Origin of the sequence: Streptomyces sp. NPDC007917 (assembly GCF_042959105.1) — a bacterium.
Taxonomy (GTDB): Bacteria; Actinomycetota; Actinomycetes; order Streptomycetales; family Streptomycetaceae; genus Streptomyces.
In genome coordinates, this window is sequence record NZ_JBIBKK010000035.1 from 57,672 (window position 1) to 103,729 (window position 46,058).

Here is a 46,058-nt window from a genome sequence, read left to right on the forward strand (position 1 = left end):
GACGACCTGCGTTCCACCGCGACCCGCCCCGTCGCGGGCCGTCACCTCCACGGCACGGTGGCCGTGCAGTGCATGCCGGAGGTGCCCGAGACGGAGGACCTGCTCGCCCTCGCGGAGCGGGAGCCGCTGATCGAGGCGGTGGTCGGCTGGGCGGACCTCACATCGCCTGCGATCGGCGAGACGCTCGACCGACTGCTCGCCGGACCGGGCGGCACCTATCTGCGTTCCCTGCGCCACCTCGTCCAGGGCGAGACGGACCCGGCCTGGCTGCAACGCCCTGATGTCGAACGAGGGTTGGCGGCGGCGAGGGACCGCGGGCTCTCCTACGACGTCCTGGTCCGAAGCCACCAGTTCGACCAGGCGATCCGGCTGGCCGAGCGCTTCCCCGACCTGCCCCAGGTGCTGAACCACGCGGGCAAGCCGGACATCGCCGGGCGCGAACTCGCCAAGTGGCGAGAGCAGGTGCGGCGGCTGGCCGCGCACCAGCACGTGGTCTGCAAGCTGTCGGGACTCATCACCGAGGCCGACCACGACAGTTGGACCACCTCTGACATCCGCCCGGTCTGGGACGTCCTGCTCACGTCCTTCGGCCCGGACCGGCTGATGTTCGGCTCCGACTGGCCGGTCGCCAACCTCGCGGGCGGCTGGAACCGCTGGGCCGCCACCGTGGACGAACTGCTCACCGACTGCGCGGAGAGCGAGATCCACGCGCTCCTCGCCGGCACCGCGACCGCCTTCTACCGCCTCCCAGGCCGCGGCTGACGTACGGCGCTCGTGCCGAGAGGACTTTGGAGAAAACGATGACACTCGCCGTCCACTACACGGCCGCCCGCACCCTGGACACCGCTCCCGCACCGAGCGTGGAGCCGGGCCCCGGAGAGGTGGAGCTCGCCCCCGCCTACGTCGGTATCTGCGGCACCGACCTGCACATCTTCCACGGCGACATGGACGCCCGGGTCGCCACGCCCGCCGTCCTCGGGCACGAGATGTCCGGCCGGATCCTCCGGGTCGGTCCGGGCGTGGAGGACTGGGCGCCCGGCGACGCGGTGACCGTGATGCCGCTGCGCTGGGACGGCACCTGCCCCGCCTGCCGGGCCGGTCACCAACACGTCTGCCAGCACCTCGACTTCATCGGCATCGACTCTCCCGGCGCCATGCAGCAGCGCTGGACCGTACCCGCCTCCACCCTGATCCGCCTGCCGGAATCACTCGCACTGGACCGGGCGGCGCTCGTGGAGCCCACCGCGGTGGCCGTCCACGACGTCGGCCGGGCGCAGGTCACTGAGGGCGAGAAGGTCGTGGTCGTCGGCGGCGGGCCGGTCGGGGTGCTGATCGCGCTGGTCACGCAGGCTGCCGGGGCCGAGGTGCGGGTGGTGGAGCTGAGCGCCCACCGGCGTTTGCTGGCCGAGGAGTTGGGGCTGGCCACGTGGGATCCGGCCGCCGACGACATCGGCGCCCTGGTCGGCGCGTGGACCGGCGACGCGGGCGCCGACGTCGCGTTCGAGGTGTCCGGTGCGGCCGGTGGTGTGGACACCGCCGTGGAAGTCCTCGGGGTGCGGGGGCGGCTGTGCCTGGTCGCCATCCACCCCCGGCCCCGCGCGGTGAACCTGCACCGCTTCTTCTGGCGCGAACTCACCCTCGTCGGCGCCCGCCTGTACGACCGCTCCGACTTCGAGAAGGCCGTCGCCCTGGTCGCCGACGGCACCATCCCCGCCGACCGGCTGATCAGCAAGGTCGTCCCCCTCACCCAGGCACCCGCCGCGTTCGCGGCGCTGGAGGGCGGCGGCGACGTGATGAAGATCCTCCTCGACTGCACCGACAACACCACCGACCACGACGACAGCGACCACGCCCATGGAGCCACCGCATGACCCCCTTCGACCTCACCGGGAAACTCGCCGTCGTCACCGGAGCCCGCCGCGGTATCGGCCGGGCCATGGCCCGCGCCCTCGCCGCCGCCGGAGCCGACATCATCGGAGTGAGCGCCTCCCTGGAGGAGTCCGGCAGCGACGTGGAGAAGGACGTCACCGCCGTAGGCCGCACCTTCGAAGCCATCCGCGCCGACTTCGCCGACCCCGACGCCGTCCGCGCCCTCGGCGCCGACCTCGCCGCACGCGAACGCCCCGTGGACATCCTCGTCAACAACGCGGGCACCATCCGCCGCGCCCCGGCCGCCCAGCACAGCGACGCCGACTGGGAGTTGGTGCTCCAGGTCAACCTCAACGCCCAGTTCACCCTCACCCGCGCCGTCGGCGCCACCATGGTCGCCCGCGGCCACGGCAAGGTCATCTTCACCGCCTCCCTGCTCAGCTACCAGGGTGGCATCACCGTCCCCGGCTACACCGCCGCCAAACACGGCATCACCGGACTCACCAAAGCCCTCGCCAACGAATGGGCACCCCACGGCGTCAACGTCAACGCCATCGCCCCCGGCTACATCGCCACCGACAACACCCAGGCCCTGCGCGAGGACCCCACCCGCAACAACGCCATCCTCGACCGCATCCCCGCCGGACGCTGGGGCGACCCCGACGACCTCGCGGGCGCCACCGTCTTCCTCGCCTCCGACGCCGCCGCCTACATCCACGGCACCACCCTGCCCGTCGACGGCGGATGGCTCGGCCGATGAGTGGCGGCCCCGACGCCGCGCCGGTCCACGTCCACGAGGGGGACGTCATGCGACGCCGGAGCGTCGCCCGCACGTCCGTCGAACTCACCGCCCTCGGGTTCGGCGCGTCCGTGATCGGCAACCTGTACCGCACCACCTCGGCGGCCGACGCGTCGGCCGCCGTGGACGCGGCCTGGGACGCGGGCATCCGGTACTTCGACACGGCGCCGCACTACGGCCTCGGGCTCTCCGAACAGCGCCTCGGGGCGGCCCTGCGGCAGCGTCCTCGGGACGAGTACGTCGTCTCCTCCAAGGTGGGCCGGCTCCTCGTCCCCAACGAGCGTCCCCAGGGCGTCGACAGTGAGGGCTTCGTCGTCCGGGACGACCTGCGCCGGCAGTGGGACTTCAGCCGGGACGGCGTGCTCCGCTCCATCGAGGACTCCCTGCGCCGTACCGGCCTCGACCGGTTCGACATCGTCTACGTGCACGACCCCGACGACCACTGGCGGCAGGCCGCCGACGAGGCCCTGCCCGCTCTGGCGGAGCTGCGCGACCAAGGGGTCGTGGGGGCCATCGGCGCCGGCATGAACCAGTCGGCCATGCTCGCCCGTTTCCTGCGGGAGACGGCCGCCGACGTCGTCATGCTCGCCGGGCGCTACACCCTCCTCGACCAGTCGGCGCTGGACGACGTGCTGCCCGCAGCGCGGGGAGCGGGCAAGAGCGTCGTCGCGGTCGGTGTCTTCAACTCCGGGCTGCTCTCACGTCCGTGGCCCGCCGAAGGCATGAAGTACGACTACCGGGACGCCCCACCGGAACTGGTCGCCCGCGCACGGGCGATCGCGGAGGTCTGCGAGGAGCACGGCACCAGCCTTCCCGCCGCCGCCATCGCCTTCCCGACCACCCATCCCAGCACCGTCAACGTCACGCTGGGCATGCGCGACCGCGCACAGGTGACACAGAACGTGGCACTCCAGCGGAGCGCCGTACCCCGGGCGCTCTGGGACGACCTCCGCGACCGGGGGCTGATCAGGCAGGACGTCCCCACCACCGTCGGCGGTGTCCCCTGATGCCGCTGAGGGGCACGCGCGCCCCACGTCCAGTCGCCCTCGACCGACCCGACCGATTACCCGGACCCCGCCGCATCCGTCGCGAGGGAAGCACGTACCCCTGCTTCTGCCACTGAAATGTCTCCCTGTCCGCGAAACCGCACCGACAACACAGCCGGAGCCGCCGCATGAACGCTTTCCCGACCGACGGATCCAGCAGGAGGGGCAGACGATGAAGCCCTTCCCTTCCACCGTCCGCAGGCTGTCGGCCGTGCTGGCGATGGCCCTCTGCGCGACGCCGCTGACCTCCCTCACGCTGTCGACCCCGGCCTCGGCCGCGACCCAGGCGACGTACTACGTCGCCCCCGACGGCAACGACGCCAACGCCGGGACGATCTCCGCGCCGTTCAAGACCCTGCGGCACGCGCGGGACGTCGTACGCACCGTCAACGACGACATGACCGGCGACATCTACGTCTATCTGCGCGGCGGCAACTACCCCGTGAGCAGCACCATCGACTTCACGTCGGCCGACTCCGGGACGAACGGCCACCGTGTCGTCTACGCCGCCTACCAGGACGAGAAGCCGGTGCTGAACGGTGGCGTCCCGGTGACCGGCTGGACCCAGCACAGCGGGAACATCTGGAAGGCCTCGCTGAACCGGGACGACAAGCTCCGCGCGCTCTACGTCAACGGCAAGCGTGCCCAGATGGCCTCGAAGACGATCGACTCGGCCGGATGCTACGGGACCTACACCGTCACGGCCGGCCAGGCCCCCTGGGCCTGGGAGTCGGGGTCGCAGTGCGACGGATCCAAGTACAGCCTCTCCGACCTGCCCGCCGTCGCCGCCAACCAGGACGACGTCGAGATCAAGTCGGCCACGACCTGGACCACGGCCATCGTGGGCGTCCGGCAGATCACCACGAGCTCGGACGGTGCCAACCGCGTGGCCCTGTTCCAGCAGCCGGGTGCGGCCATCGCCCAGGCACCGCCGTACGGCCCGTTCAAAGCCGGCGGCAGTCATACGTTCATGAACGCGTACGAGTTCCTGGACCAGCCGGGCGAGTTCTACTTCGACAAGACGAATCACACGCTGTACTACTACAAGTCCAGCTCCGAGGACATGACCACGGCGAAGGTCTTCGCACCGAACAACGTGTCCACCCTCCTCAAGATCGCCGGCACGTCGACCACCGACCACGCGCGGAACATCACGTTCTCCGGGCTCACGGTCGAGCACTCCGACTGGAACCTGGTCAATGTCGCGGGCTCCGTCTTCCGGCAGGGAACGCAGGGCAACGCCAGCTCGAACGTGTACGCGAGGAAGAACTTCCACGCCTACACCTACCGCAACGTCGACCTGCCGCCGGGCATCATCCAGATCGAGAACGCCGACGGCATCACCCTGCGGCGCAACACGGTGCAGCACACGGGCGCCGACGGAATCACCATGGCCAACGACGTGACCGACTCGCAGCTGACCGGCAACGTCACGAATGACATAGCCGGCTCCGCGATCACCGTGGGGCACCCCCAGCACGTGTACATCGGGGACTACACCTCGACCAACAACGAGAAGTACCCGGTGAACGTCGAGGGGGTCTGCAAGAACATCTCGATCACGAACAACTACCTCTACGACAGCGCGGTGTTGTTCCAGGGCTCCAGCCCCGTGTCGGCGTACTTCGTGGACTCCCTGACCGTGGAGCACAACCGGATCGAGAAGTCCCCGTGGGCGGGCATCACCCTCGGCTGGGGGTGGTGGAACTTCGACGGATCGGAGAACTCGATCCGACCCGGCGTGCCGACCACCACGGCGAAGAACAACACCATCCGCCACAACCAGATCGTCGACACGATGCAGACGCTCGGCGACTCCGCCCCCATCTACACCCTGGGAGCGCAGCCGGGCACCGAGATCAGCGACAACTACATCCAGGGCGTTCCGGCCGGCCACAAGTACGGACTCCACCCCGACGAGGGCTCCGCCTTCATCGACTTCCACGACAACGTGCTCGACGTGGACAAGGACCTCACGTCCACCATCCACTCCGGCACGTGGGGCCGCCAGCACGACCTGAAGATCACCGACACCTACGGCACCGTCAACAAGATCTTCAGCAAGAGCGTCCCGGGCAGCACCATCCAGGACGTGCGCGCCTACGCGGACAACGTGTGGCCGTCGCAGGCGTACGCCATCGCCGTGAACGCGGGCCTGGAGGACGCCTACAAGGACCTCGTCCCCAGCAGCAGAGTGGCCCTGCAGGACTACGCGCTGCCCGCGAGCACGTTCACCGGCAAGGGCGTGTCGTCCGTCCCCGTCCGCAGCATCGGTGACGGGACCAGGACTCTGTGGCTCGCTCCCTCCGGTACGACGACGTTCGCCGTCGGCCCCACCATGACGAAGGCCGCCGGCACCGCGACGGCCATCAGTGTCCCGCCGACGGTCGGCGACTACCGCCTCTACGTCGTGGACGCACAGGGGGACGCCTCGCCCGCGTCAAAGTCGCTCGTACGGCAGCGCTGGGCCTACGTCGACGACAAGGACTCTCCCGTCACCTACTCCACCGGCTGGTCGAACTGGAACGACTCGCAGGACTTCAAGGGGTCCGAGAGGTTCGCGAGCAGGGCGGGCGACTCCGTCCAGTACTCGTTCACCGGGTCGGCCATTCGGTATATCGGCATGAAGCAGCCGAACATGGGCAAGGTCGACGTCTACATCGACGGCACCCTGGCACAGGCGGGCATCGACGCGTACGCCCCGACCGTGACGAAGCAGGTGGTGCTGTTCGAGAAGACGGACCTCGCCGCGGGACCCCACACGATCAAGGTCGTGTGCACCGGCACGAAGAACGCGTCGGCCTCCAACACCGTGTGCGCGCTGGACGCGTTCGCCTCCATCGCCTTCCCCGCGAAGAACGCGTTCTACAAGGTCCTCAACAAGAACGGCGGCAGGGCGATCGACGTCTCGGGCGGATCGACCTCCGCCGGGGCGAACGTCATCCAGTGGAACGACACCGGAGCGCAGAACCAGCGCTGGCGGTGGGTCGCGGTGGGTGACGGCAGCTACGAGATCGTCAACCAGAACAGCGGTCTGCTGCTGGACGTCACCAACGGGTCGGAGGCGGACGGCGCGACCATCGTCCAGCGGGCCGACGACAACGGTGCGAGCCAGCACTGGACGCTGGTCGCCGACGGAAACGGCTACTACAAGATCAAGAATGTGAACAGCGGCAAGCTGCTCGCGGTGTCCAACTCGACGGCGGGCACTCAGCTCGTACAGACGACGGACACGAACGCCGACAGCCAGCTGTGGCGGGCGGTGAACGTGGACTGACCCCCAGCCACCGCGACCCGCGGCGTGCGGTGCGCCGGCGGGTCCGGGGCCGTTGGCGGACGCCGCCGTCACGGCACCTCCTCGGGTTCACGGTCTGTCGGCCCCAGTCGATCACGACCGTCCCCGGGTCACGCCAGCGAGCCCGGCGGCCGGGGGACGGTGATGGCCCCGGCCGCCGGGCGGCGGTTCAACCGTCAGAGGCCCTTAGGAGGGGGGTGACGGCGTCGTGCGTGCGGTTGCGGCGCAGGCGGTCGCGGAGCAGGGCGACGCCCACGACGCCCGGCGGGGGAAGGAGCCGGCGCTGCGCGCGGAGCGCGGGTGGCGCAGGACCGGGGGGATGCTGGCGGGGTCGGGTTCAGGCCGAAGAAGACGAAGAAGATCGCGGCGAACAGGTCCCTCAGTGGAGAGAACAGGGTGTGGGCGCCGTCCGCGACCTTACGTCGCAGCGCCGCCCGCAGTTCCGACGCCGGCCGCCCCGCGGCACCCGCCGCATACGCCGGGCGCCATGACCCGCGCGGCCGCCAGGTGCGGGAGGGCACTGGGCGTCATAGGCTGACCTTCAGGGGGCTGTGCCTTCATGGAACGAGGCACGGCCGGAATCTCCTGGCGGCCATGCGGTGAAGTCCGTGGCAGCGGAGTGAGAGGCCCGTGAACTCTCCGTACACTCTTGCGTTCGACAGCTCTGCCGAGGCCGGGACGAGCAGGCTCGGCGGCAAGTGCGCCGCGCTCATCGTGATGACCCGGGCCGGTGCTCCGGTGCCGCCCGGGTTCGTGGTGACCATGGATGCCTTCGAGGCGCTGCTCGACCGCGGCGGGTTGCGCCGGGCCGTCGACGACGCCCTTGCCGGGCTCGTCGCCGATCCGGGTGCTGTGGCGGCGCGCGGCGCCGAGATCCGCTGCATGGCGATGGACCAGCCCGTGCCCTCACCGGTCGCGTCGGCGGTGACGGCGGCGTACGAGGAGCTCTGCCGGGCCGTAGGCTGCCCGGATGTCGCGGTGGCCGTCCGGTCGAGCGCCGAAGTGGAGGACCTGACCGAGGCGAGCTGCGCCGGTCAGCACGACACGTTCCTGTGGATCCGGGGTGCCGACGCCGTGCTCGGGGCCGTCCGGCGTTGCTGGGCGAGCCTGTGGACCGACCGCGCAATCATCTACCGCGTGGCCCGGGGGCTGCCGCAGAGGGGGCTGCGCATGGCGGTCGCAGTGCAGCAGATGGTCGATGCCCGTACCTCCGGCGCCGCCGTGACCGTCAACCCGGCTGACGGCGACCCTTCGAAAATACGGGTGGAGGCGATCTGGGGACTGGGGCAGCTCATGGTGTCCGGCGAGGTGACCCCGGACGCCTACCTGGTGGACAAGGTACTGCTCAGCACGGTGCGGACGACGGTGTCGCCGAAGCACCAGGAACTGGTTCCCGCCCCCGACGGGCACGGGCTCGCACGGCGGGTAGTCGAGGAGGGCCGTCAGCAGGTCCCCTGCCTGGCTCAGGGGGAGGTCGTGGAGATCGCCCGCCTGGCCAAGACCGCCGAGCGGCAATACGGCTGCCCGCAGGACATCGAGTGGGCCGTCGACAAGCACCCGAACGGCTCCACGGATACGGGCGCCACCGTGAGACTGCTCCAGACGCGGCCCGAGACGGTCTGGAGCAGTCGGCCGAGGACACCTGCCCGGGCCGGCCACGGCGCGGGCGTCTCCAGCATCCTCGACACCCTCCTTCGCCCTGAGAGGTAGCCGATATGCCCCCTCGGCTCGGCCGCCGTCGAAAGACCAGTCCACGCCGAGTCGGCATCGCCCGTCTGCGAGCCCTGTAAGGAGCACGTCAAGATGGCGGTCTCGCGCACAGCCTTCCCGAGCCCCTACGAGATGACCTCCCCCGCGGCCGCGGAGGGGTGGGAACGGCTGTACCCGTACTACATGCTCTTCCAGCCCTGGCGGCGCTCGGCCGAGGAGGAACGCTTCTGGTTCCGCGACAGCCAGCACTGGCCCACCGTGGTCAAGCCGTTCGAGACGGTCGTCACCGAGCTCGCGTTCAAGGGCCTGGGCCAGTTCAACACCCGGCACTTCGCCGTACCGCCCGCGTACGGCGTCATGTTCCGCATCCACCAGGGCTACGTCTACCTGAGCCCGGTGGCCGCGCCGGAAAGCCGCATCCCCGACCGCGTGCCGCAGTTCCTGGAACGCGCCGGCTACTACTACGCGAACTGGGACAGGCTGCTGGAGAACTGGAAGGGCAAGGTCCTCGGCACCATTCGTGAACTGGAGTCGATCAGCTTCAGCGAACTGCCGGAGATCCAGCCGTACGAGGACATCGAAGCGGGGACCGGCCTGGGCGCCGCCGATGCCCTGCTCGGCGGGTACGACCGGCTCCTCGCCCTGTGCCACCGCGCCTGCCAATACCACTTCGAGTTCCTGAACCTCGGCTACGCGGCCTATCTGGACTTCTTCCAGTTCTGCAAGCAACAGTTCCCGGACATCCCGGATCAGGGCGTCGCGGCGATGGTCACGGGCGTGGAGATGGAGCTGTTCCGCCCGGACGACGAGCTCAGGAAACTGGCAAGGCTCGCTGTCGAACTGGGCGTCGACAGCGCACTGACCCTGCCCGACCCCGGCGAGCACACCCTGACCGCCCTCAGCCGCGAGCCGCGGGGCCGCGACTGGCTCGACGCCTGGAACGCCGCCCGCGATCCCTGGTTCAACTTCACCTCGGGCAACGGCCTCTACAGCGACGACCGGTACTGGAGGGACACTCCCTCGCTTCCCCTGGGGTATGTCCGCGACTACATCCTGCGCCTACGGCGGGGTGAGGCCATCGACCGGCGCCTCGCCGAACTCGCCGCCGAGCGTGAGCGGATCACCGGCGAGTACGCGGCGCTGCTCGACTCCCCGGCACGGGCCGACTTCGAGGCGAAACTGGGCCTCGCCCGCCAGGTCTACCCGTATGTGGAGAACCACAACTTCTACATCGAGCACTGGACGCTGGGCGTCTTCTGGCGCAAGGCCAGGGAGCTGTCCGCCCTGCTGCACCGGGCGGGGTTCTGGCCCGAGGCCAACGACATGTTCTACCTCACGCGTGACGAAGTCCGGACCGCGCTGTTCGACCACGCGTCCAGCTGGGCGATCGGCGTTGAGCCGGCCGGCCCCGGTCACTGGCCGGCGGAGGTGGAACGGCGACGCCGGATCGTGGCCGCGCTCGCACGGCAGCACCCGGAACCGGCGCTGAACGAGCCGCCGCGAGCCATCACCGAGCCGTTCAGCGTCATGATGTGGGGCATCACCAGCGAGCGGGTCCGGTCGTGGCTGGCAGCCCCGGGCGACGTGGGTGACCTGGGCGGCCTGAGCGGCATGGCCGCCTCGCCGGGCGTCGCCGACGGCACGGCCCGGGTGATCCGCAGCCCCGACGAGCTGGACCTCCTCCAGGAGGGCGACATCCTGGTCGCTCCGGTCACCGCGCCGAGCTGGGTTCCGGCCTTCGGGAAGGTCCGCGCGGCCGTCACCGACATCGGGGGAGTCATGTCCCACGCCGCCATCGTCTGCCGTGAGTATTCCCTGCCCGCCGTCACCGGGACGGGCTCGGCGTCCACCCGCATCAAGTCCGGCCGTCGCATCCGTGTGGACGGCACGGCCGGCACGGTCACCCTTCTCGACTGACCGGCCCCGTACGACAGGAGACGTCATGACGTTCGACCGGGCGGCCCGCGATCCGCTGCCGACCCTCCCCCTGGCAGCCTCGGAGATTCCCCTGAGCGACCCCCTTCCTCCCACCGTGCCATTGACCGGCGTCCGGCGGGAGATATGGGAGCGCGCCCTCCCTTACCTGGACGTGCGCGACAACGACGCCCATTCGCTGTACGCCTTCGCGCTGGCGGCCGCACTGCTGCACACCCTGCCAGGAGCACGGGAGGACGTCGTGCTGCCCGCCGTCCTCCTGCACGACACCGGCTGGAAGACCGTCGACCCTGCGGACATCCTGCCCGCCATCGCCGGGCGGGCCGGACCTGCCGGGCAGGAGACGATACGCAGGCACGAGTCCGAGGGCGCCGCCATCGCCGCCCGCATCCTCGCCGATGTCGGCTACCCAGCGCGGGACACCGAGCGGATCGTCGCCGTCATCGACGGGCACGACACCCGCAGGGATGCCCTCGACCTGGACGACGCCGTGGTGAAGGACGCCGACAAGCTGTGGCGGCTGACCCCGCACGGCCTGCGGACCGTCGGTGCGTGGTTCGCCCTGGACCCGGACCGGACACTGCGGTTCGTGGCGGCACGTACCTACGACCGGCTGCTCACCGAACCCGCCCGTGCCGTCGGTGCCGCACTCACCGTGCTGGCCCGTACCGATGTCAGCGTGCAGCGAAGCGGCCTGAGCACACCATCACGCAATGAATGACTTATTTCAGTTGATTATGGAAATTTCCGGCGTAAGTCTTGACTGCATGGACGCCTATCCGCCACTCGGAGTGGTCGTGACCGACCGGCAGGGCCTGGTCGTCGGGTGGACGCCCGGAGTGGAACGCCTGCTCGGTTACACCAGCGCCGAGGCCTGCGGCCGGTCCGTGGCGGAGCTGCTGGATGCCCCCGTACTCCCGGGCGGGGAGCCTGCCCGCGGAGGAGGGGCTGCCGAGCACGGTGAGCGGCATCCGGACGTGAGCGTACGCCACAAGGACGGGTACCGGCTGGCCGTGGCCGTCTCCCGCTACCGCCTCGCCCCGGGGGCGGACAGCACCGGAGGAGGACCCGGCACCGTCCTGCTCATCGCCCCGCCGTCCGGGCCGGCGGCGGAACGACTGCGGCAGTCGCTGTCCGGCTGGGTTCTGCAGGACTCGCCCCTGGCCCTGACGGTGTACGACACCGATCTGCGCAGCGTGTGGCAGAGCGCCGCGATGCACCGCCTCAGCGGCCTGCCGGACGAGGAGCGATGCGGACACCGGCTGACGGAGGTCTTCGCCGACCCCGACGCGGTGGAGTGGGAGGAGCGGATGCGGCTGGCCATGGCCACGGGCGAAGAGCAGGTCAGCGAGCTCAAGGGCACCGGCGTGACCGGCCTCGGATCCCGTGTCTTCAGTGTCTCGGCGACGCCGCTGCGGGACGCGGAGGCCCGTACGCTCGGAGTCTGTGCTCTCGTGGGTGATGTGACCGAGAGGCGCCGTGCCCGCGAGCGGCTCTCTCTGCTGAACGACGCGAGCCTGCACATCGGCAGCACCCTCGACATGGTACAGACCGCACGGGAGCTCACCGAGGTGGCCGTACCCAGGTTCACCGACTTCGCCCGCGTGGACCTGCTGGAAGTCATCCTCCAAGGCGACGAACCCCCTCCTGGGCCGCTGGCCGGCCCCGTGCGGCTGCGGCGCATCGCGGAACTGTTCCTGTGCGAGGGGGTCACCACGGCACAGCACACCGTCGGCGAGGCGGACGTCTACCTCGCGAACTCGCCGGCCGCCCTGTGCCTGGCCACCGGCCGGCCGACGCTGTACCGGGACAACACCGCCCCGCCGATCCGAACCTACTACGAGATCGACGCGACCCCCGAGCGGCGGGCGAGGGTCCGGCGGATGGGCCCGCACTCATGGATCATCGTGCCGGTGAAGGCCAGGGGCACGACCCTCGGCGTGGTGTGGTTCACCCGCATGCGGGGGACTCCGGAGAGCTTCGACGAGGACGACCTTCCCCTCGCCGAGGACCTGGTGGCAAGGGCGGCGGTCTGCCTGGACAACGCCCGGCGCTTCACCCGCGAACGCGCCGCGGCTCTCACTCTGCAGCGCAGCCTGCTGCCGCAGCGGATGCCGGAGCAGTCGGCGGTGGAAGCCGCCTTCCGCTACCTCCCCGCAGAACAGCGTTCCGGGGTGGGCGGCGACTGGTTCGACGTGATCCCGCTCTCCGGAGCCAGGGTCGCGCTGGTGGTCGGCGACGTGGTCGGGCACGGCATCCACGCGGCCGCCACGATGGGCCGGCTGCGCGCCGCCGTGCAAACCCTCGCCGATGTCGACCTCGCTCCCGACGAGCTGCTCACCCGCCTCGACGACCTGGTCCTCCGGCTGTCGGCGGAGTCCGGGGCCGACACGGAGCCGCTGGGGGCGGAGGCCGCCGGGGACATCGGGGCCACCTGCCTGTACGCGGTGTACGACCCGGTCTCCAGGCGCTGCTCCATGGCGCTGGCCGGCCACCCGCCGCCCGCCGTCGTCGGTCCGGACGGCACCGCTGAGTTCCTGGACGTCCCCGTGGGACCGCCACTCGGACTGGGCGGGCTGCCGTTCGAATCGATGGACGTCACCCTCCAGGAAGGCAGCCTGCTCGCCCTTTACACCGACGGCTTGATCCATTCCGGCCACCGCGACCTCGGGGAGGGGCTTGAGGCCCTGCGGGAGGCGCTGGCCGTGCCGACGGGCACGCTGGACTCCCTGTGCGACCACGTCGTACACAAGCTGCTGCCCGAGGGCCCCGCCGACGATGCGGCCCTGCTCCTGGTGCGGCCCCGGGCCCTGGACGCGAGCCGGGTCGCCGTGTGGGACGTGGAGGCCGACCCGGCCGCGGTGCCGCGGATCCGGTCGGACGCCGTCCGTGCCCTTGACGAGTGGGGACTGGAAGAGGCCTCGTTCGTCACCGAACTGCTGGTCAGTGAACTGGTCACGAACGCCATCCGGTACGGCGACCCGCCGATCCAGTTGCGGCTCATCCACGACCGCGGGCTGATCTGCGAGGTCTCCGACTCCAGCAGCACCGCACCGCATCTGCGGCGGGCCCGGGTGTTCGACGAGGGCGGTCGGGGGCTGTTGCTGGTCGCGCAGCTCACGGAGCGCTGGGGCACCCGGCAGACGGCGGCCGGCAAGACGATCTGGTGTGAGCAAACCCTGGCCGCGGCCGGCGGCCCGCTCCTCTCCCTGGAGGGAACTGCCGCCATATGACCGCGCCGTACGCGGCGCGCGACGACGACACGGAGGGGCTGGCCCAGATCGCCGAGTTGCTGGAGAAGGTGGCCGACGAGAAGGCCCCACTGCCGGACATCGAGGCGACCCGCAGGCGTCTCAGTCACGGCCTGGACCTGACGAGCCGACTCACGGTCGGCGAGTGGCTGGACATGTGGTCGAGATGCTCCACCCCGCCAACGTCACACGGCGGTTCATCGACCTGTACGAGGAGATCGACCTCCCGCCAGTCCGGCTCCACGACCTCCGCCACGGCGCCGCGACCCTCGCCCACGCGGCCGGTGCCGACCTGAGGGACATCCAGGAGATGCTCGGCCACTCCTCGATCACCATCACGGCCGACACCTGCACGAGCCTGCTTCCCGAGGCGGATCCGGCTATCGCCGAGGCCGCAGCCCGGCTCGTACCGCGCGCCCGCGCCGCCTCCAAGAACGCTGCTCCGGAAGCCCAGGCCGAGGCCGAGGCGGCGGAGGCGAACGTGCCGGACGGTGCTGATCCGTCCGGAGAGATATCGGGGCCTGGCACCCCGTCCGCTCACGCACCGCTCACGCACCGCTCACGCAAACGGCCCCGGACGAGGAGTCCGAGGCCGAGCAGAACCCCGCCCTGGGGGAGAAACCCCAGGTCAGAGGCTAGACCCGGGGCGGTTTCGGTAACCGCATCACACGGTCGCTGCGGATCCGTCCGATCAGCTCGACGGGCAGGTCCTGCAAGACCCAGGCCAGGCGGGTCACGTCGTATCCGGCGTCGGTGACGATGACGATGTCCGGGGCGCCAGGCTGCCACTGGCCCGCGGCGATGAGCCGTTCGACAACGTCACGGAGCTGGGCGGCGGTGACCGCGGTGGCATCGTCGGCCGGCCCGAGGCGGACCGCCTCCAAGATCTGCGTCCAGGACCTGGCGCCCGTCCGGGAGCCGCGGAAGCGGCAGACCGGCCAGCACCTGCCGCAGCCGGCTGGCATCGATCCGGCCTTGGTTGAGGCCGTCGTACATCGCGCCGTGCCCGCGCCGGTGCTCGGGCAACAATGTCAGCTCCACCGCCGTGTGCACCGGACCCGGCGCGCATAACACCGCATCCGCCAGCTCGAACAGCTCGTCGCCTCGCACAGTCGGACACGCATACCACTCGTCCCGAAACCGTGACGCTTCCGCGAACGCTTCTCCCTGGTCAGGTGCAGGCAGCAGACTCACCCTCACGGCCTTCGTCTTGGAAGTGCCTCAGTCGGCGAGCAGGGCGTGTACCCACTGGTCTTCGCGCTGTTCGATGTACTCGGCGTCGCTTCGCCAGGCGTCGCCGTGGCCTGCGGCCCACAGTGTTGCCCAGGGGTGGACACCCCGGGCGGCCTGGTCGCGCAGGAAGTCGTGCATGGAACGCGTACGGCGCCCCAGCAGAGGGACCAGCCGACGGCGTTCGGCTTCATCGAGGCCGTAGGCGTTGGCGAAGACTCGCAGTCGATCTCCCGCGTCGCGGCGTTGCCAGTCAGGATGCGCGGACAACGGGATGAACCCGTGCATGGCATACGCGACGTCCCACAGGCGGGAACCGGGGCCGGCGGTGTCCCAGTCGATGAAGGCCCACTGGGACTCGTCTGCGACCACAAGGTTCCATGGGGCCAGATCGTGATGGGCGATGATGTCGCTGCCCTCGGCGGGGATCAGCACCTGCCAGTGCGCGTCGGGTGGTGGCGTGAAGTCTTGCACTGCATCATGGAAGTCCCGGATCAGTCGTGCCACGCGAGCCAGTCGCCGAGCGGGCTCCACCAGCGAGAACCGGTCGGGCCACACCACATGTCCCGGCACAAAGGTCAGGACTTCGCGCCCCTGGTCGTCAATGCCCAGAGGACGAGGCGCCGCCCGGAATCCCACCTCGTACAGGTGCGTGAGCAAGGCGTGCACTGCGCGAGTCCACGGTCCGGTCGGACGGCGGACGGTATCTCCGACTCGAACGACACCCTCGCTGACGTTGCCGCCGGACAGCGGCTGTTCTTCATCATGCTGCACCGAACCAGTGTGTCTGATCAGGCCGCCGTGATCACCCCGTTAAAGGAGGCGCACCAGGTAGGGGCAGAGGTTAAAGAACAAGCTATGAGCCTGTGAACAAAGCCCCCATCTGCGCAGCGGTGTCTTGCGCGCACGCTCGCGGGTTGCCGGAAAGCCCCGGTCGACCGGCTTGGTTTGCGGTCCGGGATCGTGGTTGCCGACCAGATCACTCCGTTATGGGCAGGCACTCGGCGAGCAGGTCGACGACGTCCCGCCAAGCTCGCTGCGCGTGCTGCGGGTGGTAGCCGACGCCGGGGCGCACGGTGTGGTCGACCGGTGGGTGATGGAAGGCGTGCAAGGCGCCGCCGTAGACCGTGAGGCGCCAGTCGACGCCCGCAGCCTGCATCTCGGCGGTGAATGCGTCCCGTTGCGCGGGCGGCATGATCGGGTCTTCCGACCCGACCCCGGCCCACACTGGGCAGTGAATGCGTGCCGTCTCGCCTGGTCGGCCCGTGGTCAGTGCGTTGACTGTCGCGATCGCGCGCAGGTTGACGCCGTCGCGCCCGAGTTCCAGCGCGATTGCGCCCCCGGTGCCGTAGCCGACGGCGGCGATCCGGTCCGGGTCGGTCCGCGGCTCGGCGCGGAGCACTTCGAGCGCCGCGTGGCCGATGCCTCGCATCCGGTCGGGGTCGGCGAGCAGCGGCATGCAACGGGCCAGCATCTCCTCAGGGTCGCCCAAATAGCGCCCGCCGTGGAGGTCGAAGGCCAGGGCCACGTATCCCAGCTCGGCGAGCGCATCGGCCCGGCGGCGCTCGACGTCGCTGAGCCCCACCCCCTCGGGCCCGACCAGGACCGCGGGCCGGCGGTCGACACCGGCCGGGAGCGCGAGGTGCCCGATCATCGTCAGGCCGTCGGCCGCATATTCGATCGTGCGCGCGGTAACCGTCGTCATGAGCCTGGACTGTAGTGATCGTCGAGCCCGGTCGGGCCGGTGTTCTGCCGCTGGCAGAAAGATCGAGACCGGCGGCCGGCCGTTTGCTCCGCGGTGGCCTGCCGCCCGATCTGTCCTGGCCCGCGCTTCATACTTCCTCCCGGGTAGACAGCGACTTGGGAGTTTTCGATCCGCCCGGCGGTGCCGCTGTACTGGCGCTGGACGCCGACCGTGCCAGTGCCCTTCTTCACATCGCCGGTCTCGTCCACGACCAGCACCGCTTGGTCGTCGTGCAGGTGCTCCACCACGTAGCTGCGTAGGTCGTCGCGGACCTGATCAGCATCCCACTTGGCCCTGCTCAGCAGGTGCTGCATGCGGTCCGGGGTCGTGTCGCCGGCCCACTCGGCGATGGTCCGGCAATTCTTGCGCGGCAGGTCGGACAGCGGTCCAAGCTCCAACTTCCTCATCCGGCGCCGGGGTTCGACCCGGGCGAACCGACCCGCGACCCGGCCCATGAGGTTGTCGAACGCCTCCTGCCAGCGGGCGAGGTTCCCTTGGGGCGCGGCGGTCACCAGTTGGACGCCAGAGGCAGGAGGTTCTCTCACAGGCCCAACTGGTCGCGCATCGCGTCGGCGTCGCGCAGGGCCCAGTGCTCGACGATTCGGCCGTTGCGGACGCGGACCATGTCCATGCTGAGGACCTCGTAGCGTCGGCCGGAGTCCGTGTGGGTGCCCCGGCTGGTGTACCGGTTGACGGAGGTGTCGCCGGAGACGACGTTCTGCTCGATCGTCACCGAGACGTCGTGGAACGCGCTGCCCGCGCTCATCCGCTCCCACTTCTGTCGCCAGGCATCGCGTCCCCGGTGATCGCCTTGGGTGCCTCCCCGGTGGTCGACGACCTCAGGGTCGATTAGTTCCAGAGCGTCTTCGAGCCTGCCTTCCAGGATCTGCGCGTAGCTCTCGACGACACGCCGATGAATCTCTCCAGGTCCCGGGTGCGCGGTGTCTTCTGCCCCCTGCGGCATACGGCATCTCCTCGGGTGGGGATACGTGAGGCAGCAATTGGGGAACTCCCCGTTTGCCGTGTTCGGCTACCGTAACCGGGGAAGTCCCCGATTAACAAGGAGGGTCATGCCATCGCAGAGCGCCGGACCTTCGCCGCGGTCAGAACCCCAGCGTCGTCGTCGCGCGGACGCTCAGCGCAACTACGACCTGCTCGTCGCCGCGGCCAGGGACGTCTTCCACGACCACGGCATAGACGCCCCGCTTGACGACATCGCCCGCCGGGCCGGCGTCGGCAACGCCACGATGTACCGGCACTTCCCGACGCGCCGCGAACTGATCATCGCCGTCTACTCCGAGGAAGTGGCCGAACTCTGCGCCCGGAGCCAGTCCCTACTGGCCGAGGACCCTCCCGGCGACGCCCTCTTCGACTGGCTCCGGGACTTCATCGCACACGTAGCAGCGAAGCGGGAACTGGCACTGTCGATCACCGATGACCGCACCGGTCAGCGCTCCGCGCTGTTCGACCGCTGGCACCACTCGATGCACACAGCCGCGTCCGCACTGCTGACCCGGGCACAAAACGCCGGTGCTGTCCGTGCCGACCTCAACGCATCGGAACTCCTCGCCCTGGCCAACGGGATCGCCCTGACCGCCACCGACGCCACGCAAGCAGAGCGACTCGTCGTCCTGGTCAGACAGGGCACGGACACTTCCTCGACACCGGACGGCAGCATCCGATGAAAGCGGAAAGCGCAACGCCGACTTCCGCTGCGTCCTCGAAACACGCACTCCAGACGTACTCGGCTGACGCCCCGTCAGGTAGCGGGAGCTCGTGACCTCGGGTGCGGCGGTGGTAGTGGCAGCGGCGGGCGGTGGCCCGGTGACGGCGGCGCCAGCGGGACCAGTTCAGTGCGTGGCCGGTGTGCCGCAGGTGCGTCGGTGTGGGGCGGCCAGTTGCCAGGAGCCGCCGGATTTCCGCCACGGTGAGCGGTGCGAGGGCGTCGGAACCGTTTCTGCCGCCCCCCTTTTGGTCCCCGCGGCGGCGGCCATCGCGGCGAGGAAAGCGTGGGCGAGCATGGCCAGGGTGATGTGCCGGTACCAGCCCGGATGCCGGCGGACCTCGTATTGATCGGCGACGGGAGTGGCGGCCGGCGCGTAAGCGAGGTAGTAGGCGATCTCGTCCGGGCGGGCAAGGCTGCGGCGGGCCGGCACCCAGCGGTCGTGGGCGGGCTGGTCACGGTCGAAGTCGTCGATGGCGGGCAGCCGCGCTCGGCCCGGCGCGCTCGAGTGCTGTCTCGGCGGCCTTGCGCGTGGCGAATCCGCTACGGCACAGCGGATGGCGTTTGCCGTCGGCCGAGGGTAGGTCGGCGGCGAACGCCCAGGATCCGTGCCTTGAACCGTCTTGGAGTCGGGGGCAGCTGGCACCGTACTGCCGGCCGTCGGGGCGACGGCAGCCGCAACGCCGGTAGACCCACGCCTCCAGGCTGCCGCTTATCAATTGCTGCCCTGCTGACCACCCGTAAGGTTGTATGCGCGAGCGCCCAGGGCAAAGTCTCCACGGGAAGTGATGTCTTTATGTTCTTGATGTCGGAATTTCTGGAAGTGCTCAATACTGGGGGCGCTGGCCGGTAAACCCCCAGGTCGCGGAGTCTGCTCCCCGCACCCGCGGGGATGGTCCTCAGAGAGCCCCCCAGCCGCCGGAGTACTGGCTTCCCCAACTCGAACGGCGGCGCAAGGCCGTTCGCGGAGATCAGCCGTGAGGGCCGTGCGGCAGGGGCGAGCGACGGCAGGCCATGGCCAAAGAGAACAGGCCGAACATCATCAGGCCGGTGGCGACGACCGCGAGCAGCCAGGGGCCTGCCGGTGTCGCGCGGAACGTGCGCAGGGTGTCGTCCAGCCCTTTCACACGGTCCGGGTCGTAGGCCAGGGCGGCCTGCACCGCGAAGGCCCCCGCGGCGGCGAATACCACGCCGCGGCTGACACCTCCGGCGACGCCGAGCGTCTCGACCGTCCCGCGAGCCTTGGGCGGCAGACCGGCGAGCCCGTGCTTCCGGCGGTCCTTGAACAGGGACGCGCGCACCGCGATCCAACCACCGGCCGCGATCAGGGCGCAGCCGCCCGCAGCCACCAGCCACGGGCCCAGCGGCAGGTGCAGGGCACGGGCGGTGATGTCCTTGGACTGGTGGTCACTGGACTCGCTTCCGCCCGCTCCTTCCCGCCCGTCCACGGCGAAGGAGAGGACGGAGTAGGCGGCGATGGCGTAGAAGACGCAGTGCGCCGCCGCCGCGAGGCGCTTGGTTTTCTTAGTACCGGGGTCTCGCAACGTGGCCCTGGCGAGTTGCCACACCGACATGCCCACCAGGCCGAGCCCCAGCATCCACAGCATCACCTCGCCGAACGGCCGCTCGGCGATCTCCGCCACCGCTCCGCCGCGGTCCGCCTGTTGGGAGGTGCCGCCGAAGGCGACCCGTACCGCGAGCAGGCCGACCATCAGGTAGATGACGCCTCGAGCGCCCATGCCCCAGCGCCCCGCCGTCTCGACCGCCTCGCTGCGCGCTGCCGCGCGCCCGGCCGACCTCGCTCTCGTCGATACGCTCACGGAGACCTCCCGGGTCGATGGACCTCACCCGTCTGCCCCGGTACGGCCGGTGAAAACCCCGGGCTCCCCGGGGCCCGTCGCGCGCTGCCCGCCGCGGGGCCGGTGTGAGCGTGGTATGTCCGGGCAGACGGGATGTGATCTTGATGCCGAGAGGTGAGGGGACACCGCCCATGGCCTACTTCGGGCGTCGACCGCGTGCCGGTCGCCAGTATGTGTTTAGTCTGCGGCATCTGTCCCTCTGCTTCGGGCTGATCGCCATCGTTCTCTGTGGCGCGGGTCTCCTGGTGAAAGTCGCCGCGAGGGAGGCCGAGGACCGTCCCGTTGCGGCCCTGGTGGCGGGGGTGGCTCTGGGTCTGTCGGCGCTCGCCGCCGTCAGGGTAGTGCGGCGCCGCCGTAGCTGTGCCGCGTGGCGCACCGTCGAGGTTCTGCCGGCGCCGGGCGACGCGGCGGCTGTGGACCCCGCCCCGGTGGTGCCGTCGATCGTCGAGGAGCCCGCCTGGGAGGCCGGGGACGAGACTGAGGGCGAGGTCGCGTACGAGGCGATGACCCCAGAGGAGTTCGAGCTGGCGGTCGCGGAGCTGTGTGGACGTGATGGCTGCGAGGATGTCCGCGTCGTCGGCGGAGCGGGTGATCTGGGCGCCGACGTACTCGCCACCGTGCCCGATGGCCGGCGCCTGGTCATCCAGTGCAAGCGCTAAACACCGCCCCCCACAAGGTCGGCTCCCAGGACGTGCAGCGCTTCGGAGGGACGTGCTTCGCCGTGCACGAGGCCCATATCGCCGTAGTGATCACCACGAGTGAATTCACCGAGCCGGCCGTCGACTACGCGGCCGCGTGCGGGATCCGGTGCGTCGACGGGCGGGAGCTCATCGAGTGGGCCCGGCACACCGGCCCCGCGCCGTGGATGAGCTGATCTCCGGTCAGGGCTCGTCGTTCAGCGCGGCGATGTCGGAGAGCGTCACCGGTGCGGCGAGCGGTCGGCGGGCCGGCCCGAGGAGGTCGCTCGCCTCGGGTGACCGTCCGGTGAGAGCCGCCGCCACCTGGGCGGTGGCGAAGCCGCACACCCGGCCCTGCGGGCCAGCATCCTCAGCGTCCGCAGGTCCCGCGCGCCCAACTCGCGGGCCGCGCGGCACAGGTCCGTGGTACGTCACCTCCTCGCAGAGGCAGCCGAGGGCGTGATCGTCCGGTTCGTCCTGCCGGTGTGCCCCCCCTTCCGACCGGTGGCGGCGGCGTGCTGGTGAGCGCGGACGATGGTGGAGTCGATCTGTACGAGCCAGTCGATGTCACCGGCCGCGTCGGCGCGGGCCTGGAGCTGCTGCAGAGCTCCGGTGAAGACACCGTCCAGCGCGTACCCCACCATGATCCACCCACCAGTGATCTTTGAAGACGGACCCTAGTGGGGCGGTTGCGGCGGACGAGCAGGTGGCGGTGTCTGTCGACGCCGATGCGTCGCCAGTCACCCACGATGCCTGCACCCCGGCGTCCAACGCGGCGGCGATCATCTCCCGGGCCAGGCGGGGCTTGGTCGCGAACTGCACAGCGACGACAACCAGAACGCCGCCCAGCCCATACGGTTCTACTCCCTCCAGGTCCGGCTGCCCGTCACGCAGGCGGCGGTCACGGGGTGAAGGGGACCCCCGCGCGGCAGAGCACGTTGGCGTAGAAGGTGTCCTCACCCGTCCGTACGGCGAACTTGACGTTCCGGACCCTGGCCTTGAACTCTTCGTGGTCGACGAGTTCGGGGTCGAGCCCGAAGGAGCGCAGGCCGGTGTGGACGGCGGGGTTGACCTCGCGGACCTTGTCGGTCACCCAGCTGTGCTCGACAACGATCTCGTGGAGCACGGTCTGGACGACGTCCAGGAACGGGGAGTGGCCGTACCGGTAGCCGAGATCCACGACTGGGGTGTCGGGTGCCAGGGGGAGCCCGGCGTCGCTGATCACGAAGGTGTCGGTGTGGCGGAGACCGGCGATCAGCCCGGCCAGCTCGCGATGGATGATGCCGCTGCGTTGCACGGGTTCAGTCCTCTTCGGTAGGGGGAGTGGTGGGGGTGAGGGCGCGCAGTGTGGCCAGGTCGGCGTACTGCTGGGGCGCGCCGGAGACCCGTACGGCCAGGGAGCCCGCGGCGATGCCCAGGCGGGCGGCGTCCAGGAGCGAGTCACCGGCGGCGAGCCGGGCGGCGAGCACCCCGGCGAAGGCGTCACCGGCGCCCGTGGTGTCCACGACGGTCGCGGGGACGGCCGGGAGCGCGGTGGAGACGCCGTCGGCGTCGGTGACGACCGCGCCCGCCTCGCCCAGGGTGGTGACCACGGCCTTGGCACCCCGGGCGCGCAGCGCGTCGTGCGCACTCCGCACGGCCGCGGCCTCCGGCGTACCCTCCGCCCCCTTTGTCGCCAACTGCCCTGACACCAAAGCCTGTTCGTGCTCGTTCACGATGAGCACGTCACAGCGGGCGATCAGGTCGTCGGGGAGTTCGGCGGCGGGGGCGGCGTTGAGGAGGAACCGGCCCCGGCAGGCGTCCGCCGCGCGTCGTACGACGTCCAGCGGGATCTCCAACTGGGCCAGTACGACGGCCGCTTGAGCCCCGAGGCCCTCGGTGGGGTCGCCCTCGGACGGCCACTGGTGGTTGGCCCCGGCGACCACCACGATGGTGTTGTTCCCGGCCGCCGTGGTGATCCACGCGGTACCGGTCTCGGCGCCGGGCACCGTGGTCACCGCCTCGACGTCCACTCCGCCGGCGACCAGCCGGGCACGGGCCCGGTCCGCCTCGGCGTCCTCGCCCACCCGGGCGATCATCGCCGTACGAACGCCTCCGGAGGCCGCCGCAGCCGCCTGGTTGGCGCCCTTGCCGCCGAGGGTGACGTACGCGGTACGGCCGAGGAGGGTCTCGCCGGGGGAGGGGAAGGCGTCGGCGACGACGACATGGTCGATGTTCACCGAGCCGATCACCACGACGAGGGGTGACGTATCCGTCACGGGCTCGGGTACGGGGGCGGATGAGGGACCGGCCTCAGGCATGCGCGTCCCCTTGCACGGCCCCGGTGATCAGCCCGACCAGCTCGTCACCTGTGGTGGCGGAGACGGCCCGCCGCGCGGCGGTCTGGCCTCGGCGCAGTACGTACGCGGTGTCGGCGACCCGGAGCACCTGCGCCATGTCGTGGCTGATCAGCAGCACGGTCACCGACGCCTCGCGGAGCCGGTCGATGAGCTCCTCCACGGCCGCCGTCTCCCGGACGCCCAGCGCTGCGGTCGGCTCGTCCATGATGACCAGGGTGCGGCCCCAGTTGGCCGCGCGGGCGATGGCGATGCACTGCCGCTGACCGCCCGACATCCGCCGCACGGTGCCCCGTACGTTCGGCACGTTCACGTCCAGCCGGGACAGGATGTCGCGGCTCTGGGCGATCATGGACTTCTTGTCCAGCACCCGGAACGGGCCGAAGCCGCTGGTCAGCTCGTGGTTGAGGTAGAGGTTCTGCCAGACCGGGAGGTCCTCGATGAGGCCGAGGGTCTGGTACACCGTCTCGATGCCCAACTGCCGGGCGTCGTCGGGGGAGTGGAACCGGATCTGCTCGCCCCGGAAGCGGATCTCGCCCGCGTCCGGCGGGTGCACACCGGTCAGACAGCGCACCAGCGTGGACTTGCCCGCGCCGTTGTCGCCGAGGAGCGCGGTGACCTCGCCGGGGGCCAGCTTCAGGTCCACGCCCTGGAGCGCGTGGACCGCGCCGAAGGACTTGCGCAGCCCGGTGATCTCCACGAGCGGGGAGACGACTTGACTGGCCGAGGCGGCGCTCTGGCTGGCCGGGGCGGCGGCGGATGTGCCCGTCACACGGGCCGGAGTGTCCGTCATGGCTGGCTTCTCCTACTTCTGGAACCGGGAGATGAAGGCCGCGCCGAGTACGACGGTGCCGACCGCGATGGGCTGGTAGTACTGCGAGATGCCGACCAGGGTGAAACCGTTGATGAGGCTCTGGAGCAGCAACGCGCCGGTCACCGTGCCGAGTACGGAGGCCTTCCCGCCGAACAGGCTGGACCCGCCGAGGACCACCGCCGCGATGGAGCTGAGCAGCAGGTCGGTCTGGAGGCTGGGGTCGGCGCCGCCCGTGCGGGCCACGAACAGCACGGCCGCGACCCCGCAGGCCAGCCCGGAACTCGCGTACGCGATCAGCCGGATACGGTCGACGTGGATGCCCACACCCCGCGCGGCCTCGATGTTGCCGCCGGTCGACAGCAGATAGGTGCCGGTACGGGTGCGGTAGAGAAGGAAGCCCACCAGCGCGGCCACCACGAAGGCCAGTACCCAGAACCAGCGCAGCGGGCCGATGCTGTTGATCGCCAGACCACGCAGGAAGTCCGAGTTCACGGGGACGGTGTTGCCGCTGGTCAGCAGCAGGGTGAGACCGCTGACCACGGAGAGTGAGCCGAGGGTGACGATGAAGTCGGTCATGTTCAGCCGGGCCACCAGCAGACCGTTCACCACGCCCACCGCCAGCCCGGCCAGCAGGGCCAGGCCGACGGAGACGGTCAGTCCCCAGCCACTGCTGTAGGCGTACCCGAGGACCGCCGCCGACCAGGGCAGGTTGGAGCCCACCGAGAGGTCGATACCGGCGACGGTGACCACCAGCTGCTGGCCCATGGCGAGGACCAGCAGGATCGAGGCGGACACCAGCAGGTCGCTGATGTTGGACGTGGTGAGGAAGTCGGGCGTGGCGATGAAGAAGACGAGGAACACCACGCCCAGCCCGATCGGGGCGGCGAACCGTGCCGCCGCCGCGACCGAGAAGTCCAGGCCGGGCCGTCCCGGCGCCTGGGTGTCAGCCATGATCAGCTCACTTCCCGGCCGAGGTGAGCGGGTTGTCGAACGGGACGAACGGCTGCGGGAAGGAGCGGATCGCCTTGTCCACGTTGCTGGAGTCGATCAGGGCGATCGGGGCGACGATCCGGGTGGGCACCTTCTTCTTGGCGACCAGGTTGATGCAGGCCTGCACGGCCAACTGGCCCTCGGCGTACGGGTACTGGGAGATCGTGCCGCTGAGGGTGCCCGCCTTGACCGCCTTCAGCGCGGCGGTGATGCCGTCCACCGAGATGATGGAGACCTTGCCGGTCAGACCGGCGTTGCGGACCGCCTGCGCGGCGCCCAGACCCATGGTGTCGTTGGCGGCGAAGATACCGGTGATCTTCGGGTGGGCCTTGAGGATGGCCTCGGTGACCGTCTGCGCCTTGGCCTGGTCGTAGTCGGCGGGCTGGGTGGCGACAATGTCCAGCTTGCCCGCGACCTTCTCCGAGAAGCCCTTCTGGCGGTTGATGCCGTTCTGCTCACCGGCGATGCCCTGGAGGAGGGCCACCTCGCCCTTGCCGCCCATGAGCTTCAGCAGGGCCTCGCCCGCCTTCTCACCCGCCGACAGGTTGTCCGAGCCGATGAACGAGGCGTACGACACCCCGGCCTGCTTCGAGGCCTTCGCGTCGATCTTGGTGTCCAGGTTGAGGATCGGGATCTTCTTCTGGGCGACCGGGACGAGCGGGGTGATCACGTTGGTGGCGTTGACCGGTACGACGCCGAAGCAGTTGTAGTCCTGGCCCGCGAGGGTGGAGATCTTGGCGTTCTCACCCGTGCTGTCGGTCTCCGACGCGCCCGCCTGGACCTCCACCTTGACACCCTGCTTCTTGCCCTCGGCTATCGCGCCGTCGCGCAGCGCCGCCCAGTAGGGGTTGGTGAAGTCCCGGGTGACGATGGCGATCTTCGCCTCGCCCGACTTGCTACCGCTGCCGGAGCTGTCCCCGCCCCGGCCGCAACCGGCCACCACCAGCAGCATCGTCGCGGCGGCGGCGACAGCGGTGGCGGAACGGACTCTGCGTGCGGTGCGGTTGGCAGTGGCGCCGGAGTTGGCGGTGACGTTGGTGTTCATGGGTGTGCCTTTCGTCGCGTCATTGCGTCAAAGCGGGGTGGGGTGGGGTGGGGTCGGCGCGGGGCGCGGGGCGCGGGGGTCCGGACTCCGAGGCCGGGGGAGGCTGGGTCGGAGTCCGGGAGTCCGGGAGTACGGGAGTCCGGGAGTCCGGGGCCGGGGGCCGGGGGCCGGGTTTGAGGCCGGGGCCAGATGAGCCGGGGGCCGGGGACCGGGGGCCGAGCTTGGGGTCGGGGCCAGGTGAGCCGGGGCCCACGGTGAGGTCGTAGTCCGTCGTACGGGTCAGGCGGGTCGTACGAGTCGTACGGGGTGTAGGCGACGTACGGATCGGGCATTTCGGTGCGAGCCGGGCGCCACAACCGGTCGCCGCTCTAACCGCTCGCCCGCCGTCGCTATAAGCACTCGCCGATCATCGAGTCGCCCCCGGCGGGGTCCGGGCAGCCGCAGGAGCCGCGGGCGATCAGAGTGGTGGGGTGGGTGATGTGCTCTGCCGGGAGGGCGGGGTCGGCGATCTTGGCCAGGAGCCACTCGACGGCCGAGCGGCCCAGCTCGTCGAAGGGCTGCCGCATGGTGGTGAGCGCGGGCACCGTGTACTCGCTGCCGTCGATACCGTCGAAGGCGCAGACCGCCACGTCGTCGGGGACGCGCAGCCCCAGTTCGGCGGCGGCGCGCAGGACGCCGATGGCCTGCTCGTCACTCGCCACGAAGAGCGCGTCCGGATGTCCCGCGTCCGCGAGCATCCGCCGGCCGGCCCGGTACCCGTCGGCCCGTCCGAACGGCACATGCGTCAGCGACGCGCTCCCCGGATCCCGCCCGGCCTCGACGAGGGCCCGGCGCCAGCCCGCGACCCGGTCGACCGTCGGGTGCACGCCCTCCAGCCCGGCGATGCACCCGATCCGCTCCCGGCCGTGACCGAGCAGATGGGAGGTGGCCTGGTACGCACCGCCCTCGTTGTCGGTGAGCACCTGCGTCGCCCCCGGCAGCTCCAGCTCGCGGTCGAGCACCAGCCGGGGCACGGTCGTCTGGTCGGACAGCTCCGCGACCCAACTGTGCGGGCCGTGGATCGGGACCACGATGAGCCCGTCCACCTGCCGGTCGAGCAGGGTCCGGATGTACGTCGCCTCACGGGCGTCGTCACCCATCGCGTTGCCCAGCAGCATCGTGTAGCCGGAGGCGAAGCCGACATCCTCGATGACGCGGGCCAGCTCGGCGAAGAAGGGGTTGGAATTGTCGGGCACGACCAGCCCGAAGGTCATGGTCCGCGAGGTCTTCAGGGACCGGGCCACCACGTTGGGGCGGTAGCCGAGCTCGTCTATCGCCGCGAGGATCCGCTCACGGGTGGCGGGGGCGACCTTGCGGGGGCCGTTGTTGAGGACGTAGCTGACCAGGGCCTCGGAGGTGCCCGCCAGGCGCGCCACGTCGCGGCGAGTTGCCATCAGACCCTCCTTCGGTGCGGGGCTGCGTTTCGTGAGCATCAACTCGTGTTGTCAACACGAGTTGATGCGGTTGCGTTGGATGAATATCGACCCCTGATCCGCTGATGCGCAAGAGGTTGTCCGAAATCCTTTGGTAAAGAGTTCGAAACCCTCCTTTGTGGGTGAAACTCGGGCGGGACCTTGATCATCACCTCGCTGATCACCTGATCATCGCCCTGATCATCGCGGCGGGATGAATCCGCCGCCCCCTGCGTTGGTGTCTTCCTGAGGAGGCTTGGGCGCGCACGCCTTCGGCGGCTTCCACGTGGCGACCAGCGCCGCCCTCTGCTACGCAGGCCCGAAGACCTTGGTGCCGTTGCGCACGGAGGAAAGCAGTGAGTAGTGATCGGTCAGCAGGACTGCGGCGACACAGCCCTGAGTGAGGGCGGAGCCGAGGTTGGCGGCTACCAGGACAGTCCGCCGCGGCAGGCGGTCGGCGGTGGCGCCCCCGACGAGGAGGAAGACGAGCAGCGGCACCATGCGCGCGGCTACCACTACACCGAGGTCGTTAGCCCGGCCCGATGCTGAACGCGGACCCCTTCACCAAGGGCCTGGTCCGGCTCATCGGCTCGACGAAGCACCTCCCCGACCACCTCACACTGCCGCCGATGGGCGGCATGGGCACCACGCTGGAGTCCGAACTCGCCGAGGTCGTGCTGATACCGGACGAGACGGTGCGACACGGCTTGGAGCAGGCGGTGGCTCACAGTTGGAAGGACCACGATCTGACCTGGCTCTCCGGGCGCGACTGGTCGACCCGCACGGCCGAACTGTTCCGCGACGTCTGGCGTGACCACCTCGCCGCCGACTGGCCGCGGCGCCGGGCACTGCTCGAACGCGACGTCACCTACCGTGCTGGCCTACTCGCTGCCTACGGTTGGCCGCGCGCCCTGCAGCAGATGAGCCGACGTAGCGCCCGGGTCGGCACAGACGCGATCCGCTTCAGTGACCGCCCAGGGCCGGACCGCAACGTCGGCGCCAACGGCATGCTCTTCGTCCCGGTCACCAAACAACGCGGCAGTTGGTTGTGCAAAGGGCCGGCAGGCCCACCTGCACTCGTCTATCCGGCACGCGGTACCGGTGAGACGGCCGGCCCGGGCCGCACTGCCCGCGCGCTCGCCCGCTTGCTCGGCCCAGGCCGCGCCACGATTCTGCGTGAACTGGAAAGCCCGGCGCCCAGCAGCGAACTCGCCGCGCAACTGGATCAGTCGCTCGGCACGATCGGCGGTCACCTGGCCGCGCGGGGGAGAGGGGCCCCGCCGTCGACGCCGCCGTGCCGGAGGCCGCGACGAAGCCCACGAGGGTGGGCTACGCGAGGTGCAGCACCGCCCAGCAGGAGCTCCAGAGCCAGCTCGACGCGCTCGCCGAGGCCGCGTGCGACCCGGTGTTCTCCGAAAAGATCAGCACCCGCATCAAGGTGAGGCCAGAGTTCGTCAAGGCGATGGACTTCGCCCGCACCATCAAGAAGGCCGTCCCCCACCGCGGGTCATCCTCACCGTGCCCGAGATGAAGCGCCTCGGACGCGGCGCCGCCGAACTCCTGGCCATCGCCGAGGACCTGCGCCACTACGACATCGAACTCGAACTCCTCACCGGCTCGCGGCCGCGGAGGAGGTCATGCCGGGTACGCGTCGGTGGCGGGCGCGGTGGTGGTGTGGGTGGTCAGCTGTGGGTCGGCGGCCGCGGCGCGGGCGATGTCCACGCAGCGGGCGAAGCGGGTGCCCCGGTCGCGGGCGTGGGCGAGCAGGGCTCTGAGGGCTTCAGCCCGGGCCGGGCGTCCGGTGAGCTCGGGATGGAGCGTGAGCATGAACAGGGCCTGGTGACGGGCGTGGGCGTCGAGTTCGTCGCGCCACATGGCCAGAACGGTGTGCGGGGCCTGGATGACGGAGCCGACGTGGGGGTCCGGGAGGAAGGCGTACTGCTCCCAGTCGTCGAGTGACCAGTGCGGTGGGAGTTCGACGAAGCGGCCGCCCTCTGTGGTGGTCACGTGGTAGGGCCGGTCGCGGCCCATGAGGGAGGAGTCGTACAGGCCGTGTTCGGCGACGAGCCGGCAGGTGGTCTCGTCGGCCTGCCAGTTCGCGGCCTGGAACCCGGCGATGGGGATGCCCTGGGCCGCGAAGACCTCCAGTGCGCGGGTGAAATCGGCGCGTTGCTCGTCGTCGGTCATCTCGACGGGCGGGCGGTGGGCATAGGTGTGATGCGCGACCTCGTGACCGTGTTCCAGGATGGTGGTGGCCAGGCCGGGGTGGTGCTCGGCGACCCAGCCGGGAACGAAGAACGTGGCGGGGACGCCTTCTTCGCCGAGCAGGCGCAGCAGCCTGGGAACGCCGACGTCCACGCCGTACTGCTGGTGCGACATGGTGCTGGTGTGGGTGGCGTAGCGACGTGAGCGGGCCAGGACGGGGGAGTGCGCGTCGACGTCGATGGTCAGTGCGGCGACGGTGTTCCCCTCGTGCCAGGGGGAGGCAGTGCTGTTCACGGGCGGGTTCCTTGCGTGGGGCCGCCCCGCGCCGGCCGGGGAGAGAGCCGGCCCGGGGCGGCGCTGACGGGCTCAGTGCTGGTGGTGCCGCTCTCGCCAGCTCGCGGCGTTGGCGAGCGTGACGGTCGGCATGAGCATGGCGGGGGCGAACGTGGCCGACTCGGCGCCCTTGGCCAGTATGACTGGGTAGTCGGGGCCGGCGAGAGCGGCGCGGCCCAGGGAGATCAGGTCGGCGTGGCCCTCGTCGAGCACGCGCGCCGCCAGAGCGGGGTCGCCCAGGCCGCCGTTGGCGATGACGGGCCGCTCGGTGATACGGCGGGCCAGGGCGGTGAGGGTCTCGCCGGTGTCCAGGGTGGCGCCCTCGGCCCAGCCCTGACCCTCGCCGGCGACGTGGACGTAGGTGGAGCCGGCGTCGGCGACGGCGGTCAAGATGGCGATGGCGTCGGCGGCGCCGCCGGCCCACCGGTGGCGGTGGTCGTTGACCTTGCCCTCGGACAGGCGCACGCCGACCCAGAACGCCGGGTCGGTGATCTGCCGGCGGATCTCGCGGACGACCCGGGCGGTCAGCCGGGCCCGGTTGGCGGTGCTCCCGCCGTACTCGTCGGTGCGGGTGTTCGTGTAGTCGGTGAGGAACTGGTCCAGCAGGTAGCCATTGGCGGAGTGCACCTCGACTCCGGCGAACCCTGCCCGGTGAGCGCGGTCGGCGGCCGTGACGAAGCCCTCAACGACGGTGTCGATGTCGGCGGTGGTCATGGGGTGCGGCACGGGCCAGGGGCCTGAGCCGCCGTAGGCCGGCATCATCTCCCCGAGCGGCTGAACGGGGGAGGGGCCGGCGGTCCGGGTGCTGTGCCGGTTGCCCTGGGAGAGTGCCCCAGCATGCATGAGCTGCATCACGGGCAGGGCTCCGGCGTCGCGTACCGCCCGGGCGACGGTCCGCCACCCCTCCCCCTGCACATCGGAGATGATGCCGGGCTGGTTGAGGTAGCCCTGGCTGTAGTGGGAGTCGGTGTAGACGCCCTCGGTGATGACGACCGCGAAGCCGCCACGGGCGTACTCGGCGTAGTAGTCGGCCATCTGCGGGGTCGGCGTGCCGTCGGGGGTGGCCGACACGCGGGTCATGGGGGCGACGGCCAGCCGGTTGGGCAGGGTGGCGCCGGCCACCTGGACGGGGGTCAGGGCTGGGTGGTCCTGCATGGCGATGTTTGCTCCTCGGAACGCTGATCTGCGGTGATGCGGGTCCGCTGTGGTGTACGTGCTGCGGTCCGGACGTCAGCCGCCGGCCGGGGCGGCGTCGGCGGAGAACACCGTCACCGACAGCGGGGTGGAAGGGCCGGAATTGACCGGGGCGAGGTCCTGCGGGCAGGCGGAGAGCACGATCAGGCAGTCCATGACCGCCTCGAACGTGATCGTGTCGCCCGGCTCGGTGGAGGCGGCGTGCCAGGTCAGCTTGCCCGCGTCCTGCCTGATGTCCATGAAGACGTTGACCGGCTGCGGCACGGTGTCGGTGTATATGCCGTGCGCGGCCAGCGCGTCGACGAGGTTCTGCGCGCAGGACGCGTGGCCGGGCACGCCCAGCGCGCAGTACCGCTCGGGGTCGCAGGCCGGGATGAGCATGTCGTGCCTGCCGGCGGAGGTGTCCTCGACCAGGGTGAGGACGGGACGGCGCCGGGTGGTGACGAACCGCTCGCCAACAGCCGGGAACAGGCGGGCGGTAGCCGCGCGCGTGTGGGCGGCGCTGAGGTGTTCCGCCGGATCGTCGGCGCGGTAGACGAACAGGTCGCCGACCTGGCCGCCCTCCAGGTCGGTAATGCGCATGCGCTGATCTGCGGCGACGTGGAACGCCTCGGCACCGCGTGCGGGGACGGTCAGGGACGCGACGATGGTCGATGTCATGGGGATAACTCCAGCAGGCGAGCCGGGTGGTATCGAGGGAGGAAAGACCACTCTTCCGGGGCTTCGGGGGGTTGATCACACACCGGGGTGATGCTCCGGCGGAGGGACAGCGGCGAGGGGACCCACCGCCGGGGGGAGGTGGGGCGCCAGACAGGCGGCGGCGGCCAGCACCTGCTCGTCCGTGCCGGGCGGGCCGGACAGCAGCAGCCCGGTGGGCAGCCCGCCGACCGGTCCCATCGGCAGGGAGACCCCCGGCAGGTCGTGGCGGCGGCCTCGTGCGCCACCAGTGGCCCGTACCGCTCCAGCAGGGCGTGGACCGAGCTGAGCGCTCCTACCGCGCGGCGTCTGATCTGCACCCCGGCCCGCTCGAGAGCGGTCAGGGTCAGCTCGAACCGGGCCCGTACCGGCGGGTCCAGCGTCTGCGGCAGCGCGCCGTCGGGCACCACCAGCGTCACCTCCGGCGGCCGGACGGGCGCCGGGCGGGCCCGGTCCGGCCGCAAGGCGGCGTCCACGGCCAGCAGCCGGGGCACGGTCTGGGTGATCACCCCGACGGTGTCCAGGGAGGGCGCCAGGGGCAGGACGCCCGCGCGGGGGTGGCGGCCCTGCGACGGCCGCCACCCCACCAGACCGCACAGGGCGGCGGGCACGCGTACCGAGCCGGAGGTGTCGGTGCCGATTCCGATCTCGGCGATGCCCGTCACCACCGCCACAGCCGTGCCGGAGGACGACCCTCCCGGCACCGCGTCGGGCCGGTGCGGATTGCGGGGGCGTGCCGTAGTGCGCGTTCGTGCCCAGCCCGCCGAGGGCGAACTCGGCCAGGTTCACCTTGGCGATGGTGACCGCCCCGGCGGCCGACAGGCGCCGGACCACCGCGGCGTCCCGGACGGCGGCCGGCAGACCGGCCCGGGTGCGGGACCCGGCCGTGGTGACCGTGCCGGCCACGTCGATGTTGTCCTTGTAGACGACCGGCAGCCCGTCCACCGGCCCGGCCGGGCCCCCGAAGCGGTGAACGCGGGCGCCGGCCCTCGCCTCCCGCTGGGCGCGGTCCGCGGTGAGCGTGATGACGGTTTCCCTCGCCTCCGGCATCTGTGCCCGGCGCAGCGCCTCCTCGGCCACGGCCGTCACCGGGCCGGCCGAGCCGCTCATCGTGGACCACCGGCCACCGTCGGCGTGCGGGCCGCCACACGGCGTTCGTGGCGGGCCAACAGATAGTGCAGGCCGCCGGCCACCAGCCCGCCGGCCAGCCAGGAGAAGTCGGTGTTGCCGAGCGCGCGGGCGAGCGGTCCCTGCATGACGGACACCAGCCCGTACTGCCAGCACCAGCCCGCCACGATCCCGGCGCACAGCGCGGCCAGCGCCCGCCAGCGCCACGGCGGCCCGTCCGTCGTGTACAGGGACGCCACATCCACCCGACCCCCGCGCAGGATGAAGAACTCGGTCATCATCACCCCGGCCCAGGGGCTGATCCACACCAGGATCGACACCATCCAGTGGTCGAAGGACCGGGCGAAGGACGGGGACTGCATGAACACCAGGAGCACGCCGGTGGCCACCACCCCCGCCAGCAGCGTCACCTTCCACCGGGCCACCCGCACCCCGACGCTCAGCGCCGCCAGCGCGCAGGAGTACAGGTTCAGGATGTTGGTCGCGACCGGACCGTGCATGATCAGCAGCAGGACCGGCAGGGCCATCACCCCGAAGGCGGCGACCACCAACTGGGACGGGTCTCCGCCTTCACCCGCGCTGGCCAGGCAGGCCCCCAGGGCGGCCAGCCAGACCGTGGGCACGTACATGCCCAGCGCGGTCGCCCAGAACACCCGCCGCCCCGGCACCCCCGGGGCGACGAACCGGGAGTAGTGGGCCGAGTAGGGCACCCAGCTCACTCCCCAGCCGACGCCGATCGCGGTCAGCAGCTGGGTGACCGCGGTGAACGTCTCCCCGCCGCTCTCGGCGCTGTCGCCGCCCCAGCGCACGTCCACCTGCGTCAGCGACAGCACCGTCATCACGGCCATCACCGCCACCGTCGCGGGCTCCGTCCACTTCTCGAACGTCCGGATGGCATAGAACCCGAAGACGGCCAGCCCCAGTTGCAGGGCCATGATCACCCCGGCGACCAGGTACTTGAGCCCGTCACCGCCCTCGATGCCCAGCTTGGCGAGCAGCGTGATCGCCAGGTCCAGGATCACCCAGGTGTTGATACCTACCCAGCCCATCGTCAGCACCCCCTGGATCACCCCGGGGACAACCGCCCCGCGCCGCCCGAACACCGCGCACCCCACGGCGTTCCCGGCTGCGATGACCATCAGGGTTTCCGCCAGGCTCAGTCCCAGGGTTATCCCCAGTGCGCCCAGGACCCAGTTGATCGGCGCCACGTTGGCGCCCACTCAGATCCATCACTGGTCGCGGGCCGACGAGTCCCGTCCGTGCTCGGGGATCGGCTCCACCCCGTGTCCCGAGGATGGGAGAATGCCCACCGTGCTCACCATCAGTGCCCTTGTCGATCTTCCCCGCCTGGGCCTGTCCGTCCTCGTTCCCGGCCCGCCCGGCGCCCTCGACGCCGAGATCGCCTGGCTCCACAACACCGAACTCCCCGATCCCTCCGGCTACATCGGGCGTACCGAGCTTGTCCTGACCAACGGGCTGTGGCTACCGGCGACCCCCGCGGACGAGTTCGTCGCCCACTGCCTCGCCGCCGGCGCCGCCGGAATCGTCTTCGGCCTGCGCGACGTCACACCCCACACCCCTGCCACGCTGACCGACGCCTGCCGGGCGGTCGGCCTCCCGCTGCTCCAGCTGCCTGTCGACGTCCCGTTCACCGCCGTCACCCAGGCCGCCTCCGACATCCGCGCCACGGAACGGCAGACGCCCCTGGCCGCCTCCCTCCACCGCGGCACCGCGTTCACCGACGCCATCTCCGCCGGCACCGGCGCCGACGGCGTCCTGCGCGTGCTGCGCCGTGAGCACGAACTGCCGCTGGCCGTCATCGACCGCACCGGCGCTGTTCTCGCCCACAGCGCGGACGCGGCCCTGAGCGCCGACGCCGCGCACACCGCCGCCACCGCCCTCACGCGCACTCCTCCCCCTATGGAGCTCGCCCTCATCGAGGGCGCCACCGCCACCCTGCTGCCGGTCGGCACCGTCGGCCACCCGGATGCCGCGCTGCTGTGCCTGCGCCCCGCAGCGGACCTGACCGAGCCCCAGCAACAGGCCCTCAGCCAGGCAGCCCACTACCTGGCCATCGAGATCGCCCGCCGACAGGCCGTCAGAGCCAGCGAGGAACGCTTCGCCAGCGAACTGATCGACATGATCGTCTCCGGGGTGGGATCCCCCACCACCATTACCCGTCGCCTGGGCGCGTTCGGTATCGACCCCGAGCAGCCCCTGGCCGCGCTGGCCGTCACCAGCCGTGCCGGCGTCCCCATGACGGACCTCGCCGCCGCCACCCGCACCGCACTCCAGGACCAGGGCGTCCCCGCCGTGGTCGCCACCGGCCACGCCGACGTCGTCGCCGTGTGCACCTGGCGTCGGCCCGCCGAGCCGCTGCCCGCGTGGTGCCGCCGCCTCACCGGTACAGACGCTGCCTGGGACCGCCGGCCGCCACGCCTCCCAGACGGCAGCGTCATCGGCATCGGCGGGCCCGTCGCCGGCCCCGCCCAGCTACGCACCGCCGTGCTCGAAGCCCGCCGCGCGAGCGCCGTCCTCGCCCAGACCAGCCACCACCTCACCGTCGCCCGCCTGATCGATCTCCCCACCTATCACACGCTTCTCAGTCGGGCGGACCCCAGACCCTCCACCAGCTCACCGCCGTCCTCACGGCTCTCCGCGACTATGACGCCACTCACGACGGGCGGCTGGAGAGCACTCTGCGCACCTTCCTGGAACACCAGGCCAGTCCCTCCGCAACCGCCCGGGCCATGCACCTGCACATCAACTCCCTCTACAAGCGTCTCGCCCGCATCACCGAGCTGACCGGTCGCGACACCGCCACCCTCACCGGACGCCTGGACCTCCTGCTGGCCCTCGAAGCCGATGCCCTCACCGCCCCGTGACCGCGGCGGTGGCACACCCCGCTCCCCCGCCCGTCAGGGACAGGCGTTCGGCCAGCAGCTCTGCCGACCGGGCGACCGCGGTTGTGCTCGGCTCGAGCAGGACGGTGGAGTACTTGCGGGCGTCGCCGACGACGATCGCTTTGATCGTTTTGCCGCCTCGGGTGATGATCACGTCGAGCACGGCTTCGCACACCTCAAGCACTGGCGGACCCTCACCAAACTCCGCACCGACCCCGCCCACGCCACCCGTCTCCTGCGCGCCCTGCTCGTCATAACCAACCTCGAAGTCGACCGCTGACTGTCTTCGACGGGTAGGGAGATCTCCTGCAGGAAGTGGAGTCAGCTCCACCGTCGATACACGTGCCAGCTGGATTCGTCGCTGCTGTGTTGATCCGTAGCGTCCACGTCATGACCTTCCTTACCGCTCGTCAACCGCGACGTGGCCTGTTCATCTTCCTCGGCGTCGCCTACATCGGCATGTGGGCGGCCATGTCACCACTCCTGGCGAGTGGTTACCGGCGCGGCGACGCGCGCGAGGAGACCGGTGCGCTGGAGCAGGTGTGTATCGCGGCCGCGATGCTGGCGCCTGCTCTCGCCGCGATCCTCGTCGTCCGCTGTGTCGAGCGCAGCGGCCGGGTGCGGGACACTCTCGCCCTGCGCTGGACGAAGCCATGGGGGCGGACTGCACGGGCCTGCCTGGTGGCTTTCATCGTCCCCGCCGGCCTCACGACGGCTGCTCTCGTCATCGGCGCCTTCGCCGGCCGCTACCCGTTCGGTGGGGTGCACTGGAACGGGCTCGGTGCGTGGGCGGCCGGAGCTGTGCTGAACATGCTGGTGTCGCTTCCGTTGTTCTTCGGTGAGGAACTGGGCTGGCAGGGTTACCTTTTCCCCCGCCTCGTAGGGAACGGTGACCGCCGAAGCCTGATACGGGCGTACGTGGTCACCGGCGCGGCCTTCGCCCTGTGGCACCTGCCCACGCTGCTGATGGGCGGCCAGTACCCGGGGCGGCCCTGGTATGTGTCGGTACCTGCCATGCTGGTGAGTTGCGTCCTTGTCCTGCCGGTCTTCACATGGCTGCGTCTGCGCTCCGGCTCGGTCGTACCCGCCGTCATCGGCCATGCCTTCGTGAGTTCGGTGAGCGTCGGTATGGTCAAGGAGTTCGCTGATTCCAGCGCAGCACTGGATCCCCTGCACATGGGTATGGCCGGATGGCCCGGCTGGATCGTCACAGGCGCGTTCGTCACCTTCCTGGCGCTGACCGGCCGACTCCGGCCATCGTTCTACACGGTCTGAACCCTCCCTCACCTTGCATCGGCCCGCACACTGTAAATGCGTGTTCGGTGGGGCCGGCCCCACCAGGGCCTGGTCACGACGGTACGGGCTGAAAGCCCGGAGACTTCAAGTTGGTGGAGGCTCAAAGTACAGCACATTGACAATCGGGCGAGAAACACCGCAATGACCCTGCTGTGCGAATGTGCTGTGCGCCCATGCGCCCCACCGAAGTGTAAGTACGGGCCAAACACGACGGAATGACGATTCGGCTCAGCGAGCGAATGGACGGTTCGACATCATCGTGCGCACAACCAGTCCAATGCCGACTGGCTCTCATCGTCTGCAGCGCGGAAGATCACCAACCGCTGGTCCGGATCTTCAAGCGGCATAAGCACTTCGAAATGCACTGCGATCACACCGGCGTCAGGATGCCGCATCACCTTGTGCCCGCGGCCATTGACCTTGATGTCCCGCTCAGCCCACAATCGTGCGAACTCCTCGTTACGGGTCATGAATTCGACGATGAGGTCGGTCAATGCCCGATCCTCCGGATGTGCGGCCCACGCACCGCGCAGGTGGGCGATTCCCTCCCGCACGACGCGTTCCCGGTCGACGTAGAACTCGCGTATCTCCGGATGCATCAGGCACAGCCACATCGCATTGCGCTGTGACGGCGGCAGGGTGTCGAAATCCATGAGCAGTCGCGTCATTTCGCGGTTCCAGGCCAGGATGTCATAGCGGTGGTTCATCAGCATGGACGGCAGCGGCGACAGGTCGGCGACCAGCCGGGTCAGCGGCGACGCCGCAGTGGTGGCGGGCTTGTCGGCGTTTCGGGGGCGCTGCTGGGTCAGGTTGAAGAGGTAGGCGCGTTCCACGGGGGCCAGGCGCAGCGCCCGGGCCAGCGCCTCCACCACGTCCGCCGAGGGCCGCAGCCCGCGCCCCTGTTCCAGTCGCACGATGTAGTCGACACTGACCCCGGCCAGTTCAGCGACCTCTTCGCGGCGCAGTCCCGGGGTCCGCCGGGCCTGCCGGCGGGACGGCAGACCGAGATCGCGCGGGTTCAGCCGTTCACGGCGGGTCCGCAGGAACGCGGCCAGCTCCTGTGTGGTGTCCACGGTGTGGGTCGTCATGTTCGTTCCCAACAGCCAGGGTAGGACCGGCGTTCCCAGGAACCTCTTTCCCTTACCCGGGGCTCGCGGCGGTCACAGCCTTGTTCCCGGCAACGGATCACGAGCACAGGAGGACACGATGCCGCTCACCCTCGACACCTACCGGCTGCTGGGCCGCTCCGGGCTGAGGGTCTCACCGCTGGCGCTGGGCGCGGCGACCTTCGGCACCGATTGGGGCTGGGGTGCCGAGCAGGACGAGGCACGGAAGCTGTTTGACCTCTACGTAGAGCGAGGCGGCAACTTCATCGACACCGCCAACACCTACACCAACGGCAGCTCCGAGCGCCTGCTGGGCGAATTCGCCCGCGACAGGCGCGAAACCCTGGTGCTGGCGACGAAATATACGACGCTGCGCCGGCCTGGCGACCCGAATTCCGCGGGCAGTCACCGCAAGAGCCTGTTCGCTTCGGTGGAAGCGAGTCTGCGACAGCTCAATACGGACTACATCGATCTGCTCTACTTGCACGTGTGGGATTTCACGACACCGGTCGAGGAGATCCTGCGGGGCATGGACGATCTGGTCCGGCAGGGCAAGATCTTGTACGTGGCGATCTGTAACGCCCCGGCCTGGCAGGTGTCGCGCATGCAGGCGATCGCCGACCTGCGCGGCTGGTCGCCGCTGGTCGCGCTGCAGATCGAGTACAACCTGATCGAGCGTACCGGGGAACGTGACCTGATTCCCATGGCACGGGAGATGGGACTCGGTGTAATCCCGTATTCCCCCCTGGCCGGCGGGGTGCTCACCGGCAAGTACAGCCGCGACGACCTGACCGCGACGAACGTTGCACCCGACGGCACCCGCAAGAGCTTCAACCTCGCCTTGGGCACACTCACCGAACGAAACCTTGCCATTGCTGATGTCGTGAAGGAGGTCGCCACGGAGCTGGGCCGCACACCCGCCCAGATCGGGCTGGCCTGGACCCTTCGGAACCCGGGCGTGACGGCACCGATCATCGGCGCCCGCACCCCCGCGCAGCTGGAGGACAATCTGGGCGCTCTGGAGGTCGACTTCACCACCTCCCAACTGGCCCGCCTCGACGAGGCCAGCGCGATTGGACTCGGCTTTCCGCACGACATGCTCGCCAGTGATCACATCCGCAATGTGACCGCAGGCGACCTGAAGATCGAAACCCGCCGCTGATACCCGATCGAGCCCCGAGGGCAGCACAGCCGCTGCCCTCGGAGCGATCACCGGCATGGCCCAGGGCCGCTTGCTTGAGTGGATCTTGGTCGTGGTGATCGCTCGGCCTTGCAGTCGCTGATCACCCCGGCCGCCAGGGCCGGGTCCGCCGCAGCTACTTCACCCACAAGGCCATGCAGCGTAGTGATCGAGACGGGCAGGCCGATCCGACCGGCCCGCGCCCGCTGCCTCGGGCGGCCGGCTGCGGGACACCGAGCGCGCCGAGCTGGAGCGGCTGCGGATGTCGAGGTCGTTTAGCTTGTCGGGATCGCCGGAGGTGGCGCCGGTTCCGGATCAAGGTCCGGTCCGGGAGCTCGTGTCTGCAGGTCTGCACCCACCTTTCGCCTGACCCAGCTGGGCCCCGCCCGACCTGGACGCCGAGGCCCGAGAAATCGCGCTCCACGGCTGAGGCGCCGCCGCCACGGTGTCCCTGGCCAGGGACACCGCAGCAGAGAAAAGTCCAAGCGTTCTCGGCTCGGCACCGATCGAGCTCCACTGCCGAGCGGTCGGACCGAGGCGAGGGCAGGACGACCACAAGGTGAGCGCGGTGGCCCACCCCGGACGCCCGCACCGCGGCACCTACCGATTGCCGCAGGTCAGGTGTAGAAGCGGGACAGGCTCTGCATGACGGCCGCGGGCTTCGTGCCGCCGTCCACCTCGATCCTGCCGTCGACGGTGATCTGGACGCCGCCGGGTACGTCCTCGACCGAGGTGAGCCGGGCGACGAGCCGAATGCGGGATCCGGCCTTCACCGGCGCGGGGAAACGCACCTTGTTCAGCCCGTAGTTGACCTTGGTGGTCACACCCTGTACGTCCAGGAGTTGGGTGAAGAGGGGGATGAACAGGGACAAGGTGAGGTAGCCGTGCGCGATCGGCGAGCCGAAGGGGCCCTGAGCCGCTCGCTCCGGGTCGGTGTGGATCCACTGGTGATCGCCGGTGGCGTCGGCGAAGGTGTCGATGCGATCCTGCGTGACCTCGATCCACTCGCTGGTGCCGAGGTCGCTGTCGGCGAGCTTCTTCAGTTCGTCCAAACCGTTGACGGTGATGCTCATGAGCCGGCTTCCTGTTCAGGGGCTGGGGTGCCGTAGCGGTGACGCACGCGGGACTTGAGGATTTTTCCGGAAGCGGTGCGCGGGAGTTTGTCCCCGACCACCACCGACTTGGGGATCTTGTACTTGGCGAGCTGCCCGGACAGTGACGTCAGCACCTCGTCCGGGTCGAGTTCGGTGTCCGCTGCCGGGACGACGACCGCCCGGGGTACCTCGCCCCATGTGTCGTCCGGGACACCGATGACCGCGCACTCGGCGATGCCCGGGTGGGCGAGGAGGAGATCCTCGATCTCGGCGGGATAGATGTTCTCGCCGCCAGAGATGATCACGTCCTTGATCCGGTCGACGATGTACACATAACCGTCTTCGTCGACCCGGGCCGCGTCCCCGCTGCGGAACCAGCCGTCCGTGAGGGCGGCCTCCGTCTCCTCGGGCAGCCCCCAGTAGCCGGACATGACGTGTGGTCCGCGTACCACCACTTCGCCGGTCTCGCCGACGTCGACCGGGGTGAGGTCGGGCCGTATGACCCGTACGTCGCTGAAGAAGTGCGGTACGCCCGCCGAGCCCGCTTTGCCGACGGCGTGTTCGGCGTCCATGAAGAGTGCGCCGGGCGCGGCCTCGGTCATGCCGTAGCCCTGGAGGAAGGTGAGCCCGCGCTCCTGGTAGGCGGCGATGAGCGGGGTCGGCACCGGTGATCCGCCGCAGGTGAGGATGCGGAGCGAGGACAGGTCGGCGTTCGGCCAGCGGGGGTGCCGGGCCACTTGGTCGAACATCGTCGGCACTCCGAACATGAAGGTGATGCCGTGCCGCTCGATCAGGTCGAGGGTCGCGCCCGGGTCGAAGGCCTCCGTCAGGACGCAGGTACCGCCCTTGAGCAGTACTGGCAAAGTCAGCATGTTCAGGCTGGCGGTGTGGAACAACGGGGCGGAGACCAGGGCCCGTTCGTCGGCGATCAGGTCGTGGTCGACCAGGACGTTGACGGCGTTCCAGGTGACGTTGGCGTGGGTGAGCATCGCGCCCTTGGGATGGCCGGTCGTCCCCGAGGTGTACATGATGAGGCAGGTGTCGTCGGGGGTGACCGGTTCGTCGATCGGCTCAGCCGGGGCGGCTGCCAGGGCTTGTTCGTATGCGTCGCCGATCTCGACATGGGTCCGTACGTCGGTGCCGGCCGGCAGTCCGGCAACGAGTCCGGCGTGTGCGGGGCCGTGGATGAGGGCCTTGGCGCCGGAGTCGGCGAGTTGGTAGGCGATCTCGGGTCCGGCGAGGCGGGTGTTGAGGGGGACGAAGACGGCGCCGAGGAGGCCGGCGGCGAACAGGGTCTCGAGATAGGCGGGGTGGTTGGGGCTGAGGTGGGCGACGCGGTCGCCGCGTTCGATGCCTCGGGCGCGCAGGGCGTGGGCGAGGCGGGTGGCGCGTGTGTGCAGGGTGCGGTAGTCGGTCGACTGCTCGCCGTGGATCAGGGCTGTGCGGTGTGGGGTCTTGCGGGCCCGGCGTGCGGGCCACGACCCCAGTCCCTCGTTGCGCATCTGACCACCTCTTACAGTTGCGCCAGCCCGAGCAGGCGGGCCGCGTTTTCCTTGAGGATCTTCGGCTTGACCGTGTCTTTGATGGAGAGCTTCTCGAAGTCGGTCAGCCATCGGTCCGGGGTGAGCACCGGGAAGTCCGAACCGAACAGGACCTTGTCCTTCAGCAGCGTGTTGGCGTACTGCACGAGCTGTGGCGGGAAGTACTTCGGCGACCAGCCGGACAGGTCGATGTACACGCCTGGCTTGTGGGTCGCCACCGCCAGGGCCTCGTCCTGCCAGGGGAATGACGGGTGCGCCAAGACGATCTTCAGCTTCGGGAAGTCGGCGGCCACGTCGTCCACATGGAGCGGGTTGGAGTACTTCAGGCGGATGCCGCCTCCACCGGGAACACCGGCGCCGATGCCGGTCTGGCCGGTGTGGAAGAGCGCGACGGTGCCGGTCTCCTCGATCACCTCGTACAGGCCGTACGCCACCGAGCGGTCGTTGGGGTAGAAGCCCTGGATGCTGGGATGGAACTTGAAGCCCTTCACCCCGTACTGCTCGACCAGCCGCCGGGCCTGCTTCACGCCCGCCTTCCCCCGGAAGGGATCGATGGAGGCGAAGGGGATGAGGACGTCCGCGTTGGCGGCGGCGGCCTCGGCGACCTCCTCGTTCGGGATGGGCTCGGTGCCGGTCGCGGACTCGGCGTCCACCGTGAAGATGACAGCGGCCATCCGGCGCCGGCGGTAATAGGCGGCCGTCTCCTCCACCGTGGGCTTCCGGTTGCCCTCGATCCCGAAGTAGGCGGATGAGGCGTCGTGCAGGTCGTCGTCCAGGGAGGAATGGCCCTTGGAAGACACCTCCGCGTGGGTGTGGACGTCAATGGCGACCAGATTCTGAAGGTCCATCACGCCTCCGGGATCCGCGGCGCGGGGATGCCCACCGTCTGCGGTTCGGCGCCGACCGATGTGGGCCAGGCGTCGGCGAGGGCGTCGGAGGTCCAGCCGCCGTCGGCGTAGGCGGTCCGGATCTCCTGCGGATGCGACCAGAGCGCCACCTTGTCGCCGCCGATGCCGATGCACTGGCCGGTGATGCCGCGGGCGGCGTCGGAGGCCAGGAAGGGGACGAGGGCGGCGCAGTCCTCCGGAGTGCCGAATCCCTCCCCCTTGCGCAGGAAGTCCGGCAGCGGTTCGCCGTTCCTCAGGGCCTCGACATACGGGGCGAAGGCGGGAATGGTCTCGGTCATCGCGGTGGCGGCGACCGGCACGATCGCGTTGACGGTGATGTTCGCGCGGGACAGTTCCATGGACCAGGTGCGGGCCATGGCGGCGATTCCGGCCTTGGCGGCGGCGTAGTTGGTCTGGCCGAAGTTGCCGCGCTGCCCGGCCGGGGAGCCGACGAGGACGAGTGTGCCGCCTTCGCCCTGCTCGCGCATGCGTACGGCGGCGGCGCGGGCGCAGGTGAAGGTGGCTCGGAGATGGGTGGTGATGACGGCGTCGAAGTCCTCGTCGGTCATCTTCCACAGCACCTTGTCGCGCAGGATGCCTGCGTTGCTGACCAGGACGTCGAGCCGGCCGAACTCCTCGACGGCACGGCTCACGAGACGGTCGGCGGCCTCGGCGGCGCCGACCGGGACCACCTCGGCCACGGCGCTGCCGCCGGCCTTGGTGATGGACTTGACGGCCTGTTCGGCCACGGCTTCGTCGACGTCGTTGACGACCACGGACGCGCCGTGGGCGGCGAGGGCGTGTGCGTAGGCGAGGCCGAGGCCCCGTCCGCTGCCGGTGACGACAGCGGCCTTGCCGGTCAGATCGATGGTGGGCACGAGCGGGTCCCTTCGCATGGGGTGCGCCTGTGCGGCGCCGGGATGCGGCTCGAGGTCGAAGCTAAGAGCAATAATTGTCGTCGTCAATAGTTGTTGGTTACCTTCGGGTGCGTCATGCTGGACTCCGCACATGAGTGAGACCAACCCCGCTGGGGAGCCGAGATCGGCGCCCCGGAACCGAGACCTGGGAGCCCGCCATCGCCCGTCAGCACATCGACAACCCGCCCCCCATCGACGCGGACGAACCGTGGATGCGGGCGTTGCACGCGGACACGGGCTATCTGCTGTACCGCCTGGGTCTGCGCTCCGGTCAGTTGTTCAACGCGTTCCTCCAGGAGTCGGGGCTGCGGCTGCGGCACTACGCCGTGCTGCGCTTCCTTGCCACCTGCGAGGGCGCGTTGCAGCGAGAGCTCAGCGCCCGGCTCGGTTACGACCCGAGCGCGATCGTCGGCCTGGTGGACGACCTGGAGAAGCTGGGCTTCGCCGAGCGCCGCCCCGCACCCGACGACCGTCGCAGCCGCATCGTCATCCTCACCGAGGGCGGCCGCGTGTTCCTCCGTGACACCGGTCAGGCAGGTCAGCGTGTGACCGACGAACTGCTCACCCCGCTCGCCCCCGCCGAGCGGGAGACGCTGCACGCGCTCCTGGCGCGCGTTGCCGGGAACAGGCCCGACTGATGCCCCCCGCCGGGTGTCCGGCCGTGACCGCCGCCCGGCCCGCACCCGACCGGGTGCCGCTTGCCGCACGTGCCTGGGCGGCGGCCTCGTAATGTGTGCGTGTGACCGAGCCAGCCCTGCGCCCCCAGTCCCTCCTGCTCAGTTTCCTCGGTGACGAAGTACTGGGCCGCGGGGTGTGCGTGTATACGGGGAGCGTCATCGAGGTGTTCCGGCGCGCGGGAGTCGGAGAGCAGGCCACCCGGTCCACCCTCACCCGCATGGTCGGCCGCGGCCTGCTGAGTCGTCGGCGCGAGGGCCGGCGGACCTACGTCGGCCTGACCGATCGCTCGGAGGCGATCCTCCGTGATGGCGAGCGGCGCATCTGGAAGACGGGCGCGGTCAACCGGGAATGGGACGGCACCTGGACCCTGCTCGGCTTCTCGCTCCCGGAGTCGTGGCAACGCCAGCGGCACGATCTGCGCTCCCAGCTGACCTGGGCGGGCTTCGGCACGCTGTTCAGCGGACTGTGGATCGCGCCAGGCGAGATCGACGTCTCCGGGATCGTGGCCGAGCTGGGCCTGGCCGCGCACGTGAAGGTCTTCCGCGCCCGCGGGGATGCCGGCATGAACATCGCCGAAATGATCAACGATACCTGGGATCTGGGCGGCCTGTGCGCACGGTACCGCGACTTCGACGCGTTCTGGCGGCCGTACGCCTCGGGTGGCGTGGACCTGGCGGGAGAGGACGCCCTCGCGCTGCGCCTCCGGTTGACCACCGAGTGGCTCCAGGTCATCCGCAGTGATCCCCGGTTGCCTGTGCGGCACCTGCCGGCGGACTGGCCCGCCGCCGGGACGGAGGAGACATTCCGCGCGGTCCACGCCCTGTTGGAGATGCCCGTCCGGGACGCGGTGAGCCGGCTGATCGAAACCGTTCCGGCGTAGCCGTCTTTCGCAGATGTCACACCACGGCGCGGCTCCCGCCTCGAGCGAAATTGTGCACAGCCTTGACGGCGGTAAGAAATCGGCCCTACATTCCCCACGCCTTCGTTCAGTGCACTGAGCATTTCCCGGGTTCCCCGCTCCGCAGCCGCCCACAAGGAGCTTCCCAATGCTGATGTCAAGCTGCTGCCGTAACAGGCGATGTGGCTTGGTAACACGCTCCGTCGCGGATCATGGCCCACAGGACAT

44 protein-coding genes and 7 pseudogenes (1 of these 51 only partly in view) are annotated in these 46,058 nt (G+C 70.2%); 22 read left to right on the forward strand and 29 right to left on the reverse strand.

Features of this window, described 5'->3' with window-relative positions; all coding sequences use genetic code 11:
* From ACFZDL_RS41625 to ACFZDL_RS41645, 5 genes are all read left to right on the forward strand, one after another.
* Positions 1-762: the 3' portion of an amidohydrolase family protein gene (locus ACFZDL_RS41625; RefSeq protein ID WP_353595709.1), read on the forward strand. The gene continues 117 nt to the left of window position 1, outside the view; only the last 762 of its 879 coding nucleotides appear in the window; its start codon lies beyond the left edge, outside the window; it ends in the stop codon at positions 760-762.
* Between the two features lie 38 nt (positions 763-800).
* The gene (locus ACFZDL_RS41630; protein WP_353595710.1) at positions 801-1,871 is read left to right on the forward strand and encodes an alcohol dehydrogenase catalytic domain-containing protein; all 1,071 of its coding nucleotides are present in this window, start codon (positions 801-803) and stop codon (positions 1,869-1,871) included.
* A complete protein-coding gene (gene kduD, locus ACFZDL_RS41635) occupies positions 1,868-2,629 on the forward strand; it encodes a 2-dehydro-3-deoxy-D-gluconate 5-dehydrogenase KduD (protein WP_353595711.1) in 762 nt (253 codons plus the stop codon). Before ACFZDL_RS41630 ends, kduD begins: the two co-directional genes overlap by 4 nt.
* A 47-nt stretch (positions 2,630-2,676) precedes the next feature.
* Positions 2,677-3,675, forward strand: a complete 999-nt coding sequence (locus tag ACFZDL_RS41640) for an aldo/keto reductase (protein ID WP_353595712.1) — start codon at positions 2,677-2,679, stop codon at positions 3,673-3,675.
* A gap of 211 nt (positions 3,676-3,886) precedes the next feature.
* The gene (locus ACFZDL_RS41645) at positions 3,887-6,991 is read left to right on the forward strand and encodes an RICIN domain-containing protein (RefSeq protein WP_353595713.1); all 3,105 of its coding nucleotides are present in this window, start codon (positions 3,887-3,889) and stop codon (positions 6,989-6,991) included.
* Positions 6,992-7,315: 324 nt separating this feature from the next.
* Here the strand turns inward: ACFZDL_RS41645 and ACFZDL_RS41650 are convergent.
* Positions 7,316-7,440, reverse strand: a pseudogene (locus ACFZDL_RS41650) (cation:proton antiporter); the annotation flags it as partial.
* Positions 7,441-7,639: 199 nt separating this feature from the next.
* On the opposite strand from ACFZDL_RS41650, the gene ACFZDL_RS41655 reads away from it, so the two are divergent.
* The 6 genes from ACFZDL_RS41655 to ACFZDL_RS41680 all read left to right on the forward strand — a co-directional run bounded on the left by ACFZDL_RS41655 (position 7,640) and on the right by ACFZDL_RS41680 (position 14,662).
* Positions 7,640-8,719, forward strand: coding sequence for a PEP/pyruvate-binding domain-containing protein (locus ACFZDL_RS41655; protein ID WP_353595714.1), 1,080 nt, complete (start codon positions 7,640-7,642; stop codon positions 8,717-8,719).
* 93 nt (positions 8,720-8,812) lie between these two features.
* Positions 8,813-10,636 carry a PEP-utilizing enzyme gene (locus ACFZDL_RS41660; RefSeq protein ID WP_353595715.1) on the forward strand — a complete coding sequence of 608 codons (1,824 nt, stop codon included), beginning with the start codon at positions 8,813-8,815 and terminating at the stop codon, positions 10,634-10,636.
* A 25-nt stretch (positions 10,637-10,661) separates the two neighbouring features.
* Positions 10,662-11,375 carry an HD domain-containing protein gene (locus ACFZDL_RS41665; protein WP_353595716.1) on the forward strand — a complete coding sequence of 238 codons (714 nt, stop codon included), beginning with the start codon at positions 10,662-10,664 and terminating at the stop codon, positions 11,373-11,375.
* 46 nt (positions 11,376-11,421) lie between these two features.
* On the forward strand, positions 11,422-13,887 hold the full coding sequence (locus tag ACFZDL_RS41670; RefSeq protein WP_353595717.1) for a SpoIIE family protein phosphatase: 2,466 nt from the start codon (positions 11,422-11,424) through the stop codon (positions 13,885-13,887).
* Positions 13,884-14,201 (forward strand): hypothetical protein, encoded by a 318-nt coding sequence (locus ACFZDL_RS41675; protein ID WP_353595753.1) that lies wholly within the window; start codon positions 13,884-13,886, stop codon positions 14,199-14,201. The genes ACFZDL_RS41670 and ACFZDL_RS41675 overlap by 4 nt, the downstream gene beginning before the upstream one ends.
* On the forward strand, positions 14,123-14,662 hold the full coding sequence (locus tag ACFZDL_RS41680; protein WP_391193967.1) for a tyrosine-type recombinase/integrase: 540 nt from the start codon (positions 14,123-14,125) through the stop codon (positions 14,660-14,662). Before ACFZDL_RS41675 ends, ACFZDL_RS41680 begins: the two co-directional genes overlap by 79 nt.
* On the opposite strand, the pseudogene ACFZDL_RS41685 reads toward ACFZDL_RS41680, so the two are convergent.
* The 5 genes and pseudogenes from ACFZDL_RS41685 to ACFZDL_RS41705 form a co-directional block, all read right to left on the reverse strand.
* Positions 14,553-15,099 (reverse strand): annotated as a pseudogene (locus ACFZDL_RS41685) (transposase); the annotation flags it as partial. The gene ACFZDL_RS41680 and the pseudogene ACFZDL_RS41685 sit on opposite strands and share 110 nt — an antisense overlap.
* Positions 15,100-15,126: 27 nt before the next feature.
* Positions 15,127-15,909 (reverse strand): phosphotransferase, encoded by a 783-nt coding sequence (locus ACFZDL_RS41690; protein ID WP_353595718.1) that lies wholly within the window; start codon positions 15,907-15,909, stop codon positions 15,127-15,129.
* Between the two features lie 205 nt (positions 15,910-16,114).
* Complete coding sequence (locus ACFZDL_RS41695; protein ID WP_353595719.1) at positions 16,115-16,840, reverse strand: dienelactone hydrolase family protein; 726 nt, start codon at positions 16,838-16,840, stop codon at positions 16,115-16,117.
* Between the two features lie 98 nt (positions 16,841-16,938).
* Positions 16,939-17,334, reverse strand: a pseudogene (locus ACFZDL_RS41700) (transposase); the annotation flags it as partial.
* A gap of 86 nt (positions 17,335-17,420) precedes the next feature.
* Positions 17,421-17,843: an ester cyclase gene (locus tag ACFZDL_RS41705; protein WP_353595720.1), complete on the reverse strand. Its 423-nt coding sequence runs from the start codon at positions 17,841-17,843 to the stop codon at positions 17,421-17,423.
* A 106-nt stretch (positions 17,844-17,949) separates the two neighbouring features.
* Here ACFZDL_RS41705 and ACFZDL_RS41710 point away from each other — a divergent pair, with 106 nt between their 5' ends.
* A complete protein-coding gene (locus tag ACFZDL_RS41710; RefSeq protein WP_353595721.1) occupies positions 17,950-18,564 on the forward strand; it encodes a helix-turn-helix domain-containing protein in 615 nt (204 codons plus the stop codon).
* A gap of 165 nt (positions 18,565-18,729) precedes the next feature.
* Here ACFZDL_RS41710 and ACFZDL_RS41715 read toward each other — a convergent pair.
* Positions 18,730-19,044 (reverse strand): annotated as a pseudogene (locus ACFZDL_RS41715) (IS701 family transposase); the annotation flags it as partial.
* Between the two features lie 529 nt (positions 19,045-19,573).
* Positions 19,574-20,422, reverse strand: a complete 849-nt coding sequence (locus ACFZDL_RS41720; protein WP_353595722.1) for a DUF1206 domain-containing protein — start codon at positions 20,420-20,422, stop codon at positions 19,574-19,576.
* A gap of 170 nt (positions 20,423-20,592) precedes the next feature.
* Here ACFZDL_RS41720 and ACFZDL_RS41725 point away from each other — a divergent pair, with 170 nt between their 5' ends.
* Together ACFZDL_RS41725 and ACFZDL_RS41730 are read left to right on the forward strand one after the other, a co-directional pair.
* Positions 20,593-21,120, forward strand: coding sequence for a restriction endonuclease (locus tag ACFZDL_RS41725; RefSeq protein WP_353595723.1), 528 nt, complete (start codon positions 20,593-20,595; stop codon positions 21,118-21,120).
* Positions 21,121-21,152: 32 nt separating this feature from the next.
* The gene (locus ACFZDL_RS41730) at positions 21,153-21,335 is read left to right on the forward strand and encodes a restriction endonuclease (protein ID WP_353595724.1); all 183 of its coding nucleotides are present in this window, start codon (positions 21,153-21,155) and stop codon (positions 21,333-21,335) included.
* Positions 21,336-21,342: 7 nt separating this feature from the next.
* Here ACFZDL_RS41730 and ACFZDL_RS41735 read toward each other — a convergent pair whose 3' ends face one another.
* The 9 genes from ACFZDL_RS41735 to ACFZDL_RS41775 form a co-directional block, all read right to left on the reverse strand.
* Positions 21,343-21,486: a hypothetical protein gene (locus ACFZDL_RS41735; RefSeq protein WP_353595725.1), complete on the reverse strand. Its 144-nt coding sequence runs from the start codon at positions 21,484-21,486 to the stop codon at positions 21,343-21,345.
* Between the two features lie 83 nt (positions 21,487-21,569).
* Positions 21,570-21,782, reverse strand: a complete 213-nt coding sequence (locus ACFZDL_RS41740) for a hypothetical protein (RefSeq protein ID WP_391193951.1) — start codon at positions 21,780-21,782, stop codon at positions 21,570-21,572.
* A gap of 257 nt (positions 21,783-22,039) precedes the next feature.
* Entirely contained in the window at positions 22,040-22,435 is a 396-nt protein-coding gene (rbsD, locus tag ACFZDL_RS41745; RefSeq protein ID WP_353595726.1) for a D-ribose pyranase, read from the reverse strand.
* A 4-nt stretch (positions 22,436-22,439) separates the two neighbouring features.
* A complete protein-coding gene (locus tag ACFZDL_RS41750; protein WP_353595727.1) occupies positions 22,440-23,438 on the reverse strand; it encodes a ribokinase in 999 nt (332 codons plus the stop codon).
* Positions 23,431-24,267 carry an ATP-binding cassette domain-containing protein gene (locus ACFZDL_RS41755; RefSeq protein ID WP_353595728.1) on the reverse strand — a complete coding sequence of 279 codons (837 nt, stop codon included), beginning with the start codon at positions 24,265-24,267 and terminating at the stop codon, positions 23,431-23,433. Before ACFZDL_RS41755 ends, ACFZDL_RS41750 begins: the two co-directional genes overlap by 8 nt.
* A gap of 12 nt (positions 24,268-24,279) precedes the next feature.
* Entirely contained in the window at positions 24,280-25,239 is a 960-nt protein-coding gene (locus tag ACFZDL_RS41760) for an ABC transporter permease (protein ID WP_353595729.1), read from the reverse strand.
* A 7-nt stretch (positions 25,240-25,246) separates the two neighbouring features.
* Entirely contained in the window at positions 25,247-26,323 is a 1,077-nt protein-coding gene (locus ACFZDL_RS41765; RefSeq protein ID WP_353595730.1) for a substrate-binding domain-containing protein, read from the reverse strand.
* A gap of 389 nt (positions 26,324-26,712) precedes the next feature.
* Complete coding sequence (locus ACFZDL_RS41770; protein WP_353595731.1) at positions 26,713-27,756, reverse strand: LacI family DNA-binding transcriptional regulator; 1,044 nt, start codon at positions 27,754-27,756, stop codon at positions 26,713-26,715.
* A gap of 327 nt (positions 27,757-28,083) precedes the next feature.
* On the reverse strand, positions 28,084-28,275 hold the full coding sequence (locus tag ACFZDL_RS41775) for a hypothetical protein (protein ID WP_353595732.1): 192 nt from the start codon (positions 28,273-28,275) through the stop codon (positions 28,084-28,086).
* A 41-nt stretch (positions 28,276-28,316) separates the two neighbouring features.
* Here ACFZDL_RS41775 and ACFZDL_RS41780 point away from each other — a divergent pair, with 41 nt between their 5' ends.
* Both ACFZDL_RS41780 and ACFZDL_RS41785 read left to right on the forward strand, forming a co-directional pair.
* Entirely contained in the window at positions 28,317-29,216 is a 900-nt protein-coding gene (locus ACFZDL_RS41780; protein WP_353595733.1) for a transcriptional regulator, read from the forward strand.
* A pseudogene (locus tag ACFZDL_RS41785) lies at positions 29,159-29,305 on the forward strand (hypothetical protein); the annotation flags it as partial. The gene ACFZDL_RS41780 and the pseudogene ACFZDL_RS41785, both read left to right, overlap by 58 nt.
* Before the next feature lie 104 nt (positions 29,306-29,409).
* Here ACFZDL_RS41785 and ACFZDL_RS41790 read toward each other — a convergent pair.
* The 6 genes and pseudogenes from ACFZDL_RS41790 to ACFZDL_RS41815 form a co-directional block, all read right to left on the reverse strand.
* A complete protein-coding gene (locus tag ACFZDL_RS41790) occupies positions 29,410-30,273 on the reverse strand; it encodes a polysaccharide deacetylase family protein (RefSeq protein ID WP_353595734.1) in 864 nt (287 codons plus the stop codon).
* Positions 30,274-30,345: 72 nt separating this feature from the next.
* Positions 30,346-31,467, reverse strand: a complete 1,122-nt coding sequence (locus ACFZDL_RS41795) for an NADH:flavin oxidoreductase (RefSeq protein WP_353595735.1) — start codon at positions 31,465-31,467, stop codon at positions 30,346-30,348.
* A gap of 75 nt (positions 31,468-31,542) precedes the next feature.
* On the reverse strand, positions 31,543-32,166 hold the full coding sequence (locus tag ACFZDL_RS41800) for an urea carboxylase-associated family protein (protein ID WP_353595736.1): 624 nt from the start codon (positions 32,164-32,166) through the stop codon (positions 31,543-31,545).
* Positions 32,163-32,915 (reverse strand): annotated as a pseudogene (locus ACFZDL_RS41805) (amidase family protein); the annotation flags it as partial. The gene ACFZDL_RS41800 and the pseudogene ACFZDL_RS41805, both read right to left, overlap by 4 nt.
* A gap of 25 nt (positions 32,916-32,940) precedes the next feature.
* Positions 32,941-33,312: pseudogene (locus ACFZDL_RS41810) on the reverse strand (amidase family protein); the annotation flags it as partial.
* Positions 33,309-34,550 carry a cytosine permease gene (locus ACFZDL_RS41815; protein WP_353595738.1) on the reverse strand — a complete coding sequence of 414 codons (1,242 nt, stop codon included), beginning with the start codon at positions 34,548-34,550 and terminating at the stop codon, positions 33,309-33,311. The pseudogene ACFZDL_RS41810 and the gene ACFZDL_RS41815, both read right to left, overlap by 4 nt.
* 82 nt (positions 34,551-34,632) lie before the next feature.
* On the opposite strand from ACFZDL_RS41815, the gene ACFZDL_RS41820 reads away from it, so the two are divergent.
* On the forward strand, positions 34,633-36,135 hold the full coding sequence (locus ACFZDL_RS41820) for a PucR family transcriptional regulator ligand-binding domain-containing protein (RefSeq protein WP_353595739.1): 1,503 nt from the start codon (positions 34,633-34,635) through the stop codon (positions 36,133-36,135).
* On the forward strand, positions 36,081-36,215 hold the full coding sequence (locus ACFZDL_RS41825) for a helix-turn-helix domain-containing protein (protein ID WP_353595740.1): 135 nt from the start codon (positions 36,081-36,083) through the stop codon (positions 36,213-36,215). Before ACFZDL_RS41820 ends, ACFZDL_RS41825 begins: the two co-directional genes overlap by 55 nt.
* Here ACFZDL_RS41825 and ACFZDL_RS41830 read toward each other — a convergent pair.
* Positions 36,202-36,396, reverse strand: coding sequence for a hypothetical protein (locus tag ACFZDL_RS41830; protein WP_353595741.1), 195 nt, complete (start codon positions 36,394-36,396; stop codon positions 36,202-36,204). The two genes, ACFZDL_RS41825 and ACFZDL_RS41830, sit on opposite strands and share 14 nt — an antisense overlap.
* Positions 36,397-36,548: 152 nt before the next feature.
* Here ACFZDL_RS41830 and ACFZDL_RS41835 point away from each other — a divergent pair, with 152 nt between their 5' ends.
* Positions 36,549-37,508: a CPBP family intramembrane glutamic endopeptidase gene (locus ACFZDL_RS41835; RefSeq protein WP_353595742.1), complete on the forward strand. Its 960-nt coding sequence runs from the start codon at positions 36,549-36,551 to the stop codon at positions 37,506-37,508.
* A gap of 275 nt (positions 37,509-37,783) precedes the next feature.
* On the opposite strand, the gene ACFZDL_RS41840 is transcribed toward ACFZDL_RS41835, so the two are convergent.
* The gene (locus ACFZDL_RS41840; protein WP_353595743.1) at positions 37,784-38,617 is read right to left on the reverse strand and encodes a helix-turn-helix transcriptional regulator; all 834 of its coding nucleotides are present in this window, start codon (positions 38,615-38,617) and stop codon (positions 37,784-37,786) included.
* Positions 38,618-38,735: 118 nt separating this feature from the next.
* On the opposite strand from ACFZDL_RS41840, the gene ACFZDL_RS41845 reads away from it, so the two are divergent.
* On the forward strand, positions 38,736-39,797 hold the full coding sequence (locus tag ACFZDL_RS41845) for an aldo/keto reductase (RefSeq protein WP_353595744.1): 1,062 nt from the start codon (positions 38,736-38,738) through the stop codon (positions 39,795-39,797).
* Positions 39,798-40,432: 635 nt separating this feature from the next.
* Here ACFZDL_RS41845 and ACFZDL_RS41850 read toward each other — a convergent pair.
* From ACFZDL_RS41850 to ACFZDL_RS41865, 4 genes are read right to left on the reverse strand one after another with little or no spacing between them, the layout of a single operon-like run.
* Complete coding sequence (locus tag ACFZDL_RS41850) at positions 40,433-40,888, reverse strand: MaoC family dehydratase (protein ID WP_353595745.1); 456 nt, start codon at positions 40,886-40,888, stop codon at positions 40,433-40,435.
* Positions 40,885-42,411, reverse strand: a complete 1,527-nt coding sequence (locus tag ACFZDL_RS41855; RefSeq protein WP_353595746.1) for a long-chain fatty acid--CoA ligase — start codon at positions 42,409-42,411, stop codon at positions 40,885-40,887. Before ACFZDL_RS41855 ends, ACFZDL_RS41850 begins: the two co-directional genes overlap by 4 nt.
* Before the next feature lie 11 nt (positions 42,412-42,422).
* Positions 42,423-43,298 (reverse strand): amidohydrolase family protein, encoded by an 876-nt coding sequence (locus ACFZDL_RS41860; RefSeq protein ID WP_353595747.1) that lies wholly within the window; start codon positions 43,296-43,298, stop codon positions 42,423-42,425.
* Complete coding sequence (locus tag ACFZDL_RS41865) at positions 43,298-44,215, reverse strand: SDR family oxidoreductase (protein WP_353595748.1); 918 nt, start codon at positions 44,213-44,215, stop codon at positions 43,298-43,300. Before ACFZDL_RS41865 ends, ACFZDL_RS41860 begins: the two co-directional genes overlap by 1 nt.
* A gap of 251 nt (positions 44,216-44,466) precedes the next feature.
* On the opposite strand from ACFZDL_RS41865, the gene ACFZDL_RS41870 reads away from it, so the two are divergent.
* Both ACFZDL_RS41870 and ACFZDL_RS41875 read left to right on the forward strand, forming a co-directional pair.
* Positions 44,467-44,892 (forward strand): MarR family transcriptional regulator, encoded by a 426-nt coding sequence (locus ACFZDL_RS41870; RefSeq protein ID WP_353595752.1) that lies wholly within the window; start codon positions 44,467-44,469, stop codon positions 44,890-44,892.
* A gap of 95 nt (positions 44,893-44,987) precedes the next feature.
* Positions 44,988-45,812 (forward strand): PaaX family transcriptional regulator C-terminal domain-containing protein, encoded by an 825-nt coding sequence (locus ACFZDL_RS41875; protein ID WP_353595749.1) that lies wholly within the window; start codon positions 44,988-44,990, stop codon positions 45,810-45,812.
* Positions 45,813-46,058: the final 246 nt, after the last annotated feature.

Excerpts from the sequence above, each read along its gene's own strand:
- ACFZDL_RS41630 (WP_353595710.1), top strand. The coding sequence starts at position 801 with ATGACACTCGCCGTCCACTACACGGCCGCCCGCACCCTGGACACCGCT.
- kduD (WP_353595711.1), top strand. The coding sequence starts at position 1,868 with ATGACCCCCTTCGACCTCACCGGGAAACTCGCCGTCGTCACCGGAGCC.
- ACFZDL_RS41640 (WP_353595712.1), top strand. The coding sequence starts at position 2,677 with ATGCGACGCCGGAGCGTCGCCCGCACGTCCGTCGAACTCACCGCCCTC.
- ACFZDL_RS41645 (WP_353595713.1), top strand. The coding sequence starts at position 3,887 with ATGAAGCCCTTCCCTTCCACCGTCCGCAGGCTGTCGGCCGTGCTGGCG.
- ACFZDL_RS41660 (WP_353595715.1), top strand. The coding sequence starts at position 8,813 with ATGGCGGTCTCGCGCACAGCCTTCCCGAGCCCCTACGAGATGACCTCC.
- ACFZDL_RS41665 (WP_353595716.1), top strand. The coding sequence starts at position 10,662 with ATGACGTTCGACCGGGCGGCCCGCGATCCGCTGCCGACCCTCCCCCTG.
- ACFZDL_RS41670 (WP_353595717.1), top strand. The coding sequence starts at position 11,422 with ATGGACGCCTATCCGCCACTCGGAGTGGTCGTGACCGACCGGCAGGGC.
- ACFZDL_RS41675 (WP_353595753.1), top strand. The coding sequence starts at position 13,884 with ATGACCGCGCCGTACGCGGCGCGCGACGACGACACGGAGGGGCTGGCC.
- ACFZDL_RS41695 (WP_353595719.1), bottom strand. The coding sequence starts at position 16,840 with ATGACGACGGTTACCGCGCGCACGATCGAATATGCGGCCGACGGCCTG.
- ACFZDL_RS41705 (WP_353595720.1), bottom strand. The coding sequence starts at position 17,843 with ATGCCGCAGGGGGCAGAAGACACCGCGCACCCGGGACCTGGAGAGATT.
- ACFZDL_RS41710 (WP_353595721.1), top strand. The coding sequence starts at position 17,950 with ATGCCATCGCAGAGCGCCGGACCTTCGCCGCGGTCAGAACCCCAGCGT.
- ACFZDL_RS41725 (WP_353595723.1), top strand. The coding sequence starts at position 20,593 with ATGGCCTACTTCGGGCGTCGACCGCGTGCCGGTCGCCAGTATGTGTTT.
- ACFZDL_RS41740 (WP_391193951.1), bottom strand. The coding sequence starts at position 21,782 with ATGGTGGGGTACGCGCTGGACGGTGTCTTCACCGGAGCTCTGCAGCAG.
- ACFZDL_RS41750 (WP_353595727.1), bottom strand. The coding sequence starts at position 23,438 with ATGCCTGAGGCCGGTCCCTCATCCGCCCCCGTACCCGAGCCCGTGACG.
- ACFZDL_RS41755 (WP_353595728.1), bottom strand. The coding sequence starts at position 24,267 with ATGACGGACACTCCGGCCCGTGTGACGGGCACATCCGCCGCCGCCCCG.
- ACFZDL_RS41760 (WP_353595729.1), bottom strand. The coding sequence starts at position 25,239 with ATGGCTGACACCCAGGCGCCGGGACGGCCCGGCCTGGACTTCTCGGTC.
- ACFZDL_RS41765 (WP_353595730.1), bottom strand. The coding sequence starts at position 26,323 with ATGAACACCAACGTCACCGCCAACTCCGGCGCCACTGCCAACCGCACC.
- ACFZDL_RS41770 (WP_353595731.1), bottom strand. The coding sequence starts at position 27,756 with ATGGCAACTCGCCGCGACGTGGCGCGCCTGGCGGGCACCTCCGAGGCC.
- ACFZDL_RS41775 (WP_353595732.1), bottom strand. The coding sequence starts at position 28,275 with ATGGTGCCGCTGCTCGTCTTCCTCCTCGTCGGGGGCGCCACCGCCGAC.
- ACFZDL_RS41780 (WP_353595733.1), top strand. The coding sequence starts at position 28,317 with ATGCTGAACGCGGACCCCTTCACCAAGGGCCTGGTCCGGCTCATCGGC.
- ACFZDL_RS41795 (WP_353595735.1), bottom strand. The coding sequence starts at position 31,467 with ATGCAGGACCACCCAGCCCTGACCCCCGTCCAGGTGGCCGGCGCCACC.
- ACFZDL_RS41800 (WP_353595736.1), bottom strand. The coding sequence starts at position 32,166 with ATGACATCGACCATCGTCGCGTCCCTGACCGTCCCCGCACGCGGTGCC.
- ACFZDL_RS41820 (WP_353595739.1), top strand. The coding sequence starts at position 34,633 with ATGCCCACCGTGCTCACCATCAGTGCCCTTGTCGATCTTCCCCGCCTG.
- ACFZDL_RS41825 (WP_353595740.1), top strand. The coding sequence starts at position 36,081 with ATGCACCTGCACATCAACTCCCTCTACAAGCGTCTCGCCCGCATCACC.
- ACFZDL_RS41840 (WP_353595743.1), bottom strand. The coding sequence starts at position 38,617 with ATGACGACCCACACCGTGGACACCACACAGGAGCTGGCCGCGTTCCTG.
- ACFZDL_RS41845 (WP_353595744.1), top strand. The coding sequence starts at position 38,736 with ATGCCGCTCACCCTCGACACCTACCGGCTGCTGGGCCGCTCCGGGCTG.
- ACFZDL_RS41850 (WP_353595745.1), bottom strand. The coding sequence starts at position 40,888 with ATGAGCATCACCGTCAACGGTTTGGACGAACTGAAGAAGCTCGCCGAC.
- ACFZDL_RS41855 (WP_353595746.1), bottom strand. The coding sequence starts at position 42,411 with ATGCGCAACGAGGGACTGGGGTCGTGGCCCGCACGCCGGGCCCGCAAG.
- ACFZDL_RS41860 (WP_353595747.1), bottom strand. The coding sequence starts at position 43,298 with ATGGACCTTCAGAATCTGGTCGCCATTGACGTCCACACCCACGCGGAG.
- ACFZDL_RS41870 (WP_353595752.1), top strand. The coding sequence starts at position 44,467 with ATGCGGGCGTTGCACGCGGACACGGGCTATCTGCTGTACCGCCTGGGT.